We start from the raw sequence: 57374 nt of genomic DNA on the forward strand, positions 1-57374 counted from the left end.
TTTCTCTAGTGAGGGACGACGGCATGTCGTCGAAAGGGCGCGCATCATACGCCGATCGCCGGCCGTGCGCACGGGTTGAGACTAGTCGCAGGGCGACTGTCCGTCAGTTTCCCAGCGCAGCCGGAGCCGCGCTCAACGCTCGCCGATATCCGCCTCGTCCGCCTGCTCCTGAACGGCCGGCGCGGCGTCCATCCCGGACTCGGGCAAATCGTCGAAATCGCTCTTGAGCCCCTGCTCCATGGCGTCCAGTTCGGCCAGCAGGCTGCCGAAGCTGGTTTCCCCGCGCGCCATCTCGACCGGCACCTCGCTCGCCAGGTCGGCGCGCGCCTGCAACTCGGCCGGCACCGCCGGCTCGTCGTCCAGGCCCAGCGGCTCCGGTTCCAGTTCGCGCAGCGCCGCCAACGGCGGCAGCTCGTCGAGGCTCTTGAGGTTGAAATGGTCGAGAAAGGCCTTGGTGGTGGCGAACATCGCCGGCCTGCCCGGCACGTCGCGGTGGCCGACCACACGGACCCACTCGCGCTCCAGCAGGGTCTTGACGATCTGGCTGTTGACCGCCACCCCGCGCACGTCCTCGATCTCGCCACGGGTGATCGGCTGTCGGTAGGCGATCAGCGCCAGGGTCTCCAGCATGGCCCGGGAATAGCGCTGCGGCCGCTCCTCCCACAGGCGGCCGACCCAGGGCGCGAAACGCTCGCGCACCTGCAGGCGGTAACCCGAGGCCACCTCCTTGAGCTCGAAGGCACGCCCCTCGCAGGACTGCCGCAGGCACTCCAGAGCCTCCTTGAACAGCGCGGACGATGGCCGCTCGCGCTCCTCGAACAGCTCGTACAGGCGCTCCAGGGATTGCGCCTTGCCGGACGCCAGGAGGAAGGCTTCCAGCAGGCTGGCCAGTTCGCGGGGATCGCTCAGGTTCATCGTCATTCAGCTCGCGCACGCACGTGGATAGGCCCGAAGGCCTCATTCTGCACCAGCTCGACCAGGGATTCCTTGATCAATTCGAGCACCGCCATGAAGGTCACCACCACCCCCAGGCGCCCTTCCTCCGCCGCGAACAGCTCGACGAACGGCACGAAACCGCCGCCCTTGAGGCGCTCGAGCACCTCGCTCATGCGTTCGCGGGTCGACAGCGCCTCGCGGATCACCTGGTGACTCTCGAACATGTCGGCCCGCCGCAGCACCTCGGCCATCGACAGCAGCAGCTCTTCCAGACCGACCTCCGGCAGCAGCTTGCGCGCCCGCGCCTGCGGCGCCTCCAGCTGCGGCACCGTGTGATCGCGGCCGACCCGCGGCAGCAGGTCGATGCCCTCGGCGGCGGCCTTGTAGCGCTCGTACTCCTGCAGCCGGCGAATCAGCTCGGCACGGGGATCGTCCTCGTCCTCCGGCGCCTCGCTGGAGCGCGGCAGCAGCATGCGCGACTTGATCTCGGCGAGCATGGCGGCCATCACCAGGTACTCGGCGGCCAGCTCCAGGCGCACCGACTGCATCAGCTCGACGTAGCCCATGTACTGCCGGGTGATCTCCGCCACCGGGATGTCCAGCACGTCGATGTTCTGCTTGCGGATCAGGTACAGCAGCAGGTCCAGGGGCCCCTCGAAGGCCTCGAGAAACACCTCCAGGGCGTCCGGCGGGATATACAGGTCCAGCGGCAGCTCGGTGACGGCCTGGCCATAGACCAGGGCGAACGGCAGCTCCTGCTGGGCGCCGGCCTGGCTATCGGCGGGTTCTTCGGGCGGCGCTGGGCACATACAGGTCTCCGCTCAGCGGTAGTTCATGCCCATGGCCAGACGCACCTCGGCCAGGGTTTCGCGGGCCTCGTCGCGGGCGCGCTCGGCGCCTTCGGCGAGAATCCTGCGCACCAGGTCGGGGTCGCTCTGATAGTCGGCGGCGCGCACCTGCAGCGGCTTGAGTTCCTCCTGCACCGCCTCGATCAACGGCCCCTTGCACTCCAGGCAGCCGATGCCCGCGCTCTGGCAGCCCTGCTGCACCCACGCGCAGGTCTGCTCGCTGGAATACACCTGGTGCAGGGGCCACACCGGGCAGTGCGCCGGGTTGCCCGGGTCGCTGCGGTGCACCCGGGCCGGATCGGTCGGCATGCGCCTGATCTTCTCCTCGACCTCGATGGCGCTGTCGCGCAGGAAAATCGCGTTGCCATTGCTGTTGGACATCTTGCCGCCGTCGAGCCCCGACAGCTTCGGCGCCTCGCTGAGCAGGGCCTGGGGCTCGGGCAGCAGCACCTTGCCACCCCCTTCCAGGTAGCCGAACAGACGCTCCTTGTCGCCCAGGGTGATGGTCTGCTGCTCCTTGAGCAGCGCCCGGGCGGTTTCCAGGGCCTCGACGTCGCCCTGCTGCTGAAAGGCCTTGCGCAGGTTGTTGTACAGGGTCGCGGTCTTCTTGCCGAGCTTGCCGATGGCCGCCTCGGCCTTGTCTTCGAAGCCCGGCTCGCGGCCGTACAGGTGATTGAAGCGCCGTGCCACCTCGCGGGCGAATTCGATGTGCGCCACCTGGTCGGCGCCGACCGGCACCACCCCGGCGCGGTACAGCAGGATGTCCGCCGCCTGCAACAGGGGGTAGCCGAGGAAGCCGTAGGTGCCCAGGTCCTTGCCCCGGGGCTGCTCCTGCTGCTCCTTGTAGGACGGCACCCGCTCCAACCAGCTGAGCGGGCAGATCATCGACAGCAGCAGGTGCAGCTCGGCATGCTCGGGCACCTGGGACTGGATGAACAGGGTCGCCGAGCTGGGGCTGATGCCCGCGGCGAGCCAGTCCACCGCCATGTCCATGACATGCTGGGAAAGCTGGCCGGCCTGCTCGTAATCGGTGGTGAGCGCATGCCAGTCGACGATGCAGAAATAGCACTCGTAGGCGTGCTGCAACCTGACCCAGTTCTTCAGCACACCGTGATAGTGGCCGAGGTGTAAACGGCCACTGGGGCGCATGCCGGACAGCACGCGGCGCTCGGAGTCAACAAGGCTCAAACCGGTTTACCTAAAGGTTCCAACAAGGGCGCGAAGTATAGCGGGGCCGAAGGCCACAACGAAACCGAGACGGCGGGAACCGGTCGGCCGGCATGCCAGTCCAAACTACGATGCCGGCGGGTGCAGCGAGGAGTACCGGCAGCGGCCCGCACAGCCGCAGCAGGTTGTGCGGCGTCATCGCCCCCGCCCTGGGAGACCCGAATGAAAACGCCAGCCAAGACCCTAGGCCTCGTCCTGCTGATCGTCGGCCTCAGCGCCGCCCTGGCGGTGCCCGCCCACGCCGAGATGATCGGCACCGCCGAAGTCCTCGCCGGGCAAACCGGCCAGGCCGACCGCGACACGCTTAAGCAGTTTCTCGAGCGCAGCGACGTAGAGGAAAGACTGCAGGCCATGGATGTGCCCGCCGCCACGGCCAGGAGCCGCGTCGACGCCCTGACCCCGGCCGAGGCCGCCACCCTCGCCCAACGCATCGACAGCCTGCCGGCCGGCGGCGCGCTCAGCGGCAACGACGTGATCATCATCCTGCTGGTGGCCATCCTGGTGGTGCTGATCCTCTGAGGCCCGGCGGGCGCCCCGCGACCGACGCTACTCCTCGGCGAACGGTCGCGGATCGCCACAGCCGACGCGCAGCACTTGCACCTCGTCGTCGACCAGGCTGATCACGGTCGAGGCCTCCAGCCCACCGACTCCGCCGTCGATGATCAGGTCGACCTGGTGTTCGAGTGCCTTGCGCATCTCGTGCGGGTCGCTCAGCGGCAGCGCATCCCCCGGCAGTACCAGGCTGATGCTCATCAGCGGCTCGCCGAACTCCTCCAGCAGTGCCAGGGCGATCGGATGGCCGGGCACCCGCAGGCCGATGGTGCGGCGCTTGGGGTGCAGCAGCATGCGCGGCACCTCGCGGGTGGCATTGAGGATGAAGGTGTAGGGGCCTGGGGTGTGGTTCTTCAGCAGGCGAAAGGCACCGGTATCGACCTTGGCGAACAGGCTGAGCTGCGACAGGTCGCGGCACAGCAGGGTGAAGTTGTGCTTGTCGTCCAGCTGGCGCAGGCGGCGAATCCGCTCAAGGGCGTTCTTGTCGCCGATACGACAGCCGACGGCATAGCAGGAATCGGTCGGATAGATCACCACGCCGCCGCCCCTGATGATCTCCACCGCCTGCCTGATCAGGCGCAACTGCGGATTTTCCGGGTGAACCTGGAAAAATTGACTCACGCTGACTCCCTGTTCAGATTGCAGCAGACTGCCGGACATGGCGAAAACGCGTCCAAAGGGGCGGAAGGTCTTGCGGAACGGGACGGTACATGCCCAGCTCCGACCAGTCGCCAGGTGCATGGAAATCGCTGCCGGCGCTGACCAGCAGACCGAACTCACGGGCCAGGATCGCCAGGCTGCCCACCTGCTCGGCCGGTTGCATGCCATTGACCACTTCCAGGGCATGGCCGCCGGCCTGGACGAAATCGGCGATCAGCTTGCGCCGCTTACTACGAGTAAAGTCGTAGTGCCACGGGTGTGCCAGGCTGATCCAGGCGCCGGCCTGGCGCAGGGTCGCGACGGCCTGCTCCAGGGTCGGCCAATGCTGCTTGACGTCGCCCAGCTTGCCCGAGCCGAGCCACTTGCGAAACGCCTCGGCGCGATCCCTGACGTGGCCGGCACGCACCAGAAACTCGGCGAAGTGCGGCCGCGCCGGAGCGTTGCCGCTGTCGCCCAGCTCCTGCTGCACCGCCCGCGCGCCCTGCAGGGCACCCGGCATGCCCTTGCCCTCCAGACGCCTGGCGATTTCCTCGGCGCGCAGCCAGCGGCCCTGGTGCAGGTCGGCAATCGCCTGACCCAGCGCCGGCGTATCGCAGGCGAAGGCATAGCCCAGTACATGGATGGTCGCACCGCCCCAGGTGCAGGACAGCTCGATGCCGTTGACCAACTGCATGCCCAGGGCTTGTGCCGCCACCCGCGCCTCGTCCAGCCCCTCGAGGGTGTCGTGGTCGGTCAGCGCGAGCAGCCTGACGCCGCGCTCATGCGCCCGGGCGACCACCACGGCGGGCGCCAGTGCGCCGTCGGAGGCCGTGCTGTGGCAATGCAAATCAACTTCCATAGGAGCGTTTTCCGAATATTTATGTTTGTTATTATGCCGTGGCCCGCCGGCTCGTGCCGCCGCCACACGACATTTCCTCGACTTGCCCGGCCGCCGCCTGCTCCGACGCGGCGTCAGCCGGCCAGCTCGCCAGATGCCCACAAGGACCCGAGATGCTCTACGCCATTATCGCCACCGATGTCGAAAACTCCCTGGACAACCGCCTGGCCGCCCGCCCCGCCCACCTCGCGCGCCTGGAGCAGCTCAAGCACGAGGGCCGCCTGGTCCTCGCCGGCCCGCACCCGGCGGTCGACAGCAACGACCCGGGTCCCGCCGGATTCAGCGGCAGCCTGATCGTAGCCGAATTCGACTCGCTCAACGCCGCACAGAGCTGGGCCGACGCCGACCCCTACCGCGCCGCCGGCGTGTACGCCTCGGTGCTGGTCAAGCCCTTCAAGCGGGTCCTGCCCTGAGTCAGCTGCCGGCGGCGCCGGCCCTTCGGCGCCCCCTTCGTAGGAAATAGGAGTTCCGATGCGTCCAGCCTTCAAGCCGTTGCTGTTTGCCCTATGGCTGCTGCCATTGCACCTGCAGGCCGCGGAAGACACCGCGCCGGCGCTGCCGGAACCCTCCGCAGCGCAGACGCAGCTGCGCGAACTGGAGCAGCGCCTGGCGGCCAGCGAACGGCAACGCGCGGCGCTGAGCGCCGAGCTACAGGCCGGCAGCGGCGAGCGCGAGTCGGCGCAGGTGCAGCGCCTGCGTCAGGAGAACCAGCGCCTCAAGCTGCAGCTCAAGAGAACCCAGGCCGAGTCGCCGGCACGCCTGCTCAGCGACCAGCAGACCTGGTTCGCCATCGGCGCCGGCGCCGGCCTGCTCGGGGTGATCATCGGCGCACTGCTGCGCGGCAACCGCCGCACCCGTCGCGAATGGATCAACTAGAAGCCGAGCCCCATGAATCAGCTGTTACTGATCGACGATGACATCGAGCTGTGCGAGCTGCTGTCCAGCTGGCTGACCCAGGAAGGCTTTCGGGTCGACGCCTGTCATGACGGCAACGGCGCCCGCCAGGCCCTGGCCGACCGCTGCCCGGATGCGGTGGTGCTCGACGTGATGCTGCCCGACGGCAGCGGCCTGGAGCTGCTCAAGCAACTGCGCGGCGAGCATCCGGAGCTGCCGGTCCTCATGCTGTCGGCCCGCGGCGAACCGCTGGACCGGATCCTGGGCCTGGAGCTCGGCGCCGACGACTACCTGGCCAAACCCTGCGACCCCCGCGAACTCACCGCCCGCCTGCGCGCCGTGCTGCGCCGCAGCACGGCGCCGGCCACGCCCAGCCAAGTGGAGCTGGGCGACCTGCGCTTCAGCCAGGCCCGCGGGGTGGCCAGCATCGGTGAGCACGAAGTGCCGCTGACCCTCTCCGAGAGCCGTCTGCTCGAAGCCCTGCTGCAACAGCCCGGCGAACCGCTGGGCAAGCAACAGCTGGCGCAACTGGCCCTGGGCCGCAAGCTGACCCTGTACGACCGCAGCCTGGACATGCACGTCAGCAACCTGCGCAAGAAGCTCGGCCCGCACCCGGATGGGCGCCCGCGCATCCTCGCCCTGCGTGGCCGCGGCTATTACTACAACGCCTGAGGCAGCCCCCGGCGAGCGGCATCTTTACCCAGGCTTTACCCTGGCCTGACGGCCCCTGACCTTGCCCGCCCTAGACTGGGCTCATCCGGCCACCGGCCGGTTCCCAGACAAGGAGATACCCATGCGCAAGACCCTCACCGCCGTGCTGCTCGCCCTGACCCTGCCGTCCCTGGCCCTGGCCATGCCCGAAGGTGGCCCGCGCCACGGCGGCGAACACGGCATGCGACTGTTCAAGGAACTGGATCTGAGCAAGGCACAACAGCGCGAGATGCGCCAGCTGATGGGCGAGCAGATGAAGAACCGGCACGCCATCACCCAGCGCTACCTCGACAAGCTGCCCGCCGCCGAGCGCAAGGCCCTGCAGGATGAGCTGAAGGCGGCCCGGGAGCAGCAGCACGACGCCATGCGCGCCCTGCTCGAACCCGAGCAGCAGGAGGCCTTCGACGCCCACCTGAAGAAGATGCAGGAGCGACGTGCCGAGCGCGAAGCCTTCATGACCTGGAAGGCCGAGCAGGCGCAGAAAGCCGAGTAAACCACCCGCGACCCCATCCCCTGGCGATGGGGCCGCACCCAGCAAGGAGTCACCGTGCGCTCATTGTTCTGGCGGATCTTCGCCAGCTTCTGGTTGGCCGCCGCCCTGGTGGCCGGCCTGTCCATGCTCCTGGGCCGGGCGCTGAATCAGGACGCCTGGATCCTCAGCCAGCATCCGGCCCTGGACGGCCTGGCCGAAACCTGGACGCAGCGCTACGAACAGCAGGGCGCCGAGGCCGCCCAGGCGTTCCTGGAGCAACGGCGCAAGGCCTTCCGCGTTCACGTCCAGGTGCTCGGCGACAACGGCCAGCCGCTGGTCAGGGGCACCTTCCCGCGCCGCGCGGCAGCCCTGGAGGCGCGCCAGGCACATGACCGACGCCTGCCCTGGCGCCGCCTGAGCGCCGAGTACAGCAGCCCCCTGAGCGGCGCAAGCTACCTGTTCATCTACCGCATCCCCCACCCGGAACTGCTCGCCTGGCACCGTGGCAGCCTGCTCTGGCCGCTCAGCGCGCTGGGCATCGCCCTGGTGGTGCTGACCCTGACCAGCCTGCTGCTGACCCTGTCGATCACCCGCCCTTTGAACCGCCTGCGCGGCGCCGTGCACGACCTCGGGCAGACCGCCTATCAGCAGGACAGCCTGGCCCGCCTGGCCCGCCGCCACGATGAACTGGGCATATTGGCCCGCGACTTCAACCGCATGGGCGCGCGCCTGCAGGGCCTGATCGGCAGCCAGCGCCAACTGCTGCGCGACGTCTCCCACGAGCTGCGCTCGCCCCTGGCGCGCCTGCGCATCGCCCTGGCCCTGGCCGAGCGTGCACCCGCCCAGGAGCGGGAAAAGCTCTGGCCACGCCTGGCCCTGGAGTGCGATCGGCTGGAAGCCCTGATCGGCGAGATACTCGCCCTCGCGCGCCTCGACGCCGATCCCGGCGGCGCACGCCCCATCGACCTGGGTGCCCTGCTGCGCAAGCTGCAGGAGGACGCCCGGCTGAGCGCCCCGCAGCAGCAAATCGACGTCCAGGTGCCGAGCGAGGCGCGGCTGCGGGGCTGGCCGGACATGCTCGAACGGGCCCTGGACAACCTGCTGCGCAACGCCCTGCGCTTCAACCCTGCCGGCCAGCCGATCGAACTGCGCGTGACGCCGCAAGCGGGCGAGCTGTGCATCAGCGTGCGCGACCACGGCCCGGGCGTCGCCGCGCAGCACCTGGCGCAGCTGGGCGAGCCCTTCTTCCGCGCTCCCGGCCAGCGCGAGCCGGGGCATGGCCTGGGCCTGGCCATCGCCCGCCGCGCCGCCGAGCGTCATGGCGGGCGCCTGCTGCTGGAGAACCGCCCCGACGGTGGCTTCAGCGCCAGCCTGCTGCTACCGCTGGATGCCGACGCCGCCAGTCACTGAGTCGGCGGCCGACGGCCGGCGCCTATCAGGCGGGCCAGGCGCTGACGAAGTCGGCCACCTGCACCGGCGCCGGCGTGCGCAGCTCGCGCTCCGGCGTGCCCAGATAGAGGAAAGCGACGATCTGCTCGTCCGCACTCAGCCCCAGGCCTTCGGCGACCCTGGGGTCGTAGGCCATCTCGCCGGTACGCCAGACCGCGCCGATACCCTGGACATGGGCGGCGAGCAGGATGGCGTGGGCCGCACACCCGGCGGCGATCACCTGCTCCTGCGCCGGCACCTTGGGATGGGCCTGCAGCCGGGCGATCACCACCACCAGCACGGGTGCACGCAGGGGCATGGCCCGCGCCTTGGCCAGGGCCTCCTCGCTGGCATCGGCGTTGCGCGCCAGCAATGCCTGGGCGAACAGCTCACCCAATTGCTCACGCGCATCCCCCTCGACGGTCAGAAAGCGCCAGGGCCGCAGCTGGGCATGATCCGGCGCCCGCAACGCGGCGCGAAACAGCAGCTCACGCTGAGCGGCGTCCGGCCCAGGGGCACGCAAACGCGGGGCAGAAACACGGTTGAGCAGGGCATCGAGCGCATCCATCGGCCACCTCCAGAAGAAAAGAAGCGGCAATTCTAGAGGCTCGGCGCCGCTGCTTGGGGAAAAACTGCCGCCAGCCGCTCAGGCCACGCGCTCCGGCGACACGCTCGGCTGCACGGGCGGGGTCAACGGCGGCAGGCCGTGGGCCCGGCGAGCATCGTCGCAGCGCGGGTTGTGCTCGCCGTTGGCCCAGGACGCTTCGAACTCGCGGCAGGGGCTGGAGCGCTGCTCGTAGAGGGTGCAGCGCACACCCTGGCCGACATCGCCGAGCAGGGCGACGCAGCGCGCCGGCTTGGCCTCGGTGCCGCGCATGGCAACCCGGTGCGGGGTGATCTGGATCACCTGCTCGTCCGGCACCAAACCGCCGGCCGACTGGCACTCCCCCCAGAAGAAAGACACACGAAAATGCGCGCAGCAGGCGCCGCACGTAAGGCAAGGATTAGCGTTCGACATGATTTAGCGGACTCAGAAACCGGCAAGGGCCGGCACCTGGCGCGCTATTCTATGCAGCGCCGGGCACTTGTAAAGCACGATATGCGGACGGCTGTACGGCGCCGGAGAGCCGCGTAGAATGACGCCCCTTGCCGCCCTCCTGCCGAGCCCGTCCCATGGCCTTGCCGACGCTGCGCATCATCGCCTTCATCCTCGGCAGCCGGCCCGCCGCCCTCTTCCTGGGCAAGCGCAAGGGGCCGCTCGAGGACCGGCAGGTGCGCGGCTGCCTCGCTTTGCCTCTGCTGCGGCGCGTCCCGCTGTTCGATGCCTGGCCTTCGCCGATCACCTTTTCTTGCTTTTTCACCATTACAATCGGCGCCTCGGCCCTGCCCCGCTCGGCCGTGGGCAACCTGGGCCCGGCCTCGCGACGAGAAACTTCGCCGGCCTGCCGGCAGCGCCAAGCACTGTTGAGCCAGGCCATCGTGCTGGGCCACCTGAAGATATTCGCCGTGCCGGCGCGCGCGACCCCGGCACCCTGGAAGCACTGAAGGTCGGCCACCCCACCCGCCGCGCAGCGGTGGTCGGACGGCCATGGACTGACGACATTATTTTTGGAACCGACTAGATGGCTTTGCCGACCCTAAGAATCATCGCGTTTATCAACGGCATCTTTCTGATCACCCTGGCCATCAGCATGGTCGTCCCGATGTTCACCCTGCTGATCTTCGAACGGGCGCACGAACTGAACGCGTTCCTCTGGTCCAGCCTGATCACCTTCGTCGCCGGTCTCGCCATGGTGGCCCAGGGCCGCCCGAAGAATACCCAGCTGCGCCCGCGCGACATGTACATGCTGACCGTCTCGAGCTGGCTGCTGGTGTGCGTGTTCGCCGCCGTGCCCTTCATGTTCACCCAGCACATCAGCTACACCGACGCCTTCTTCGAGAGCATGTCCGGCATCACCACCACCGGCGCCACCGTGCTCAGCGGCCTGGACAGCATGTCCCCGGGCATCCTGATCTGGCGCTCGCTGCTGCACTGGCTCGGCGGCATCGGCTTCATCGGCATGGCCGTGGCGATCCTGCCGATGCTGCGCATCGGTGGTATGCGCCTGTTCCAGACCGAGTCCTCGGATCGTTCGGAAAAGGTCATGCCGCGCTCGCACATGGTCGCCAAGTACATGATCGCGGCCTACGTGGGCCTCAGCCTGCTCAGCGTGCTGGCCTTCTGGCTGGCGGGCATGGGCCTGTTCGACGCGATCAACCACACCATGTCGGCCATCGCCACCGGCGGCTTCTCCACCTCGGACCGCTCCCTGGGCAACTGGAGCCAACCCGCGGTGCACTGGGTGGCGGTGGTGGTGATGATCCTCGGCAGCCTGCCCTTCGCCCTGTACGTCTCGAGCATGCGCGGCAACTACCGCGCGCTGCTCAGGGACCAGCAGGTGCAGGGCTTCCTCGGCATCCTGCTGTGCACCTGGCTGGTGCTCGGCACCTGGTACTGCCTGACGTCCGGACTGCATTGGCTGGAGGCCATCCGCCACGTGGCGGTCAACAGCACCTCGATCATGACCACCAGCGGCTTCGCCGTGGGTGACTACACCCTGTGGGGCGGTTTCGCCGGCATGCTGTTCTTCTACCTGGGCTTCATCGGCGGCTGCTCGGGCTCCACCGCCGGCGGCCTGAAGATCTTCCGCTTCCAGGTCGCCTACGTGTTGCTCAAGGCCAACCTGAAGCAGTTGGTCCATCCCCGCGCGGTGATCAAGCAGCAATACAACATGCACCGTCTGGACGAGGACATCGTCCGCTCGATCCTGACCTTCTCCTTCTTCTTCACCATCACCATCGCCGGCCTGGCCCTGGCCCTGACCCTCTGCGGCCTGGACTGGATCACCGCGCTGAGCGGCGCCGCCAGCGCCGTCTCCGGGGTGGGCCCGGGCATGGGGCCGATCATCGGTCCGGCCGGCAACTATGCCCCGCTGCCGGACATCGCCAAGTGGCTGCTGACCGCCGGCATGCTGCTCGGTCGCCTGGAGATCCTCACGGTGCTGGTGCTGCTGATGCCGTCCTTCTGGCGCCACTGACGGCGCCAGGGCGGCCACGCCACCGCCCCCGTTAGAGACGCGCGCGGTATTCCCCGGGGGTGATGGCGAACCAGCGGCGGAAGGCGCGGAAGAAATTGCTCGGGTCGGCGAAGCCCAGCAGGTAGGAGACCTCCAGCAGGGTCAGGTTGGGCTGGCCGAGGTACTGCTCGGCCAGTTCGCGGCGGGTGTCGTCGAGCAACTGCTGGAAGCTGGTGCCTTCTTCCTGCAGGCGTCGCTGCAGGGTGCGCTGCGACAGATGCAGCGCCTGTGCCACCGCCTCGCGCTTGGGCTCGCCCCGGGGCAACAGACGGCACAGCACCTGGCGGGCCAGATGGGTCACCCGGCTCTCCGAGAAGCGCGCCAGATACTCGCCGGCGAACCTGTCATGCAGCTGCGCCAGGGCTTCGTTGGCGCTCGGCAGGGGCATCTCCAGGTCCGCCCGCTCGAACAACAGGGCGTAATGCGCCGCATTGAACTTCAGCGGCGCCTGGAACACCTGCTCGAAAGGCTGCAGGTCGGCCGGCGGGTCGCCCTGGAACAGGATCTGCTGCGGACGCAGCGACTGGCCGGTCATCCAGCGGCAGAAGGCCAGGGCATAGGCCAGCGAGGCCTCGGCACTCTGGCGCGCCGGCGGCAGGCGATCGCCATGGATCGCCAGGACCAGCTCGTAACCCTGGGGGGTGGGCCGAAAGCTCAGGTCGGCACCCTCGGCGATGATCCGCTGGTAGCGCACCAGGCGGGTCAACCCCTCCTTCAGTGTGCGGCTGGACATCAGCGCATAGCCGACCACATGAAAGGACGCCGGACGCACCACCCTGGCCATGTTCAGGCCGATCGCCGGGTTGCCCGACAGCTCCACCGCCCGCTGCCACAGGCGGGTCATGCCATCCTGCGCGAAGCGGGCCTCCGGGTCGTGCAGGGCGGCGTAATCCAGCCCCAGCGCGGGGAAGATCGTCCGGCAATCGACACCGCCCATTTCCAGCGCCTGGACGATGCCCAGGGCCCAGCTCGACGACGTGGTACGTTCGCTCATGGGATTTTTCTTGTTAGCTATTGATGAAGCCGCCCCGGCGGGCTGGTGACACAAGGGTACTAAACTGGCACCCAATGTCACTGGCCCCGCCGGGCAGGCGGCTTAGACTGCAGAAAAGCCCCGTCCGCCTCAATGACCGACGCGGCCAACCCCGCCCCAGGAGGCGCGCCATGACCAGCCAGACCCAGCCGCGTTACCACAGCTTCGCCGAGTTCTACCCCTACTACCTGCAGGAGCACAGCAACCCTGTCTGTCGGCGCCTGCACTATGTCGGCAGCCTGCTGGTCCTGGGCATTCTCGGTTATGCCCTGGCCACCCAGCAATGGCTATGGCTGCTCGCCCTGCCCTTCGCCGGCTATGGTTTTGCCTGGCTCGGTCACTTCGTGTTCGAGAAGAATCGCCCGGCCACCTTCCAGTACCCGCTGTACAGCTTTGCCGGCGACTGGGTCATGCTCAAGGACGCCTTTACCGGCCGCATCAAGTTCTAGGCAATCGCCCGTCGGCCCTGGGCGCGCATCGCAGCCCGCAGCCGAAGCCACTCCCGGCTGGCGAACGCCGCCGTCGCGACCGCCCAGCCCCCGCAGCCCGCCGCTGGGCCACGATGCTTGGCTGTCGCCCGGGCGCTTGGTTATGATCCCGGCTTCGTCTGCAGCTTGGCCCAGAGCTTGCAGACACCCCAGGCGTCCAGCAGAGGCGTCAGAAAATCAGCAGGGATCGTCTCCACCATATGAATGCCACCCTCTCGAATCGGCCCCATGCCTTGCCGGCACCGCCGCTGCGCGAGTACTACTCCCGCGTGCTGGCCTACATTGCCGTGGCCGCCAGCATTGCCGCCGGCACCTATTCCCAGCACTTCGCCTACGGCATCCTGTGGATGGTGCCCTATGCCCTGCTCTACCCGCACCTGGCTCACCACCTGAGCCTGCGCTTCAAGCGCGAACACCCGCAGCGCACGACCCTGGCCCTGCTGTTCATCGATGCCCTGCATTGCGGCGCCGCCCTCGCGCTGCTGGGGTTTTCGGTGGTGCCCAGCCTGATGTGCCTGCTGACCCTGGCCTTCAGCTCCCTGGTGATCGGCGGCTTGCGCCACCTGGGCCTGGCCTTGCTGGTCGCGCTCAGCGGCACCCTGCTCAGCAGCGCGCTGATCGACCTGCGGATCACCCCCCAGTCGCCGGCCCTGGTCGCCCTGGTCAGCATCGCCTTCACCACCCTGTATATCTGCATCACCGCCTACTTCGTACACCAGCAGGGCCTGCGCCTGGCCCAGGTGCGCAGCGAGATCAAGCGCGAGCAGGAGAAAGCCGCGCGCCTGGCGCGCAACCTGGCCAAATACCTGTCGCCCCAGGTGTGGGAGTCGATCTTCAGCGGCAAAAAGAGCGTGCGCCTGGAGACCCAGCGCAAGAAGCTCACGGTGTTCTTCTCCGACATCAAGGGCTTCACCGAGCTGTCCGAGGAACTGGAAGCCGAGGCCCTGACCGACCTGCTCAACAGCTACCTCAACGAGATGTCGAAGATCTGCCTGAAATATGGCGGCACCATCGACAAGTTCATCGGCGACAGCGTCATGGTGTTCTTCGGCGACCCGGCCAGCAAGGGCGCCAAGAAGGATGCGGTGGCGGCGGTGTCCATGGCCATCGCCATGCGCAAGCACATGAAGGTGCTGCGCCAGCAATGGCGCAGCCAGGGCATCACCAAACCCCTGGAGATCCGCATGGGCCTGAACACCGGCTACTGCACGGTGGGCAACTTCGGCGCCGACACGCGCATGGACTACACCATCATCGGCCGCGACGTGAACCTCGCCAGCCGCCTGGAGAGTGCCGCCGAAGCCGGCGAGATCCTCATCTCCCATGAGACCTACTCCCTGGTCAAGGACCTGATCATGTGCCGCGACAAGGGCCAGATCGGCGTCAAGGGCTTCACCCGCCCGGTGCAGATCTACCAGGTGGTGGATTTCCGCCGCGACCTGGGCGCCACCTCCAGCTACGTCGAGCACGAACTGCCCGGCTTCTCCATGTACCTGGACACCAACGGCATCCAGAACTTCGACAAGCAGCGGGTCATCCAGGCCCTGCAGCAGGCCGCCGAGAAGCTGCGCGACAAGGTCATCATGTGAACGAGCGAAGCCGCCCGCGGGCGGCTTCGGCGTAGGCGGCTGCGCGGCGCCGAACCTGGCCTAGCGTTCGGGAGCCGGGGCCAACCCGGCGGCGCAGGGCTCGCCGTCGAGCAACGGCTGTTGCGCCAGGAACTCCAGGGCCGAGGCCCGCCAGGACTGGCGCGCCGCCAGTTCGGCGCAACCTGCCCGGTCCAGCTCCAGCGCGCCCAGGCAGGCCTCGCGCAGGTCCTCGGCCATCACCCCGTTGACGCCCTGTTCCAGGACATCCAGCGGCCCCGGCACCGGGAACGCGGCCACCGGCGTACCGCAGGCCAGGGCCTCGAGCATCACCAGGCCGTAGGTGTCGGTACGCGAGGGGAACACCAGCACGCTGGCCTGGCGATAGGCCTCGGCCAGGGCCTCGCCATGCCGGTAGCCGAGAAACTTCACCCGCGGGTAGCGCGCCTGCAGCGCTTCGCGCTGCGGACCATCGCCGACCACCTGCTTCTCCCCCGGCAGGTCGAGGGCGAGGAAAGCCTCCAGGTTTTTCTCCGGGGCGATGCGCCCGACGCAGAGGAACACCGGCTGCACACTGCCCAGTCCCGACACCGGCGGATGGAACAGCCGGGTGTCGACCCCCTTGCGCCACAGCACCAGGCCTTGCAGCCGCCATCCGGCCAGCTCGGCGCGCAGGCGCTCGGTACTCACCAGCACGGCCTGGCTCGGCCGATGAAACCAGCGCAGGTAGGCGTAGCCCCAGCTCAGCGGCAGCCAGCGCCAGCGGGTATTGAGGTACTCGGGAAAGCGCGTGTGGATGGCGCTGGAAAACGCCAGCCGACGCTTGCCCAACCAGCGCCGCGCGGCCCAGCCGAGCGGGCCTTCGGTGGCGAGGTGAACGCAGTCCGGGCGGAAGTCGCGGATCGCCGGCCCGACACGCCAGAGGTCCCACGCCAGCGGAATCTCCGGGTAGGTCGGGCAGGGTCGCGTGCGGAAGTCCTGCGGCGACAGCAGCTTGACCTGATGGCCCAGGCCGCGCAGCTCGGCGACCAGCGCCTGCAGGCTGGTGACCACGCCGTTGACCTGCGGCGCCCAGGCATCGGAGACGATCAGTATCCTCATGCCAGCGGCTCGACGACGGCCGGCCGCTCTGCCTCATGAAGCTCCTGAGCCGCCTGCTCCTCGGCGAGCCGGTAGAGCACGATGCTGCCGTCCAGCTGCTCGATCAGCGCCGTGCAGGACTCCACCCAGTCGCCGCAGTTCATGTATTCGACACCGCCCACCGAGCGGATCTCGGCGTGATGGATGTGACCGCAGACCACGCCATTGAAGCCGCGCTTGACGCACTCGTGGGCGATGGCCTCCTCGAAGTCGCTGATGAAGTTCACCGCACTCTTGACCTTGTGCTTGAGGTAGGCCGACAGCGACCAGTAGCCGTAGCCATAGCGCTGGCGCCAGTGATTGAGCCAGCGGTTCAGGGTCAGGGTGAATTCGTAGGCCGAGTCACCGAGGAACGCCAGCCAGCGGTGATAGCGGGTGATCACATCGAACTGGTCGCCGTGGATCACCAGCAGGCGCCGGCCATCGGCGGTGAGGTGCTCGGCCTCGTCGACCAGCTGGATATTGCCCAGCACCAGGCTGGAATAGCGGCGCAGGAACTCGTCATGGTTGCCGGTGACATAGATCACCTCGGTGCCGCGCTTGCTCATCGTCAACAGGCGGCGGATCACGTTGCTGTGCGCCTGGGGCCAGTAGATGCCGCTACGCAGCTTCCAGCCATCGATGATGTCGCCGACCAGATAGACCCGGTCCGCCTGGTAACGCTTGAGAAAGGCCGCCAGGTGCTCGGCCTGACAATCCCGGGTGCCCAGGTGGACATCGGAGATCCACAGGGTGCGGACACGTTGCTTACGACTGGGTTTCACCAGCTGTGCGCTGCTCATGGGCGGCCTCCGGCAGGGTTTCGACGAGCATGGGCGAGGGGGGTGAAGCGCGTATGACAGCCAGGTTGCAATCGGGTGACGAGGCCATTTACCCGCTATTGGGGTTAGACTGACCGCCCTGCTCGAGGAACCGCCCATGTCTGCGCTGCTATCCCTGCGCCACTACAGCCACGACCTGCTCAGCCATAGCCACGGCCATGCCCAGCTGGTATTCGGCCTGAGCGGGCGGCTGGACTTCGAAGTGGCCGGCCGCTCCAGCCAGGTGATCCGCCAGACGCTGGCGGTGGTCCCGGCCGAGACCCGCCATGCCTGCGGCAGCCGCGAGGGTAGCCAGTGCCTGGTGCTCGACGTGCCCTCACAGCAGTGGCTGCAGCAGCGCCTGGGCGATCACGCCGACGCCAGCCTGCGCCTGCTCGACCGGCCCGGGTCGCTGGCCCTCGACACGCCGCAGAGCCAGCTGGTCAGCTGGCTCGCCGCCAGCCCGATCAATGACCCGGTCATCGCCGAGCAGGGCGCCGCCCTGCTCCTGGCCAGCCTGGCGGCCGGAGCGCAACGCCTCGGGGAAGGCCGTCGCCTGCCATTGGCCGCCCTCGACGCCCATATCGACCGGCACGCCGCCCACCCCCTGCAGGTCGGCGACCTGGCGCGCCTGGCGGGCCTGTCCACCGCGCGTTTCCATACCCGCTTCCTCGACGAAGTCGGGCAGACGCCGATGGAGTACGTGCGCCGCCGGCGCCTGCAACTGGCCCGGCACCTGCTGGAGAACAGCCACCTGAGCGTCGGCGACATCGCCGCGCGGGTCGGCTACGGCTCGCAGAGCGCCTTCACCGCTGCCCTCTCGCGCCAGTTCGGCATGACGCCGCGGGCCTTGCGCCGCGCCTGCGAGTAGCGCGACAAAACCCGCGATTCGCGCGACAGACACCACCCGAAGCGCCCCCTAGACTGCATGCCAGGACATACAGTGGAGGCGTTATGCAGTACATCGAATGGGACGATTTCCAGCGAGTCGAGCTGCGGGTGGGCACCGTGCTCTCCGCCGAACCGAACGCGAAGGCACTGAAGCCGGCTTACGTGCTGCGCGTCGACCTCGGCGAACTCGGCATCAAGACCTCCAGCGCCCAGGTGACCGCCCACTACGCCTGCGATGAGCTGATCGGCCGGCAGGTGCTGTGCGTGTGCAACTTCGCCCCCAAGCGCATCGCCGGGGTCCGCTCGGAGATTCTGGTGACCGGCGTGCATGACGCCGACGACAAGGTGGTGCTGGCCGGTTTCGACAAGACGCTGCCCAACGGGGCACGGCTGGCATGACCGAGCGCAAGGCGTTGCTGGCGATTCACCTGGGCGCCCTGATGTTCGGTCTCTCGGGAATCTTCGGCAAGTTGGCCGACAGTGCGCCGCTGGCGATAGTCGTCGGCCGCGCGCTGTTCGCCGTACTGGCCCTGGCGCTGTTCGCCCAGCTGTTCGGACAAGCCGGCGGAAAGCGCCCGGGCGGCGCCCAGCTGGGCCTGCTGGGGCTCGGCGGGCTGTTGCTCGGCGCCCACTGGCTGACCTTCTTCCAGGCGGTCAACGTCTCCGGCGTGGCCATCGCCACCCTCGGCTTCGCCAGTTTCCCAGCCTTTACCGTGCTACTGGAGGGGTTGCTGTTCCGCGAGCGCACCCGCCCCAGCGAGTTTCTGATGGTGGGCGTGGTCTGTCTGGGCCTGGTGTTGGTCACCCCCAGCTTCGACCTGGCCAGCCAGGGCACCGCCGGGTTGCTCTGGGCAATCCTGTCCGGCCTGTTGTTCGCCCTGCTGTCGCTGCTCAATCGGGCCAGCACCCCGGGCGTCGACCCGGTACGTGCCGCGCTGTGCCAGAACTTCACCGTACTGGCCTGTTTTCTGCCCTTCGCCTGGCCGCTGCTGCCGGGCCTGAGCCTGCTCGACTGGTTCTGGCTGGCGATGCTCGGGGTGCTCTGCACGGGCCTGGCGCACAGCCTGTTCGTCGCCAGCCTGCGGGTGATCAAGGCCCGCAGCGCCGCGGTGATCTTCGCCCTGGAGCCGGTCTATGGCATCGCCTTCGCCTGGTGGCTGTTCCACGAGGTGCCGACCCCGAGCATGTTCGCCGGCGGCGCGCTGATCATCCTGGCGATCTTCGCCTCGGCGCGCATGGCGCGCTGATTAGGCCTCGCGCGGGCGATCGCTATGGCCCAGGTCACGCCCGGGGTCGATCTGGTCGCGTACACGCTGCTTGAGTACCTTGGCCTCGGGAAAGCCGCCATCGGCCTTGCGCTCCCAGATCTGCACGCCGTCGCAGGTGATGCGGAACACCCCGCCACTGCCGGGCTCCAGGCTGACCCTGGCCAGCTCGTCGGCGAAGGTCGACAGCAGCTCCTGGGCCAGCCAGGCGGCGCGCAGCAGCCACTGGCACTGGGTGCAATAGGTGATCACCACTTCCGCTTTGCGACTGGGCATGGGCCTGCTCTAACCGTCGAGGGAGTGGCCATGATAACGCCGCCGAGGCAACGGCCGGACAGAAAAAACCCGTCCACAGGACGGGTTTTTCACCACTCGGCCCGGGCGCCCCGGGGGCGTCCTAGGCGATCTTGGCCAACAGCTCGCGGGCCTGCTGCTTCTGCACCTCGTCGCCTTCGCTGATCACCTGGTTGAGTATCCCGCAGGCGCTGTCGAGACTGCCCTGCTCGATATAGGCCAGTGCCAGGTTGAGCTTGGAGAGATTGTCACGGTCGCCCTCCAGCTGATCGAGCTCGACCAGCAAAGGACTGTTGCCGCCCAACGGCTGCCCGGCGAAGTCCTCGGTCAACTCCTCCTGCAGCCAGTCCTCGGCGTTGGCCTCCTCGACCAGCATGGTCTCGGCGAAAGGACTGCGCGCGCTTCGCGTATCGCCGATGGCGCCGGCCTCAGGGCCCGCGCTACCCAGCTCGTCCTGCACCACCGGCTGCTTGCTGGCCGGCTGCTCGAAGGGGGTGACCAGGTCCCAGTCCGCGTCCAGCGACAGGTCGTCGAGATTGAGCTGGAAATCCTCCGCCGGCTCGGCTCCAGAGGCCTGCGGCTGCAGGTCCTCGAACGCCAGCACCGCGTCTTCCAGCGGGTCCTCGAATGCCTGCTCATTCAGCTGCGGGTAGCGCGCCTTGATTTCGTCGACGCGCGACGCCGCGGCGCCCCCTGCGCGAAAGAGCGCCTCTTGCTCGGCAAAGGCCTGCACATCGCCGAGCTGGGCCAACACCTCCAGCAGGCGGAAGCGGATATCCTGACGTTCCGGCTGGGCCGCGAGCGCCTTGCGCAAGGCATCGGCCGCCGCGCCGAAGCGCCCATAGGCGATATAGATATTGGCGCCCTCCAGCGCGTCCGCAAGAGGCGCCGGAGGCGACATCGCGGCGCTCGGCGCCTCGGGCGACGGAGCGACCTCAGCCACCCTCGACGGCTGCACGAGCGCCGCCAGCGGTTCCTCATCGGCCACGGCCACGACCGGCGGCTCGGGCTGCAGCTCCTCTTCGCGTCGAACGCGGCGCCGGCTGGAGCGCCAGAGCAGCGCCGCGAGGCTCGCCACCACCAGCAGCAGCGCCGCCGCACCGACGGCGAACCAGTTGCGCCCTTGAATGGCTGCCGGCTCGCCCCGCGCCTGCTGCCCGCCGGCCGCGGCCAACCCGGACGCCGCTGCCGGCTGCCCGGAAGGCGCCGCGGCCGGCACCTGGGCCTCGGCCAGTCGGGCCTGCAGCACAGCCAGTTGCTGGTCCTTGCTGTCCATCTGTGCCTGCAGTTGCTGGATCTGCAGCTGCATCTGGGCCAGTTGTTGCTGCAACTGGAGACTCTCCGCCGCCTGGTCGGCCAGCTCCCGCTCCACGCGCCGCTGCGCCTGGGTGATCGATTCGACCTGGGGATCGACGGACTGTGGCGCGGCAGGCTCACCGGCGGCAAGCGCGCGACTATCGGGCGCCGGTGCGGCTGGCGTGCCGGTGTCGTCGATCTGCCGAGCCGCCGCAGCGCTATCCGGCAGCAGCAGCTCGGCGCTGACCAGCAACTGGTTGATATCGCCCCGGGCGAAGGCCCGGGGATTGAGGGCATGGATATCCGCCATCAGCGCCTGCTGCGTGGCCTCGCTGCCCTCTGCACGCAAGCGCGCGGCGATCTTCCACAGGCTGTCGCCGCGCACCACCCGGTAACGCGTGTCCAGCCGGGCGGGCGGCTTGGGCCGGGTCTCGGCGGGCTGCACGGCGGGAGCTGCCGCCGCCGGCTGTATCCGCCCCATCGCGCCTGGCGCGGTGGTCACCGCGCGGTAGGCCGAAGAACCTGGCGGGTCCAGCAACAGGGTGTACTCTCGCAGCAGCCGGCCATTGGGACGCGCCACTTCGACGATGAAGTTCAGGTATGGCTCACGCACCGGCCGGCTCGAACGAACCCGGATGATACCGCCGCCGCCGCGCAGCAAGGGGGTGAAGCGCAAGTCATTGAGAAAGTAGAAACGCTCGACACCGGAGCGGCTGAACACCTCGGCCGGAGCGAGGCTGATCTTCAGGTCATCGGCACTCAGGTCCGCGACCTCGAGCAATTCGATATCGGCTTCGAGTGGTTGATTCAGCGCCGAGTGCAGGGTTATTTCACCCAGCCCCAAGGCCGGCACCAGGCTGGAATAGAATGCAGAGCTGGATGCCAGACCAAGTAATAGTTGGCGAACCCGAGCCATATGACCTCCCCCGGAAACTCCGTCCTGAAAAAACTCACCATCTAGCGCTTGGCCATGCACGTCCTGTGAACGATGAGAACAGACGGTTAAGCAATTAGTGCGTCGAACGCGACACTCCGTGTCACATTCAACTTGTCAGTGAGTATGGTCACAATATTTGAATCTGCGCAGTTTAGTGGGTAAACAGCGCCGCGGCCTATGGCGCCGGGGGAGAAAGACGCAAATTTATCCTCGCGTCATCCGGCGCCGAGGCCCGCCCCCTGAGCGCCGCTCGCGCGCACGCCCCTGGCGGCCAGGGCCGTCAGCACGAATACCGCCGCCATCAGCCAGAAGCTCTGCTGAAAAGCCTGGGCCTCGGCCAGCCGATGGCCGCCCTCGGCGGCGTGGCGCCACTCGAGGAAGAAGGTCAGCAGATTGACCCCGAACGCACCGCCCAGCTGGCGCACGAAGGTGATGGCGCCGGCGCCCTGGGCCAGCTCCTGGGGGCTGAGGATGTCCAGCGAACCGGTACTCAATGCCGGCAGCAGCACGCCGAGCCCGACCCGCCCGACACAGGCCCAGAAACACAGCAGGACGAACGAGGCACCCGGTTCGAGCCAGGCCAGCCCGGCCGCCGACAGGGCGAAGATCAGCAGGCCAGAGGCCAGCAGCAACGCCGCCGAGGCCCGGTCGCTGAGCCAGCCGCCGGCGAAGGAAGCGACGCCCATCAGTACCCCGGTCGGCAGGAGCAAGGCACCGGCCAGCCCGGCGCTGTAGCCCTGGATGGTCTGCAGGTAGAGGGGGATCAGATAGGTCGAGCCGTACAGGCCCACGCCCAGGGTCAGCGCGACCCAGCTGGCACTACGAAATCCCGCATGGCGCCACAGCCCCAGGGGCAGCAGCGGCGTGCTGCTGCGCCGGCTGCGCGCGAAGAAGCCGGCGAGCGCCACGGCACCGATCACCGCCGGCAACCATACCCGCGGCGCACTCCAGGCGAAACGCTGCGCCTCGGCCAAGGCGCCGAGGATGGCGAACAAGGCCACGCACATCAAGACGAAGGCGGCGACATCCAGCATGGGCGTGGTTCGCTGCCGCTCACTCGGCAACAGCCACTGGCCGCCCAGCAGCGCCAGGCAACACAGCGGCAGCGGCAGCCAGAACACCGCCGCCCAGCCGAAGTGGTCGACCAGGTACCCGCCGATGCTCGGCCCCAGCGTCGGCGCGACCATCACCCCGAGGCCGTAGATCCCCAGGGCCATGCCGCGCCCGGAGACGGCGAACACGCGGAAGATCAGGACCATGGCCAGTGGCTGGACGATGCCCGCACACAAACCCTGGACGACGCGCAGGGCGATCAGCTGCCAGGCCGTCTGGGCGACCACGGCCAGCAATGAGGTCAGGATGAACAGCGCCAGGCCGATCTGCGCGGTGCGGCGCGCGCCCCAGCGTGCCTGCGCCCAGGCGGACAACAGCAAACCGGCGGTCATAGCCGCGAGGAACCCGGTCGACAGCCACTGCACCAGAGGCCGGCCGATGGAGAAATCCGCCATGATCGCCGGCAACGCCACATTGATGGTGGTCGAGGCCAACACCATGGCCATGCTGCCGAGCATCAATACACCCAGCAGCCTCTGCGGATAACGGCTACCGAATCGCACCTGCAAAGAATGCAGGTCTTGACTCATCAGCGCTTTTCCAGATTGGCCAGGACCCGCGCATGCACCTGCTGGCAGCGCCGCAGCTCCTCCTCCTCGATACCGGCGAAACATTCCTTGCGCAACTGGGTGGAAATGGCCTCGATCTGTTCGATCAACGGCTGGGCCCGCGGACTCAGGCAGACCTTCTTGGCCCGGCGGTCTTCGGGGACCGCCTGGCGGCTCACCAGGCCTTGCGCCTCCAGGCTATCGAGCAGGCGCGCCAGCGTAGGCCCCTCGACACCGACGCTCTGCGCCAGCTCGCGCTGGGTGGGCAATTCGTCGAAACGGGCCAGGTGCAGGAGTACCAGCCAGCGGGCCTGGGAGAGCCCCAGCCCGACCAGGCGCCGGTCCAGTTCGGCGCGCCAGGCGCGGGATAGCTGGGCGATCTGCATGGCGAAACGGTGTTGATCTGTGTGGGACATGGGGGAACGGCTCTTTTAATCATAAAAACTAATAATTAGCCAGCTAATCATAACCCCACCCCGAGAGCAAGCCCTCACATGCGCTTCACCACTTCACATACTGGTCCTCGACGAAGCCCCACTGCCGCTCGATCACCACCGCGGCACGCCCCGGCGGCCGCAGGACGCCGCTGAACTGGCCGAATACCTGCTTGAAGTTGCTGGCCAGGACGCCCAGGTTCAGCCGCTCCTGATGCAGGCCTCGAGCCTCGAATCGCAGGGCTACCTGGCCATCGTGGGAGCTGATGTGCCAGGGCTGCAGCGGTTGCTCCCGGTCGAAGGCGAAGCGCACCGTGTCGACCTTGAGCAGTTCGCCATCGAGCCAGTAGCAGTTCTCGGTGAAGCTGGTCTCGTTGACCCCGCACGACAGGTTGAGGCCGACGCGCTGGCCTGCCGCCATACCGGACAGACAGGCCCAGTTCCAGTGGGTTTCCGGGCGCATGTAGCCGGCCGACCAGTCGTGGTGGGCGAAGGCGTCGATGGCGCCCAGGTCGAAGTCGCCCAGGCTGCTCTTCACCTGTCCACTGCAACGCACACCCGCCACTTTCTGCGCATAGACCCAGCCGTTCACCGCGGTCGGGGTATTGATGCACATGGGCTGAAAGGCCGGCGCGGTCTCGGAGAAGCAGGCGTCGATACGCATCCCGTCGTCCAGCTCGACCAGCAGGCGCTTTTCCTTCGGCTCTGCCCGGTTCTCCAGGCGCAACAGGTTGCGGCCGCTGCGCAACTCGCACAGGCCATCGTCGGGGCGTTGGGAAAAGCGCGTGCCCAGGCTCAGCGGCAGCTTGAACTGGCGCTCGATCATGCGCCCACTGGGCGGATGGAACAGGTAGACGAAGCCCATGCCGAGCAGGCTCAGGTTGGCCAGGGCGCAGCCGCCGATCAGCTGGTCGCTGATCAGGCCGAAGTACTGGAACTGATGAAAGCGCCGCCACTTGGCCAGAGCCCCCAGACGCCGCCCCATGGGCGAGCGGAAGGCGAAGTCGCGGTAGTTGATCAGCCCCGGGGCGGCGGCGAATATGCCGTAATGGGGTTGGCCATCGGCCTGAATCAGTCGTTCCATCGCAGGGTGCCTCAGGGAAAAACCCGGCGATGCTAGCACCGCCCCCCGCCCCCGGCACTGACCCTCTGCGCCATCGCCGGGGCAAAATCGGTCAGCCTGCGCGCCGCGCAGCGCCGAACCGTGGCGGCGTCAGAGCGCAAACTCGGCCTGCAGCGCGGCCCGCACGCAGTGCAGCACGCCCTCGTCCAGGCGCCCGGCGAACAGCGGGGCAATCGTCGCGACCGGAGGCAGCTCGCCCTCGCCGTCGAGGAAGGCGTCCTGCACCTCACCGAGCAGCTCCTCGGGCAGATCCAGCGCCTGCTCCAGCGACAGCTGTTGGCTGGCGACGGCCTCGGCCAGCAGGCTGTAGACGTTCTTCTCGCTGCACTTGAGCTGGCCGGCGATCTGCGTCGGCGTCATCCCGGCGCGGGCCAGGCTGACCAGCTCGTGGTGCAGATCGACCACCGCCGGTGGCGCTTCCGCGCCGCCGCCGAGCACCTCGAGGAAGGCCTCGCCGTAACGCTCCAGCTTGCGCGCACCGACGCCGCTGACCCGCGCCATCTCCACCAGGCTGCCGGGCTGGCTGCGCAGCATTTCCAGCAAGGTAGCGTCGGGAAAGATCACATAGGGCGGCACCCCGTGCTCCTCCGCCAGCTTGCGCCGCAGCGTCCGCAGCGCCTCCCACTGCTCGCGCTCCTCGCCTCGGACCAGCTGGCTGGCGGCACTGCTCGAACCCTTGGCGCTGTGCTGGGGCTTGAGGTCGCGGCGCAACTGCAGGCTCACCTCGCCGCGCAGCAGCGGCCGACAGCTGTCGGACAGGCGCAGGCCGCCGTAGCCCTCCAGGTCGACGTCGGCCAGCCCCCGGGCCACCAGCTGACGGAACAGCGAGCGCCACTCACCCTCGGCCAGGGCCTTGCCGACACCGAACACGCTCAGGTGCTGATGTCCGAGGCTGCGCACCTTGTCGTTGTCGCGACCGAGCAGCAGATCGACCAGATGGCCGACGCCATAGCGCTGGCCGCTGCGGTAGATAGCCGACAGGGCCTGGCGCGCCGGCTCGGTGGCGTCCCAGGTCTGCACATCGTCGCTGCAGGTGTCGCAGTGTCCGCAGGGCTGCGCCAGCTCCTCGTCGAAATAGGCCAGCAGCGCCTGGCGACGGCAGCGGGTCTCCTCGCACAAGGCGAGCATGGCGTCGAGCTTGTGCTGCTCGACCCGCTTGTGCCGCTCGTCGCCTTCGGAGTTGTTGAGCATCTGCTTGAGGAAGATCACGTCCTGCAGGCCATAGGCCATCCAGGCATCCGCCGGCAAGCCGTCGCGGCCGGCGCGGCCGGTCTCCTGGTAATAGGCCTCCAGCGACTTGGGCAGGTCGAGGTGGGCGACGAAGCGCACGTTGGGCTTGTCGATGCCCATGCCGAAGGCGATGGTCGCCACCATGATCAACCCCTCCTCGTTGAGGAAGCGCCGCTGGTGGTAAGCCCGCAGCTCGCTGGGAAGGCCGGCATGGTAGGGCAGCGCCGGGAAGCCCTGTTCGGAGAGGAAGGCGGCCACTTCCTCGACTTTCTTGCGCGACAGGCAGTAGACGATGCCGGCATCGCCCTTGCGGGCGGCCAGGAAGGCCAGCAACTGCTTGCGCGGCTGCTCCTTGGGCACGATGCGGTAGAAGATGTTCGGCCGGTCGAAACTCGAGAGGAAGCGCTCGGCCTGCTGCAGGTGCAGACGACTGACGATCTCCTCGCGGGTGCGCATGTCCGCGGTGGCGGTCAGGGCGATGCGCGGCACATTGGGGAACAGCTCGGCGAGCTGGCCCAGCTGCAGGTATTCCGGGCGGAAATCATGGCCCCACTGCGACACGCAGTGGGCCTCGTCGATGGCGAACAGGGCGATCTGCAGGCGCTGCAGAAAGGCCAGCATACGCGGTTGCACCAGGCGCTCCGGGGCCAGGTAGAGCAGCTTGATCTCGCCGCGCTGGATGCGCGCGGCGATCTCGCGCTGGGCCTCGGCGTCCAGGCTGGAATTGAGCGCCACCGCAGCCACGCCCAGCTCGCCGAGGGTGGCGACCTGATCGTCCATCAGGGCGATCAGCGGCGACACCACCACCGCCAGGCCCTCGCGCAGCAACGCCGGCACCTGGAAGCACAGCGACTTGCCGCCGCCGGTGGGCATCAGCACCAAGGCATCGCCACCGCTCGCAACCCGTTCGATGATCGCCCCCTGGTTTCCCCGGAAGGCATCGTAGCCGAAGACGTCTTTGAGGATGCGCTGGGCCTGTTCGAGCATAGAAACTCCATGTTGGCGGGGTCGGGCCCATCCCAGGGCCGCCCCCGAATCCGCCCACCGGCGTGGGCGCGACGCCATGGCGCCGTGACAAAGCCGCGCATTATACGCCAGCCACCGACCACACGGCCCCACGCCTATCGGCAACTCCGAGACCCACGCCGTCGACGCCGGCCGCCCAGCCTCCGCCAGCCCCCGGCTGCCGCGTTGCGGCGCCACCGGGGGGCGAAAAAAATCTGTCCGGCAAGCGCCTACGCAGGGTGATCCGGGCTAAAATTCAGCCTCGTATACTCCTTCAAGGTAGCCCCCACGATGTCCTTCGCCGAGCAACTGTCCCGCCTGCAAGCCTTCCTAGATGCCGATGAGCTGCACGAAGAGGCCCTGGACTACGTGGCCGCCCATGGCTACCTCACGGCGCTGTCGATCTGTTCGGAGCCGATTCCGGAGCGCGAGTGGATCGACGCCCTGTTCGCCGAACCGCCGCATTACCGCAGCGACGCCGAACGCGACGAGATCGAGGCGACCCTGCTGCAACTCAAAGCGCACATCGCCCGCCAGTTGGCCAGCGACGATGACCCGGAAATGCCCTGCGAGCTCGACCTGGGCGACGAACCGGACGACTCCGACCTGCGCGGCTGGTGCATCGGCTTCATGGAGGGGGTATTCCTGCGCGAAGCGACCTGGTTCGAGGACGCCGAAGACGAAGTCAGCGAGCTGCTGCTGCCGATCATGGTCGGCTCGGGGCTGTTCGACGAACAACCGGAGTTCGCCGAGATCGCCCGCGATCGCGATCTGGTCGACAGCATGGTCGAGCAGATTCCCGAGCTGCTGACCGCGCTGTTCCTGCTGTGCCACGCCCCGGAAGAGAAGCCGGCACTGCTCAAGCCCCGCCACCACTAAGCGGCGGCGCCATGGCGCACGGCGATATCCGCGAAAGCAACCACCGCAGCGTGCGCTATGCCCTGCTCGCGGTGGGCTGGCTGTGCGTACTGCTCGGGGTGATCGGCATCTTCCTGCCGGTGCTGCCGACCACCCCCTTCCTGCTCCTGGCTGCGGCCTGTTTCGTACGCAGTTCCAAACGCTTCTATCACTGGCTGGTGTGCCACCCGCACCTGGGCCCGTGGATTCGCGACTACCTCGAGGGCCAAGGCATCCCACGCCGGGCCAAGGCCTACGCCCTGACCCTGATGTGGCTGAGCATCGCGCTGTCCTGCTACCTGGTGCCACTGCCCTGGGCGCGCGCCTTCATGCTGACCAGTGCGGTACTGGTCAGCCTGTACATCCTCAAGCAGAAGACCCTGCCCAACCCCTGACACTCGGGCCACGCCTAGCCCCCAGCACCCGAACGAAGCCTGCCCTATGCCCACCACATACAGCGACGGCAGCGCATGACTGGATGGAGCCCGTACCTCACGGCCCGTGGCCGGCCTCGCGATGCTCCTTATCGGCCTGAGTAGTGCCGTGGCCAGTTGGGGCTTCGCTCTTGTCTTGCACAATATCGAGAATCGCTACGGCCAACTGTGCGCCTAAGCGATGTGTTGGGTCATGGCTTCGATCAGCGCTGCTCAGCATCAAGTAAGCTACAAGCCATGATCACGCAGCGTAAAGATCGTAAGCGCCTCTGGCGATACCTCAAAAGAAAGCCCGTCACGCTTGACGTAACGGGCTGGCTCTCACTAGCAAATCAGACCGTATCGACCTTCAGCGTACCGTCAGTGAGCATGTTGAGGATTACATCGGCTTCTGATCCAACCGAATAGCTAACGAACAAGTTGACGTCCTGCAGCACTACGGTCTGGTCGGGGCTGCCAAAACTCCCACCGCCCGAAGCATCGACCTTGATAACGGTATCCAGAGCCGCAGTACCGCCCAGAGTGGCCGTGGATATGTCGATATAGCTCAACAAATTGCCTATATCTCCAGGGCCTCCGTTCTCACCCTCCAGCAGTTGGGCAAGATCAAGCCGGTCGCCGCCCGTGTTGAAACCCTTGACGAAGTCGGTGATGGTATCGGTGCCGGCGTCACCTGCGAGCCATTTAAAGGTGTCGGAGCCGGCACCACCGGTCAGCGTGTCGTTACCCAGTCCGCCGATCAAGATGTCCTGGCCAACATGGCCGATCAGCGTATCGTCCCCAGCCAATCCGACTAGCGTTCCAGAAGTGCCGGGCGCGACCTGCAAGGTTTCCCCGCCGTCCGTTCCCGTCTGGAGGATGTGATTGTCTGGGCTTAGCTGGACGCGGATGCCCGCTGGAATACTAACCGAGTCCCCATCGCCATCGGTCAATGCCAGATCGAACTCCAGTTCTACCGCAGCCCCTGGTTCAAATGTGGAAGCACCAAAGCCACCCAGCTTGAACGTATCGCCGCCTGCATGGGACAGTTCCAAGGAGGTATATCCAGTCTCAGTGAAGGCGGCAATGGTCGTGAAAAGGGCAGGATTACTACCGCTGTCGCCTTGCACATTGCTGACCAATACATCGTTACCACTCTCAGTCACGGTAAAAGTGCGACCACCGACAATGACATTGACTACTCCTGCGACAATCACCAAGGCCGTTGCATTGTTATAACTGATCTGAACCCGCGTGATCTTGTCCGGCGTACCATCCCCGACGACATTGTTCCCGTTGTTGTCATCGAAGGCCTTAACCAGAACCGTCGAACCCGACGTACTGGTAATCACCGCAAAACCACCATTGACGGTGTTGTGGCCGCTGAACACATGGTCCTGGTTAGCAGCAATTGCGTAGTCCGCATCAGCAACGTTTTTCGCCGTATTGCCGCTCAGCCCCTTCACGTAATCGACGCGCACACCTTCGCCCGTTCCAACGCTATTGCCAGAACCCACACCACCGGCAATAGAACTGGTGTTCATGGTACTCCCGGACACACCGCCCACCATCGGAGTCAGCAGAACATCCTGCTCGCCGTTGGCATCCGTGGTAATGGTATCGTCGAAGTAGGCATAGGGATCATTCCCGCCATGGAACACGAACCCGGCATCGTTTACCGTGAACGATCCGACCCCGCCATCGACCTGCTTGAACAACTCGAACGAATAAGTGTCGTTAGCCTGCGACACTCCGGCATCCGGACTCAGCACCGAAACAAACACCTTATTGGCGAGTACCGTGGCACTCGATGCGTCCAACCCCGCATTAGGCATCGTGGTTGAACCCACGAGCGTTTGGCCATCCGCCGAAATATAGAGGTATATCTTCTGCAGACCCGATGTATAGCCACTGTCAGAGCCGTTCACCTCAGCAAACTTCAGGCTGCCCCCCTGGTTATCAGCCCCCATGTTGTCATGAATATCCTTGTCGACATCCAACTTAATCCCGGATACTGACTCGCCGACATTGTTCACTAGGAATGCATAGTCGGGAGTAATGGCGCTCGGCACGTCGTCGACGATGTCGACCGTGATGGTGCCGGTCGCGGTGTTGCCGTTGGCGTCCGTCACCTGGTAGGTGAAGCTGTCGCGGTTGTCCTCGGTGTTCGCGCCGTCGTTGGCATCCGGGAAGGTGTCGTACGGCTTGGTCAGGGTGTAGATGTAGCTGCCGTCCGGGTTGATCTGGATCGTGCCGTAGGTCCCCACCGCAGGGCTCAGCAGGCTGTAGCTGAGCGGGCCGAAGCCGCCCGTGCCGTTGAGCTGGTTGACCGCGTCCGTCTCGCCGGTGCTGCCCGGCAGGCTGCCGGTCACCGTGCCGGGCGCCAGGTCCTGGCCATCCTGGTTCAGGTCCAGGGCGTTCTCGTAGACCAGCGCGTCATTGTCGTCCGGCGCCATCAGCCCGCTGTCGTTCAGGTTGATCGTCAGCGTGGTGGTCGACAGGTCGCCGTCACCGTCCTTGATGGTGTACACGAACACGTCGCTGGCAGCGCTGTCGATCGCGTTCGCGTTCGACTGGTAGCTGTACGAGCCGTCCGCCTGCAGGGTCAGGGTGCCGTGCGCACCGACGATGGCCAGGCCCACGCCCGTCAGCACCGCGCTGGTGCTATCGCCACCGGCGGCCCGCACCCCTACCACGCCGCCACCGGCGGCATAGCCGTCGGCACCGGCCACGTCGTTGCTCAGCACGCCGGCGGCGGCATTCACCGTCAGCAGGGCGCCCTCGTTCACCGTGTTGCTGTCGACATGCGCCGTCGGCACGTCGTCGACGATGTCGACCGTGATGGTGCCGGTCGCGGTGTTGCCGTTGGCGTCCGTCACCTGGTAGGTGAAGCTGTCGCGGTTGTCCTCGGTGTTCGCGCCGTCGTTGGCATCCGGGAAGGTGTCGTACGGCTTGGTCAGGGTGTAGATGTAGCTGCCGTCCGGGTTGATCTGGATCGTGCCGTAGGTCCCCACCGCAGGGCTCAGCAGGCTGTAGCTGAGCGGGCCGAAGCCGCCCGTGCCGTTGAGCTGGTTGACCGCGTCCGTCTCGCCGGTGCTGCCCGGCAGGCTGCCGGTCACCGTGCCGGGCGCCAGGTCCTGGCCATCCTGGTTCAGGTCCAGGGCGTTCTCGTAGACCAGCGCGTCATTGTCGTCCGGCGCCATCAGCCCGCTGTCGTTCAGGTTGATCGTCAGCGTGGTGGTCGACAGGTCGCCGTCACCGTCCTTGATGGTGTACACGAACACGTCGCTGGCAGCGCTGTCGATCGCGTTCGCGTTCGACTGGTAGCTGTACGAGCCGTCCGCCTGCAGGGTCAGGGTGCCGTGCGCACCGACGATGGCCAGGCCCACGCCCGTCAGCACCGCGCTGGTGCTATCGCCACCGGCGGCCCGCACCCCTACCACGCCGCCACCGGCGGCATAGCCGTCGGCACCGGCCACGTCGTTGCTCAGCACGCCGGCGGCGGCATTCACCGTCAGCAGGGCGCCCTCGTTCACCGTGTTGCTGTCGACATGCGCCGTCGGCACGTCGTCGACGATGTCGACCGTGATGGTGCCGGTCGCGGTGTTGCCGTTGGCGTCCGTCACCTGGTAGGTGAAGCTGTCGCGGTTGTCCTCGGTGTTCGCGCCGTCGTTGGCATCCGGGAAGGTGTCGTACGGCTTGGTCAGGGTGTAGATGTAGCTGCCGTCCGGGTTGATCTGGATCGTGCCGTAGGTCCCCACCGCAGGGCTCAGCAGGCTGTAGCTGAGCGGGCCGAAGCCGCCCGTGCCGTTGAGCTGGTTGACCGCGTCCGTCTCGCCGGTGCTGCCCGGCAGGCTGCCGGTCACCGTGCCGGGCGCCAGGTCCTGGCCATCCTGGTTCAGGTCCAGGGCGTTCTCGTAGACCAGCGCGTCATTGTCGTCCGGCGCCATCAGCCCGCTGTCGTTCAGGTTGATCGTCAGCGTGGTGGTCGACAGGTCGCCGTCACCGTCCTTGATGGTGTACACGAACACGTCGCTGGCAGCGCTGTCGATCGCGTTCGCGTTCGACTGGTAGCTGTACGAGCCGTCCGCCTGCAGGGTCAGGGTGCCGTGCGCACCGACGATGGCCAGGCCCACGCCCGTCAGCACCGCGCTGGTGCTATCGCCACCGGCGGCCCGCACCCCTACCACGCCGCCACCGGCGGCATAGCCGTCGGCACCGGCCACGTCGTTGCTCAGCACGCCGGCGGCGGCATTCACCGTCAGCAGGGCGCCCTCGTTCACCGTGTTGCTGTCGACATGCGCCGTCGGCACGTCGTCGACGATGTCGACCGTGATGGTGCCGGTCGCGGTGTTGCCGTTGGCGTCCGTCACCTGGTAGGTGAAGCTGTCGCGGTTGTCCTCGGTGTTCGCGCCGTCGTTGGCATCCGGGAAGGTGTCGTACGGCTTGGTCAGGGTGTAGATGTAGCTGCCGTCCGGGTTGATCTGGATCGTGCCGTAGGTCCCCACCGCAGGGCTCAGCAGGCTGTAGCTGAGCGGGCCGAAGCCGCCCGTGCCGTTGAGCTGGTTGACCGCGTCCGTCTCGCCGGTGCTGCCCGGCAGGCTGCCGGTCACCGTGCCGGGCGCCAGGTCCTGGCCATCCTGGTTCAGGTCCAGGGCGTTCTCGTAGACCAGCGCGTCATTGTCGTCCGGCGCCATCAGCCCGCTGTCGTTCAGGTTGATCGTCAGCGTGGTGGTCGACAGGTCGCCGTCACCGTCCTTGATGGTGTACACGAACACGTCGCTGGCAGCGCTGTCGATCGCGTTCGCGTTCGACTGGTAGCTGTACGAGCCGTCCGCCTGCAGGGTCAGGGTGCCGTGCGCACCGACGATGGCCAGGCCCACGCCCGTCAGCACCGCGCTGGTGCTATCGCCACCGGCGGCCCGCACCCCTACCACGCCGCCACCGGCGGCATAGCCGTCGGCACCGGCCACGTCGTTGCTCAGCACGCCGGCGGCGGCATTCACCGTCAGCAGGGCGCCCTCGTTCACCGTGTTGCTGTCGACATGCGCCGTCGGCACGTCGTCGACGATGTCGACCGTGATGGTGCCGGTCGCGGTGTTGCCGTTGGCGTCCGTCACCTGGTAGGTGAAGCTGTCGCGGTTGTCCTCGGTGTTCGCGCCGTCGTTGGCATCCGGGAAGGTGTCGTACGGCTTGGTCAGGGTGTAGATGTAGCTGCCGTCCGGGTTGATCTGGATCGTGCCGTAGGTCCCCACCGCAGGGCTCAGCAGGCTGTAGCTGAGCGGGCCGAAGCCGCCCGTGCCGTTGAGCTGGTTGACCGCGTCCGTCTCGCCGGTGCTGCCCGGCAGGCTGCCGGTCACCGTGCCGGGCGCCAGGTCCTGGCCATCCTGGTTCAGGTCCAGGGCGTTCTCGTAGACCAGCGCGTCATTGTCGTCCGGCGCCATCAGCCCGCTGTCGTTCAGGTTGATCGTCAGCGTGGTGGTCGACAGGTCGCCGTCACCGTCCTTGATGGTGTACACGAACACGTCGCTGGCAGCGCTGTCGATCGCGTTCGCGTTCGACTGGTAGCTGTACGAGCCGTCCGCCTGCAGGGTCAGGGTGCCGTGCGCACCGACGATGGCCAGGCCCACGCCCGTCAGCACCGCGCTGGTGCTATCGCCACCGGCGGCCCGCACCCCTACCACGCCGCCACCGGCGGCATAGCCGTCGGCACCGGCCACGTCGTTGCTCAGCACGCCGGCGGCGGCATTCACCGTCAGCAGGGCGCCCTCGTTCACCGTGTTGCTGTCGACATGCGCCGTCGGCACGTCGTCGACGATGTCGACCGTGATGGTGCCGGTCGCGGTGTTGCCGTTGGCGTCCGTCACCTGGTAGGTGAAGCTGTCGCGGTTGTCCTCGGTGTTCGCGCCGTCGTTGGCATCCGGGAAGGTGTCGTACGGCTTGGTCAGGGTGTAGATGTAGCTGCCGTCCGGGTTGATCTGGATCGTGCCGTAGGTCCCCACCGCAGGGCTCAGCAGGCTGTAGCTGAGCGGGCCGAAGCCGCCCGTGCCGTTGAGCTGGTTGACCGCGTCCGTCTCGCCGGTGCTGCCCGGCAGGCTGCCGGTCACCGTGCCGGGCGCCAGGTCCTGGCCATCCTGGTTCAGGTCCAGGGCGTTCTCGTAGACCAGCGCGTCATTGTCGTCCGGCGCCATCAGCCCGCTGTCGTTCAGGTTGATCGTCAGCGTGGTGGTCGACAGGTCGCCGTCGCCGTCCTTGATGGTGTACACGAACACGTCGCTGGCAGCGCTGTCGATCGCGTTCGCGTTCGACTGGTAGCTGTACGAGCCGTCCGCCTGCAGGGTCAGGGTGCCGTGCGCGCCGACGATGGCCAGGCCCACGCCCGTCAGCACCGCGCTGGTGCTATCGCCACCGGCGGCCCGCACCCCTACCACGCCGCCACCGGCGGCATAGCCGTCGGCACCGGCCACGTCGTTGCTCAGCACGCCGGCGGCGGCATTCACCGTCAGCAGGGCGCCCTCGTTCACCGTGTTGCTGTCGACATGCGCCGTCGGCACGTCGTCGACGATGTCGATGACGATGCTCGCCGGCGCCGAACTGGCTGTGCCATCCGACACCGTCAGGCTGAACACATCGCTTTCGATGCCGGGACCGTCGGTGGTCGCGCTCGTCAGCTGGTAGGTGTAGCTGGCCACTCCCGTCGTGCTGTCGTAGGCGGTGACCGTCAGCGTACCGTGGCTGCCGGCAAACACCGAACCGGCCAGGCTGCCTAGCGCCACCGTAACGCCGTTGATGGTGACGCTCTGCAGGTCATCCAGCCCATCGGCATCGCTGAGGGTGAAGATGCCACTGGCAAACTCGCTGTCGCTGGCCGCGTCCGAACCGCTCGGCAGGCCCGCCTCGAAGACCTGATCGTTGGCCCCGCCGTTCCCCGGGTCGACCGTCACCCTCGGCACATCGTTGGCACCCGTGATGGTGATGGTCAGCGTCGCCGTGGCGGTGTCGCCGTCGGCATCGCGCATGCTGTAGGTGAAGGTCTCGGTCAACGTCTCGCCACTGTCCAATGCCTGAACCGCCGAATGCGCGTTGTTCAGGGTGTAGCTGTAGGTGCCATTACCGGTATCGGTGAACGTGCCGAAACTAGCCGCCGTGCTGCTCCAGGACACGAAGCTGGTCGGGGTGTCGGCACCCGGCTGACCGTTGGCGTGCAGGTCGTTGCTCAGCACGTTGCCGGTAATCGGCGCCAGCGTGTCTTCGGCGATGCTGTTGCTGTCATCCACTGCATTGGGCAGGTCGTCGACGATCTCGATGACGATGCTCGCCGGCGCCGAACTGGCCGTGCCATCCGACACCGTCAGGCTGAACACATCGCTTTCGATGCCGGGACCGTCGGTGGTCGCGCTCGTCAGCTGGTAGGTGTAGCTGGCCACTCCCGTCGTGCTGTCGTAGGCGGTGACCGTCAGCGTACCGTGGCTGCCGGCAAACACCGAACCGGCCAGGCTGCCTAGCGCCACCGTAACGCCGTTGATGGTGACGCTCTGCAGGTCATCCAGCCCATCGGCATCGCTGAGGGTGAAGATGCCACTGGCAAACTCGCTGTCGCTGGCCGCGTCCGAACCGCTCGGCAGGCCCGCCTCGAAGACCTGATCGTTGGCCCCGCCGTTCCCCGGGTCGACCGTCACCCTCGGCACATCGTTGGCACCCGTGATGGTGATGGTCAGCGTCGCCGTGGCGGTGTCGCCGTCGGCATCGCGCATGCTGTAGGTGAAGGTCTCGGTCAACGTCTCGCCACTGTCCAATGCCTGAACCGCCGAATGCGCGTTGTTCAGGGTGTAGCTGTAGGTGCCATTACCGGTATCGGTGAACGTGCCGAAACTAGCCGCCGTGCTGCTCCAGGACACGAAGCTGGTCGGGGTGTCGGCACCCGGCTGACCGTTGGCGTGCAGGTCGTTGCTCAGCACGTTGCCGGTAATCGGCGCCAGCGTGTCTTCGGCGATGCTGTTGCTGTCGTTTACTGCGGCGGGCCCATCATCATTCACGACGACACTAAGAAACGCCGTCGGCGACACATCCCCGTCGTTGTCGAACACCCGCACCGCAAAACTCTCCCCCACCTGATCACCCGCACCGGTGGCATTGGGGTTGCTATGGTCGAGGGTGTTACCGGTCAGCGTGTAGGTCCAGTTGCCGGCAGCGTCCACCGTCAGAATGCCGTATTGGCCTTGCACCACGCCGCCATTGGTGACGTCGATCCAGTTGCCGTTGACATCGAGTACCTGCAATGCGGAAACGCCGTCCGGTGACGTGACGATCAGTCGTCCACTGGCCTGCTCGGCCGGGCTGCCCGGGTTGCTGCCATTGCTCAAGGCTTGTTCATCGACCAGCGCCGGGCCGCTAATCACCGAGCCGCTGAAGTCCTGGTGTTCGACCTCGACTTCCGGAGTGGCATCGGGGGTGAGCGGCGGCTCGTCCGCAAGCTCGAGTGGCTCGGGATCCGGATCGGGGAACTCCGGACCCGACGCGATGCCGGCCGTCGGGAAGCCGATAACCGGCTCGAGCACCTGGGCGGTCTCGTCCAGCAGGACGAAACTGTGCCCGCCGCCACCGCCAGCGCCGGCGGCGCCTCCCGCACCGGGACCGGCCGCAGTTGCCTCACCGGCCACTGTCGGGTCCACCCCGGCCTCGATCGCGGCTTGCAACTGCTCGACATCGCTCAGGTCTTGAGTACTGGGCGCGGCGGACGCCGGCTGCTGCCCAGACGCCGGCTGATCGGCCGAATACGCCAGCAATTGCTCATTGAGGTTGAGGCTGCTGTCACGCCCGAGGGTCAGTTGCTGACCGTTGCTCAAGGTTACTGCGACGGCGCCGCCGGACCCGGTTACCAGCTGTTCGCCGGCATAGACCCGGTCGCCCTCGAAAAGTGGTCGACGTGATCCATCGCCCGCTACTGCAAAGACCTCGCCGACAACCTGACTGACGACACCAATCAAAGTAGCCATGATTCCTTCCTCACTACAGCTGTCGACCACCGCCGACACGTTTCAAAAAGGGTCGGAACACCTTCTCGAACATGGAGCGCGTGTAAAACTGATAGTGAAATGAGAGGCGTACATGGCCTACAAACAAACCGATACAACACGAAATATCACGCAGCCAGCGTCCCGCTACTCCATCAGAATCATCTCCGCCCTATGCAACTACAACTGTGTTCGCCCGCCATCTTGCGGCATGCATAGGCCTCTTGAGCGCCGTTTACATGCCTCTTGAATGAAAACACTGGGATGCTTTCCTCGAAATGCATAAGACTTTTTCCTCATAACCCTTGTGCGATTTTTTTCTGAACACCTTTAAAAGATGTTCTTAGCTGTAGTGTTAATAGATCCAAGCGAAACTCCGAGAATAAATGTCACTTTTCTGACGACAGGAATAGAACACCCATAAGGAGATTCAACCTATGCGCGCTATCAACCCCCTCTGGGCCAGCATGCTGCTTGCAATGGTTTGCACCCAGAGCCAAGCAATGACCCTGTCGGAGGCGATCCAGAGCACCCTGGACAACCATCCCGAGATTCATGCCGGCATCAACAGCCGTCTCTCGTCGGATGAAGACGTCAGAATCGCCAAGGGCGGCTACTTGCCGACTGTCGACCTGCTGGTCGGTTACGGCCGGGAACACACCGACAGCCCGACCACCCGTGCGCGGGTACCGGGCTCGCACAACACGGAAACCCTCAACTACCAGAATGCCGAGCTGCGCCTGCGGCAGATGCTGTTCGACGGTTTCAACACCCCCAACGAGGTGGCCCGCACCGAGGCGGTGGTCAATTCGCGCGCCTACCGCGTGCTCGGCACCTCGGAAAGCCTGGCGCTGCGCACCGTGGAGGTTTACCTCGATATCTTGAAGCGCCGCGAACTGGTCAGCCTGGCGAAGAACAACCTGCTGGCCCACCAACGCATCAACGACCAGATCGACCTGCGCAGCCGCCAGGGCGTCGGCAGCGCCGCCGACCTCGACCAGTCCCAGGCCCGCCTGGCCCTGGCCGAGAACAACCTGTACACCGAGCAGGTCAACCTGGCCGACGCCGAGGCGAACTTCTTCAGCGCCGTCGGGCGGATGCCCGATGAACTGGTCTCCCCGGCGACGGTGCGCGGCAACCTGCCGGCGGATCTGGCCGCCGCCCGCCAGGTGGTGATGGACAACAACCCCTTCCTGAAGTCGGCCCAGGCCGATGTCCACGCCGCCGAGAAGCAGTACGAGGTGGCCAAGTCGCCGTTCTACCCGCGCTTCGACGTGGAGCTGGCGACCAATGCCGACGACAACCTGCAAGGCGACGAGGGGCATTCCAATGGTTGGCGCGCCGCGGTGGTGATGAACTACAACCTGTTCAATGGCATGCGCGACAAGGCCCGCCTGCAGTCCACCGCTCACCAGATCAACGAATCCATGGACATCCGCAACAACGCCTTGCGCGTGCTCAACGAGAACCTCGCCCTGGCCTGGAACGCCATGGAGAACGCCCGTCTGCAAACCCCCAAGGCCCGCGACTACGCGGACTACACTGCAAGGGTGCGTGAGGCCTACCAGCAGCAGTTCCGCCTGGGGCAACGCACCCTGCTCGATCTGCTCGACAGCGAAAACGAACTCTTCACCGCCAACCGCCGCTACAGCGAAGTGCGCTACACCGAGGAGTTCGCCATGTACCGCGTGATCGCGGCCATGGGTGATCTGCTGCGCCAGCAGCAGGTCGTGGTACCGGCCGAAGCGGTCGCCCTTTCCGAGGTGAAGAGCGAGGCACGCCTGCCGGAAATGAAGTAGTACCGGCCCGAGGAGCAGTATCACGTGACGACCATGGAGCGGACCGGATCCGCGACTGATCCGCGCTTGAGCCACGACGATCCGTTGCTCGATGGCCTGCTGATTCTCTGCCAGCTGCACGGCTGCACGGCCAGCCGTGGCAGCCTGAGCGCCGGCTTGCCGATGCCCGAGCAACGCCTGAGCGCCGAACTGCTCCCCCGCGCCGCCGCCCGCGCCGGCCTGCAAGGACGCCTGTTGTACCGCGAGCTCGACGCCATCTCGGCCCTGAACCTGCCGGTCCTGCTGCTGCTCAAGGGCGGGCGCAGTGCCGTATTGCGCAAGTGGGACGCCAAGGGCCGTGCACTGATCCTGCCCTGCGAGGCGGAAGGCGGCGAGCAGTGGATCAGCCGCGAACTGCTGGCCGGCGAATACAGCGGCCAGGCCCTGTTCGCCCGCCCCCGACATGAGCTCGAGGAGGCACGCAAGCCGCTGGTTCCCCGTATCGACGCCTGGTTCCGCGACACCCTGAAGCTGTCGCGCTGGCTCTACTCCGACGCCATGCTCGCCAGCCTGCTGATCAACGCACTGGGCCTGATGGTGCCGCTGTTCGTCATGCAGACCTATGACCGCGTGGTGCCCAACCAGGCCACTGCGACCCTGTGGGTGCTGGCCATCGGCCTGTTCATCGGCACCGGCTTCGAGCTGCTGCTGCGCGTGCTGCGCGCGCACCTGCTGGACAGCGCCGGCAAGAAGACCGACGTGGTGCTGTCGGCCACGCTGTTCGAACGCATCAACGGCATGGCGATGAAAGCCCGGCCGGCCACGGTCGGCGGCTTCGCCCAGAGCATCCACGACTTCCAGGGCCTGCGCGAGTTCCTCACCGCCGTGACCCTGACCAGCCTGATCGACCTGCCCTTCGCCGCGCTGATGATCGCGGTGATCTGGCTGATCGGCGGCTGGCTGGTGGCCATTCCCTTGCTGGCCTTCCCCCTCACCGCGCTGTTCGCCCTGATCATCCAGTCGCGCCTGCGCGACACGGTGCAGAAGAGCCTGGCCCTCGCCTCGCAACGTCAGGCCCTGCTGATCGAGACCCTAGGCGGCCTGGAGACCCTCAAGGCCTTTGGTGCCGAGAGCGAGCGCCAGCATCAGTGGGAGAAGATCCACGGCGCGGTCACCCGCCTGGACAGCCATGCCCGCTTCCTGTCGGCGCTGGCGACCAACGGCACCCTGTTCCTGCAGCAAGTCGCCGGCATGGCCACCATAGTCGCCGGGGTCTACAGCATCATCGCCGGCGACCTCAGCGTCGGCGCGCTGGTCGCCTGCTACATGCTCGGCAGCCGCGTGCTGGCGCCGCTGGGGCAGATCGCCGGGCTGATCACCCGCTACCAACAGGCCCGCCTGACCATGACCAGCACCGACGCGCTGATGGCCCTGCCCCAGGAGCGCCAGACCAAGCAGCGGCCCCTGGAGCGCACGCAGCTCAAGGGCGAGCTGGATATCCGTCAGGTGACCTTCCGCTACCCCGACCAGAGCGCACCGGCGCTGGCCAATGTCAGCCTGCGCCTGGCCGCCGGCGAGCGCATCGGCATCATCGGCCGCAGCGGCTCGGGCAAGAGCACCCTGGCCCGCCTGCTGATGGCCTTCTATACCCCGGAGGAAGGCCAGATCCTGCTCGACAGTCTCGACCTGCGCCAACTGGATGTCGCCGACCTGCGCCACCAGATCGGCTATGTCGCCCACGACCTGCCGCTGCTGGCCGGCAGCCTGCGCGACAACCTGACCCTCGGCGCCCGTTACGTCAGCGACGCACGCATGCTCGAGGTAGCCGAGCTGACCGGCGTCAGCGACCTGGCCAGGCAGCATCCGCAGGGCTTCGACCGCCCCCTCGGCGAACGCGGCCAACTGCTCTCCGGCGGCCAGCGCCAAGCCGTACTGCTGGCCCGTGCCATCCTCCTGGACCCGCCCATCCTCCTGCTCGACGAACCGACCAGTGCGATGGACAACAGCAGCGAGGAGATCCTGCGCAACCGCCTGCATCCCTGGACCCAGGGCAAGACCCTGCTGCTGATCACTCACCGCGCCTCGATGCTCAGCCTGGTCGATCGCCTGGTGGTACTGGACAACGGCCATATAGTCGCCGACGGCCCGAAAGAGGCGGTGATCGAGGCCCTGCGCAAGGGCCGCGTCGGCCCCGCCGCGGTCTAGGACATGCCCATGCACGCCGAGCAAACGACAAGCGACTACTTCTCCAGCCTGCGCCGCCAGCGGCAGGACACCGAGTTCATGCCGGAGGTCGAGGGCACCGTGCTCGAGGCGCCACCCTGGTTCACCCGGATTACCCTGTGGCTGGTCGCCGCCTGCCTGCTTGCCGCCCTGAGCTGGGCGCACTTCGCAGTGCTGGAGGAGGTCACCACCGGCGAGGGCAAGGCGATTCCCTCGAGCAAGATTCAGGTCATTCAGAATCTCGAAGGGGGCATCGTCAGCGAAATCTTCGTGCGCGAAGGCCAGGTGGTCGACAAGGGCGATGTGCTGCTGCGCCTGGACGACACCCGTTTCCTCTCCAACCGTGGCGAAACCGAAGCCGACCGCCTGGCGCTGATCGCCCGCATCGAAAGGCTCAGCGCGGAAGCCGAGGGCCGCCCCATCGCCCTGCCAGAGACCGTCACCGCCGTCGCACCGCAGCTGGCCGAGGACGAACTGGCGTTGTACCGCTCGCGGCAGGAGCGCCTGCAAAGCGAGCAGCGCACGCTCGGCAAGCAGCTGCGGCAGAAGGAACAGGAACTGGCGGAGTTCCGCTCGAAGGCTCAGCAATACAGCTCCAGCCTCGGCCTGTTGCAGCAGGAGCTGAACATGTCGCAGCCGCTGGTCGCCAGTGGCGCGATCTCCCAGGTGGAGATTCTCCGCCTGCGCCGCAGCGCGGTGGAGGCGCGCGGCTCCCTGAATGCCACCAACCTGGCCATTCCGCGGGCGGAGGCGGCGATCGGCGAGATCAACAGCAAGATCGAGGAATCCGAGCTGGCCTTTCGTTCCGACGCCTTCCGCGAACTCAACGAGGCGCGTACCGAGCTGAAGAAGATCACCGCCACCAGTTCCGCCATCGAGGACCGGGTCAGCCGCACCACGGTGGTCTCCCCGGTCAAGGGCATCATCAAGCAGCTGAAGATCAACACCATCGGCGGCGTGGTCCAGCCGGGCAGCGACATCCTGGAGATAGTGCCTCTGGAAGACAGCCTGCTGATCGAGGCCAAGGTCAGGCCCCAGGATGTGGCATTCCTGCACCCCGGGCAGAAGGCCATGGTCAAGTTCAGCGCCTACGACTTCACCATCTACGGCGGCCTGAAGGCCAGCCTGGAACTGATCAGCGCGGACACCATCACCGACGAGGAAGGCAACAGCTTCTACCTGATCCAGGTGCGTACCGACAGGAGCCACCTGGGCAGCGACGAACAACCGCTGCTGATCATTCCCGGCATGATCGCCACGGTGGACATCATCACCGGCGAGAAGAGCGTGCTGGACTACCTGCTCAAGCCCGTGCTCAAGGCCCGCGCCGAAGCGTTGCGCGAGCGCTGAACCGCGGGCATTGTCGATCGCGCTTGCCCCCTACCTAACCCCTGAGCACAGCCGAGGCATGGGCCCGCACGGCCCATTCCGCCGGTCACGCCCGGCCTGGGCAGGCGAGCGTGAAACGCCGTCGGCCGCCCTCACCTGCCGCGCATGGCATCGATGCTGAAGGCACCCGCCCCGTGCACGTAGAGCAGAAGCAGGCCACCGGCCATGGAGAAGTTCTTCATGAACAGGATCATCTGCATCTGCTCGGCGAAGTTCGTGTGAAAGATCAGCGCCGCCGCCACCGAGAACGCCGCCAGCGCCAGGGCCGCCCAACGGGTGAGGAAGCCGAAGATCAACGCCAGGCCACCGCCGACTTCCAGCAGTATCACCAGCGGCAGCAGCACGCCCGGCACGCCCATGCTCTCCATGTAGCCCTGGGTACCGGCGAAGCCGCCGATCTTGTTGATGCCGGCCAAGACAAAGATATGTGCGAGCAGCAGCCGAGCGAGCAAGACGATTGCATTGTTCATATACCCACCTCTAAGAGCGGAAACCGCGTCATCCAGCACCTGTAACGGCACGCCCCGACTCAGCGGAGCCGTGTCCACCAGGGGCACGGAAGCACTCGAAGCCCGGGCCGATACGGCGGCAAAGCTGGCCGAATGCTTCCATGGGCACCCAGAATTGACCCTAGCAGCGCCACTCCCCGCTCGCCAGGCACGACCCGCTTATAGCGAACCGCGACGGATGCCACGGCGCACCCGCACGCCAGGCTTGCGGCCGCCCTCGCGAACCCGGAAGCTAGGCCATCGGCCACTGACTGGCGAGGACCGGCCTTGGACTGGCAAACCCTGCTCACCCGCGAGCGACTCGGCAAACCGGCGCACAGCGTCGACGAACTGGGCCGCAGCCCCTTTCACAAAGACCACGACCGCATCATCTTCTCCGGCGCCTTTCGCCGCCTGGGGCGCAAGACCCAGGTGCACCCGGTGTCGAGCAACGACCATATCCACACGCGCCTGACCCATTCGCTGGAGGTCAGCTGCGTCGGTCGCTCGCTGGGCATGCGCGTCGGCGAGATGATCCGCGAGGCACTGCCCGACTGGTGCGAGCCGAGCGACCTGGGCATGGTCGTGCAGTCGGCCTGCCTGGCCCACGACATCGGCAATCCGCCGTTCGGCCACTCCGGCGAGGACGCCATCCGCCACTGGTTCCAGCAGGCCGCCGGGCGCGGCTGGCTGGACGCGATGAGCGAGGCCGAGCGCGCCGACTTCCTCAACTTCGAGGGCAATGCCCAGGGCTTTCGCGTGCTCACCCAGCTGGAGTACCACCAGTTCGACGGCGGCACCCGGCTGACCTACGCGACCCTCGGCACCTACCTCAAGTACCCCTGGACGGCGCGCCACGCCGAGGCGCTCGGCTACAAGAAGCACAAGTTCGGCTGCTACCAGAGCGAGCTGCCGCTGCTCGAGCAGATCGCCCACAAGCTCGGCCTGCCGCAACTCGAGGAGCAGCGTTGGGGGCGCCACCCGCTGGTGTACCTGATGGAGGCGGCCGACGACATCTGCTACGGCCTGATCGACCTGGAGGACGGTCTGGAAATGGAGCTGCTCGACTACAGCGAGGTCGAGGCCCTGCTCCTCGACCTGGTCGGTGACGACCTGCCGCAGACCTATCGCCAGCTCGGCCCCCAGGACTCCCGACGGCGCAAGCTGGCGATCCTGCGCGGCAAGGCCATCGAGCACCTGACCAACGCCGCCGCCCAGGCCTTCGTCGCCCAGCAGCCGGCCTTGCTCGCCGGTACCCTGCAGGGCGACCTGGTCGAGCACATGCACGGCCCGGCCAAGCGCTGCGTGCAGAGCGCCAAGGCCATGGCACGGCAGAAGATCTTCCAGGACAAGCGCAAGACCCTGCACGAGATCGGCGCCTACACCACCCTGGAGATCCTCCTCAACGCCTTCTGCGGCGCGGCGCTGGAACAGCAGGGTGGCCGCTCGCCCTCGTTCAAGCACCGGCGCATCCTCGACCTGCTCGGACACAACGCGCCGGACCCGGACTGGCCATTGCACAGGTCCTTCCTGCGCATGATCGACTTCATCGCCGGCATGACCGACAGCTACGCTACTGAAATGGCCCGCGAGATGACGGGACGCTCGAGCCCGGTGTAATAGATGAAACAGCTCTGGCGAAACAGCTCCAGTTGGCACGCCGGCCCGCCGGCCTGGGGTCCGGCGATGGTGGCCGGGCTCGGTTGCGCGCTGCCCCTGCTGCTGGGTCTGTTCAGTGGCCATACCGGCTTCCTCTGGGCCTCGGTGGGAGCGTTCCAGGCCGCCCAGGCCAGTCCCTTGCATCGCTTCGGCATGCTCAGGATGCTGCTGCTCACCGGCCTCGGCGCCTGCAGCGCCGCCCTCGGCTTCTGGTCCGCCGTCGACCCGCTGGTCAGCCTGGGCCTGTTCGGCGGCTTCGGCCTGCTGCTGGCCTGGCTGCAACGCTTCGGCAGCGAGGCCGGCAAGATGGGCCTGGGCCTGGTCGTCTGCCTGTGCCTGGGCCAGGGCCAGCATGGTATCGGCAACCTCAACAACCCCCATGCCATCGCCACCCTGTTCATCCTCGGCGGTCTCTGGGTCATGCTCCTGGCCTTCGGCCTGCGCGGCCTGCATGGCATGCGCATGTGGCCGTACATGCCGCGCTTCATCGGCATCCTCAAGGTGCTCAGGCGCCACGCCAGGCGCCTGCCGCGTCGGCAGTGGCGCCTGCACGCCCTGGGGTGCACCCTGGCCATGGCCTTGGCCGGGACCCTGGTCAGCCTCGCCGGGCTGCATCACGGCTACTGGCTGACCCTCACGGTGCTCACCACCCTGCAGCTGGAGTTCCAGGGCAGCCTGGTGCGCGCCCTGCAGTCGAGCCTGACCAGCATGGCCGCGGCCGGTCTGTTGATTCTGCTCGGCCACAGCCTGCAGGACCCGACGCTGATGGTCCTCAGCCTGATTCCCTTGATCTTCCTCAGCCGTGCGCTGCAGGCCAGTCACTACGCCCTGTTCGTGATGCAGAGCGCCATCGGCTTCGTCCTGCTCGCCGAGAGCCTGTCCCGGGACTGGCAACTGGCCCAGCTGCGCCTGCTCAACGTGCTGTTCGGGGTAGTCCTGGCGCTGTTCGTCGCGCTGCTGATGTACGGCCTGCGCCAGTTGCTGGAGAAACGCGCGCAGCGCAGCGCCGCCGCCCATCGCACGCCCTGAGCCGGACGCACGCCGCGGCAGCCGGGCGGCCGACGTCCCCACGCCCCTCCACTATGCTTAAAGGCTCAACGGCGCAACCGATGGAGTGACGCGCTATGCCCAGCAGATTCTGGCCTCGCGACCGCCGGTTTCCCCTGCATGTGCACATCAGCCTGCTCTTCACCCTGCTGCTACTCCTGACCGGCACGCTGCTCGGCCTGTTCAACCACCGGCAGACCACCGAGATCATCTTCGCCAGCAGCGCCAAGCTGTTCGAACAGATCCAGCAGAACGTCCAGCTCGACCTCGAGCACACCTACCAGCCGATCCGCCAGCTGCTCAGCCTGCTGGCCCTGAACGAAGCCAGCCAGGCCGGCAGCCTGCCCGGTCGCCTGGCGCTGCTCAAGCCCTTCGCCCAGGCCCTGCGCGACAATCCGAAGATGGCCTCGCTGTACCTGGGTTACGACGACGGCGACTTCTTCATGGTCCGCCCACTGCGCGACGAGGCCATGAAGCTGCGCTTCTCGGCACCGGACCACGCCGCCTTCCAGGTCTGGTCGATCGACCGCAGCGCCGGCGGCGTCGAGGCCGCCTACCTGTTCTACGACGGCTCGCTGAACCTGCTCAGCCAGCGTGCGCGCCCGGAGGAGGACTTCGACCCGCGCACCCGCCCCTGGTACCGTCGCGCCCGGGTGGACGGCGGACAGATCACCACCGAGCCCTATGTGTTTTTCTCCACGGCCGAAGTCGGCACTACCCTGGCCCGGCGCAGCGGCCTGACCACCGTGCTGGCGGCGGACCTGACCCTGGCCGAGCTGTCCGCCACCCTGACCGACCAGCAGATCACCGCCAGCAGCCAGGTCGTGCTCTACGACCCCGCCGGCAACGCCGTGGCCTACCCCGACAGTGCCCGCCTGACGATGATGATGGATGGCGAAGCCATACTGACCCCGGCCCGCGAACTCAGCCCGCAGATCGCCGCCCTGCTCGAAAATGGCGCCAGCGACCTGCGTCAGGGCGTGCTCGAGCTGGACAAGCGCCGCTGGGTGGTATCGCGCAGCCGCCTGCTGGAGGGCGGGCCGCAGGGCCTGTTCCTGGCCCTGCTGGTGCCGGAGGACGAGCTCCTGGAGGACGCCTACCGCATGCGCTGGCAAGGCGCGCTGATCACCCTGACCACCCTGCTGCTGTGCCTGCCGCTGGGCTGGCTGACCTCGCGCATCGTCGCCAAGCCGCTCAAGGCCCTGGTCGCCGAGGCCGAGGCGATCCGCCGTTTCGACTTCAAGCACCCCGCCAGCGGCCACTCGCCGGTGCTGGAGGTCGATCAGCTGGCGGTGTCCATGAAGCAGATGAAGGAAACCATCGCCAGTTTCCTGGAGATCGCCGCCAGCCTGTCCGCCGTGACCCGCTTCGACACCCTGCTCGAACGGGTGCTGGAGGAGACCGTCGGCATCAGCCAGGCCCAGGGCGGCCTGATCTACCTGGTCGACGCCGACAAGGGCCGCCTCGAGCCCCGCGGGCTGTTCCTCGACGGCGAGCGGCACGACCTCGGCCGGCACGACATCCCCGGCTACGAGGTGGCGGGCGGGACATTGCCGCAGTGGCTGCGCGGCCCGGCCGGCGGCGGCCCCAGCACGGTGCTCTCGCTCGGCTTCGATCAGGCCGGCGACTACCGCAGCCTGCTGCGCACCCTCGACAGCCCGCGGGCGCACCTGGTCGCCACCGGCCTGCACAACCGCCAGGGCGACACCGTCGGCGTGCTGGTGCTGCTGCACTGCGACCGTGGCGAGGCCGACGACCTGGTCATGCTCCGGCGCGAACGGGTCGCCTTCGTCGAGGCGGTCTCCGGGGTCGCCGCGCTGTGCATCGAGAGCCAGCGTCTGCTGTTGCGGCAGAAGAAGCTGCTCGATGCCATCATCCAGCTGGTCGCCGGCGCCATCGACGCCAAGAGCCCCTACACCGGCGGCCACTGCCAGCGCGTGCCGGAGATCGCCCTGATGCTCGCCCGCGCCGCGGCGCACAGCGACGATCCCGCCTTTCGCGATTACCGGCCCAATGCCGAGGAATGGGAGGCCCTGCATATCGCCGCCTGGCTGCACGATTGCGGCAAGGTGACCACCCCCGAGTACGTGGTGGACAAGGCGACCAAACTGGAGACCCTGTACGACCGCATCCACGAGGTGCGCATGCGCTTCGAGGTACTCAAGCGCGACGCCTGGATCGCCTACTGGCAGGGCTGCGCCGAAGGCGGCGAGGCGACGCGCCTGGCCCGCCTGCGCGACCAGGCGCTGGCCAGCCTGGACGAGGACTTCGCCTTCGTCGCCGCCTGCAACCTGGGCGGCGAAAGCATGGCCGAGGCCGACCTGGAGCGGCTCAAGCGGATCGCCGCGCGCACCTGGATGCGCACCCTCGACGACCGCCTCGGCGTGTCCTGGGAGGAAGCCCGGCGCCAGCAGCGGCGCCCGGCGGCAGACCTGCCGGTGGCCGAACCGCTGCTGGCCGACAAGCCCGAGCACCTGGTCGAACGTCCGGCCGACGAGCTGATCCCCGCGGACAACCCCTGGGGCTTTCGCCTGGAGGTGCCGCAGTACAAGTACAACCGTGGCGAACTGCACAACCTGGGCATAGGTCGCGGCACCCTGACCGACGAGGAGCGCTACATCATCAATCACCACATCGTGCAGACCATCCTCATGCTCGATCGCCTGCCCTTCCCCTCGCACCTGCACAACGTCAGCGAGATCGCCGGCGGCCACCACGAGAAGATGGATGGCAGCGGCTACCCGAAACGCCTGCGCCGCGAGCAGATGAGCCTGCCGGCGCGGATGATGGCGATCGCCGATATCTTCGAGGCGTTGACCGCGGTCGACCGCCCCTACAAGAAGGGCAAGCTGCTGTCGGAGTCGCTGGAGCTGATGGCCGAGATGTGCCGTTCGGCGCACATCGACCCGGAGCTGTTCGGCCTGTTCGTGCGGGCCGGGGTCTACCGCGAGTACGCCGAGCGCTTCATGCAGCAGCAGCAGATCGATGCGGTGGACGAGGCGGCGGTGCTGGCCAAGGCCGGCCTGGCGGGCCGAGCGGGGGGGTGATGCAGGAGGGAGAGGCGGCCGGGCAAGCCGAAGGCATGCCCGGCGGGGACATCAGGCCGGATTGATCGGGTTTTCCGGGTACCAGACGTCCATCAGCGGGCTGGCGCTGAAGTCGATCAGCTCGCTGCGGCCCTTCAGCCAGGCCTCGACCTGGGCACGCTGCGCCTCGCTCACCGAACCACGCTTGGCCAGGCAGACCAGGCCGTAGTCGTCGCCACCCACGTAGCCCAGGCCGTTGGCTTCCATGGCGTCGCGCAGGAACTGGTCGAGGAAGTCGTCGACGGCCTCGTCGGTCAGGTCCTCTTTGAAATTCAGGTTCAGCTCGAAACCCAGCTCCTGGAATTCATCCACGCAGAGTTTCTTGCGCAGACGACGGGAACGGTTGGTAGCCATGGAAGGATCCTCAAGGTTGATAACGCGCGGCACTCTAGCAGTTTGCCGCCGAACATGCCCGCCCCAGTGCCCGTTCCCCCTCCGGGCGGTGCAAAAAAGTCCTGCACGCCGGTCGCGGGAGGGCCCCGGCGCAACGGCCTTCGGGCATAATGCGGGGCTGTTTGACGAACCGTTGTGGAGTCTTCCGCACATGTCGTCCGCTACCCTCCGCCCTAGCTCCGAGTCCCTCCGCACATGACCAGAACCCTGCGCCGGCTGCTGATCGCCGGCCTGCTGCTGCCACTCGCCCTGCCCCTGCCGGCGGCCGACAGCGACCGCCTGCCGAGCAAGGTGCAACAGGCCCTGAAAGCCAACAAGATCGCCCCCCGCGCCCTCTCGGTGATGACCGTGCCGCTCACCGGCCCCGGCACCCGCACGGTGGTCAATGCCGACATCTCGGTCAACCCGGCCTCGACCATGAAGCTGGTGACCACCTACGCCGCCCTGGAACTGCTGGGCCCGACCCACCAGTGGGTCACCGAGTTCCACACCGACGGCGCCCTCGAGGAGGGCGTGCTGCAGGGCAACCTCTACCTCAAGGGCGGCGGCGACCCCAAGCTGAACATGGAGAAGCTCTGGCTGCTGCTGCGCGACCTGCGCGCCAACGGCGTGCGCCAGGTCAGCGGTGACCTGGTGCTCGATCGCAGCCACTTCGTGCAACCCGAGCTGCCGGTGTTCAACGATGACGGCGGCGACGCCAACAAGCCCTATCTGGTGACCCCCGACGCCCTGCTGGTCAACCTCAAGGCCCTGCGCTTCATCGCCCGCGCCGAGAACGGCAAGGTGCGCATCGCGGTCGAGCCGCCGATCGCCGATATCCGCATCGACAACCGCGTCAAGCTGCTCAAGCCCGGGAAGTGCCCCGGCTGGCCGGACGTGCGCTACAACCCGGTCAAGCAGTACGACGGCACCACGGTGATCGTCAGCGGCCAGCTCGCCGAGGGCTGCAGCGCCCAGACCTACCTGTCGCTGCTCGACCACCCCAGCTATGCGGCGGGCGCCGTGCGGGCCATCTGGCAGGAACTGGGCGGCAGCATCCTCGGCCAGGATCGCATCGCCGAAGTGCCGAAAAGCGCCCGCCTGCTGGCCCGCGCCCACTCCCCCGACCTGGTGGAGATCATCCGCGACATCAACAAGTACAGTAACAACACCATGGCCCGTCAGCTGTTCCTCAGCCTCGGCGCGAAGTTCCGCAACACCGCCGACGGCGACGACGCCAAGGCGGCGCAGCGGGTGATCCGCGCCTGGCTGGCGCGCAAGGGCATCACCGCCCCGCACCTGGTGATCGAGAACGGCTCGGGCCTGTCGCGGGCCGAGCGGGTCAGCGCCCGCGAGCTCGCCACCATCCTCCAGGCCGCCTGGAAGAGCCCCTATGCCGCCGAGTTCATCAGTTCGATGCCGCTGGTGGGGATGGACGGGACCATGCGCAAGCGCCTCAAGCGCAGCGCCCTGGAGGGCCAGGCCCATATCAAGACCGGCACGCTGAACAACGTGCGCGCCATCGCCGGCTACAGCCGCGACAGCAATGGCCATACCTGGGCGGTGGTGGCGATCCTCAACGACCCCAGGCCCTGGGGCGCCTCGTCGATTCTCGACCAGGTCCTGGTGGACCTCTACCGCCAACCCAAGTAAGGCCGGAGACGGGCAGCCCTGAGCAAGCGGGGCTGCCCGCCGGCATCGATCAACCGCGGGCGGTCAGACGCCAGGCGCGATGGATCTTCGGGTTGCGGGCGAAGTCCGGGTCCAGGGTATCGGCGCTGATCTCCTCCACGCCGTAGCGCGCCGCCAGGCCATCATCGAGCTGGAACTTGCGGAAGTTGTTGGAGAAGTACAGCACCCCGCCGGGCGCCAGACGGGCCATGGCCAGGTCGAGCAGCTGCACGTGATCGCGCTGCACGTCGAACACCCCCTCCATGCGCTTGGAGTTGGAGAAGGTCGGCGGGTCGATGAAGATCAGCTCGTATTCGCCGCGGTCCTCCGCCAGCCAGGCCATCACGTCGCCCTGCTCCAGGCGCTGCTTGTCGGAATAGCCGTTGAGCGACAGGTTGCGCCGCGCCCAGTCCAGATAGGTCTTCGACAGGTCCACGCTGGTGGTGCTGCGTGCACCGCCCTTGGCCGCATGCACGGTGGCCGTGGCGGTGTAGCAGAACAGGTTGAGGAAGCGCTTGCCGGCGGCCTCGCGCTGGATGCGCAGGCGCAACGGGCGGTGGTCGAGAAACAGCCCGGTGTCGAGGTAGTCGGTGAGGTTGACCAGCAACTTGGCGCCGCCCTCGCTGACCTCCATGAACTGACCCTGGGCGCCCTGGCGCTGGTACTGCCTGGTGCCTGCCTGGCGCTCGCGGCGCTTGATGATCACCTTGCTCTTGTCGACATTCAGCGCCTGGGGAATCGCCGCCAGGGCATCGAACAGGCGCGCCTGGGCCTTCTCCGGGTCGATCGAGCGGGGCGCGGCGTACTCCTGCACGTGCACCCAGTCGCCGTAGAGGTCCACCGCCAGGGCGTACTCCGGCATGTCGGCGTCATACAGGCGATAGCACTCCACCCCTTCCCGGCGCGCCCACTTGCCCAGCTGCTTGAGATTCTTCTGCAGGCGGTTGGCGAACATCTGCCCGCCCTCGCTCAGGCGGGCCTGCTCGACGACGGGGGCCGGCGCCGGCTTGAGCGGATTGCCGTTCCTGTTGTACTGAGGCGCCTGGGGCTCGGCCTGCGCCTTGGCGACTTCGGCCTGCTCGCGTTCACGCTCGCGCTGCTCCGGGGTGCGTCGCTCGCCGGTGACGAACTGCTCCGGCTGCACCTTGATCAACAGCAGCTTGCACGGCAGCGCGCCGTTCCAGAAGGCGTACTGCTTGTGGCTGCGGATGCCCATGCGCTTGCCCAGCTCCGGCGCCCCGGTGAACACCGCCGCCTCCCAGCCGAGGCAGGCCTGGCGCAGGCGCTCGCCGAGATTCTGGTAGAGATACAGCAGGCTGGCCTCGTCGCCGAGGCGCTCGCCGTAGGGCGGATTGCTGATCACCAGGCCCTTCTGGTGCTGGTCCGGGCGCGGTTCGAAGGTGGCCAGCTCGCCCTGGTAGACCTTGATCCAGTCGCTCAAGCCGGCCCGCTCGATGTTGTTGCGCCCTGGCTGGATCAGGCGCGGATCGGCCTCGTAGCCGCGGATCCACAGCGGTGGCCTGGCCAGGCCGGCACTGGCGCGCTCCTGGGCCTCGGCATGCAGTTTCTTCCACAGCGCCGGCACATGCCCCAGCCACTGGTCGAACCCCCAGCGTTCGCGCTTGAGATTCGGCGCGATGTCCGCGGCCATCATGGCCGCCTCAACCAGGAAGGTGCCGACCCCGCACATGGGGTCGGCCAGCGCCCCGCCCTCGGCGGCGATGCGCGGCCAACCGGCGCGGATCAGCACGGCGGCGGCGAGGTTCTCCTTGAGCGGCGCGGCGCCCTGCTGCAGGCGATAGCCGCGCTGATGCAGGCTGTGGCCGGACAGGTCGAGGGAGAGGATCGCCTCGCCGCGCTCCAGGCGCAGGTGCACGCGCAGGTCGGGATTGAGCTTGTCGATCGACGGCCGCGTGCCGTCGGCCTGGCGCAGCTTGTCGACAATGGCGTCCTTGACCTTGAGTGCGCCGAAATGGGTGTTGTCGATCCCCGAGCCGTGGCCACTGAACTCCACCGCCAGGCTGCCGCTCGGCTCCAGGTGCTCGAACCAGTCCACCGCCAGCACGCCCTGGTACAGGCTCTCGGCGTCCCGCACGGGGAAACGGCCCAGCACCAGCAGCACGCGGTTGGCCAGGCGCGACCAGAGGCACAGGCGGTAGGCGTCCTCCAGCCCGCCCTCGCCCCGAATGGCCGAGGTCTGCTCCCGCGCCTCTTCGAGCCCCAACTGGCTCGCCTCCTCGAGCAGCAGGCCTTCCAGCCCCTTGGGGCAGGTGAGAAAGAGTTCGTAGCGATCCGACATGAGAATATCCAGTGCCTAGGGCAGTGTGAGCGGCGTGCGCGCGAGTCGACACGGCCAAAATAAGTGACAAAAAGTCGCAATGCGACCCTTCGTCGGAATAAAAAAGCCTCGCAATCGAATGCCAATCGCGATGGCACAACACCAGCACGGGCGGCGCAAACGCCCGCCCCGCCGGGGCTCTTGCAAGAACACGGTGAACCGGCCGGCCAGCCTTATGGCCTCACCCTCGGAAGCATTACTCCCTTATGACAAAACGATCATTCACAGGCCTTCGGGCATTAGATAGAAATCTACCTAGGCCGTCGCCGCAATGGCGAGGGCGCAGGAGACCCGCGACGCCGGCAGCGGGCTCCGCCGGCAGGCTATTGTCTGCCTGACCTCGCCACGAGGTCCACGGGACATAACAGTCAACAGTGAGGGCAACACCCTATGAGAAGACTTAAGCGTGATCCGTTAGAAAGAGCTTTTTTGCGCGGCTATCAATACGGCATCAATGGAAAATCCCGCGAACTGTGCCCCTTCACCCTCCCTTCTGTCCGTCAAGCCTGGATTAACGGCTGGCGCGAAGGCCGCGGTGACAACTGGGACGGGCTGACCGGCACCGCCGGTATTCATCGACTCAACGAACTTCACGCTGTCGGCTGATTAACGAAAGGAACTTTCCGACTTCACCAAGCACGCCCCAGTTCGGGCGGCGGGCGCAAGCCCAAGGGCTCCCTCAGGGAGCCCTCTTTATTTCCCCCGCGATCAACCCCGCTCAGCGCCGCGCGGCCACTATGGCATCGACCGACTCACGGATCAGCGCCGGCCCCTTGTAGATGAAGCCCGAATAGACCTGCACCAGACTGGCGCCGGCGGCGATCTTCTCGGCCGCATGGCGCCCCTCGGTGATGCCGCCCACGGCGATGATCGGCAGTCGTCCGCCCAGCTCGCCGGCCAGCACCTCGACCGTATGGGTACTCTTGTCCCGTACCGGCGCACCGGACAAGCCACCCGCCTCGTCGGCGAACTCCAGCCCCTTGACGCCGTCCCGGGCCAGGGTGGTGTTGGTGGCGATCACCGCATCCATGCCGGTCTCGACCAGCGCCGCCGCCACCTGGGCGGTCTCCTCATCGCTCATGTCCGGGGCGATCTTGATCGCCAGCGGCACCCGCCTGCCATGCCGCCCGGCCAGTTCTTCCTGGCGCTGGCGCAGGGCCTCGAGCAGCTGCTTGAGCGAGTCGCCGAACTGCAGGCTGCGCAGCCCCGGGGTGTTCGGCGAGCTGACGTTGACCGTCACATAGCTGGCGTGGGCATAGACCTTGTCCAGGCACAGCAGGTAATCGTCCACCGCGCGCTCGACCGGGGTATCGAAGTTCTTGCCGATATTGATGCCCAGCACGCCCTTGTACTTGGCCGCCTTGACCCGGGCCAGCAGGTGGTCGACACCCTGGTTGTTGAAGCCCATGCGGTTGATGATCGCCTCGGCCTCGGGCAGGCGGAACAGCCGCGGCTTGGGGTTGCCCGGCTGCGGGCGCGGCGTCACGGTGCCGATCTCGACGAAGCCGAAACCCAGCTGGGCAAAGCCGTCGATGGCGTCGCCATTCTTGTCCAGGCCGGCCGCCAGGCCGACCGGGTTGGCGAATTCCAGCCCCATGACCTTGACCGGCAGACTCGCCGGCGCCTTGCTCAGCAGGCCGTTGAGGCCCAGGCGGCCACCGGCGCCGATCAGGTCGATGGACAGCTCGTGGGAGGTTTCCGGGGAGAGTTTGAACAGCAGCTCGCGGGCCAGGTTATACATGCTCAGCTCGATAGTGGCGAAGTCGCAAAGGCGGCGATTATACAGGCCGTGCCGCCTGGCAGCGAGGCGCACGGCCGGCTTCAGTCCAGGCGCCGCAGGCTGAGCAGCTCGCCCTCGGGGCTGAACTCCAGCGCGAAGGCGCCGTAGACCCCTTCATGGGTCAGGAACGGGCGGATATGATGGGCCGGCAGACTGACCCGCCGGCCGTCACGGCTTTCCACCAGGATACGACTGGCCCGTCCTTGGTAGACTGCGCGCATACGCTCGGCAGAGAGCGCGATATCCAGCAACAGACAGGGCATGGAGGCACCTCGACAGATGAATCCGGCAATCTTGCCACAAGCACCGCACCAGGCCCCGTTCGGCCGCGCGAAAAGGCCCGGCCATGCCTGTGCAGCGCCGGCTCGCCTCTGCCACACTGACAGCGGTGCCCCTGGAGTGCGTAGTCGGTCATGAGCCTGTCCCAGCAGCCCGCCAGCCTGAGTTCCCGCCTGACTGCCCTGGCCCAGCGCCTGGGCCTGATCGGCCGTGGCCAGCGGCAGATACTGGAGCGCGCCAGCCAGTTGCGCCTGCCCTTCGCCGCCCTGCCGCCCCCCCACGACAGCATCTGCTGGCTGGAGGGCGCGCAACTGCAGCGCCTGGTCGACCTGCCGCGCGATGCCCTGTCCGGCCCGGTGCAGGAGGACAAGGCGCAGGCCCGCGCCACACTGATGGGCGTGGTGGAACTGGAGAAACACGCCCTGGAGTCCTTGGACCTGCGCCAAATCGACGGACTCTGCGTCTGCGACCCCCAGCACGCCTCGCTCGCCAGCTTCGAGCAGTATGCCGCCAGCGCCCCCTGTCGCCCGGTGCGCATCATCAGCTACAAGGACTTCATCAAGACCATCAGCCTGGCTCTACCGCGCTTTCTCGCCGGTGAGCGCATCAGCCTGCGCCAGGCCGCCTGGCGCGGCCAGCGCCTGTTCTGGGCCGGCGAGCAGCACGGCGAGGCGTTTGCCTGCGCGATCGCCTATGCCCGCCGCCGCGGGCTGGAGATCACCCTGCCGGCCGACCTGAGCCGCTACCGCCTGAGTCACGAGGGCCTGGCCCAGTTGCAGCGTCACTACCATGTACAAGCGATGCCCGGCGCCGCCTGGAGCGACCCAACCTTCATGGGCCTGCTGCTGGACAAGGGCCTGCCCTATGCCCGCCTGTCCCTGCTGTGCAGCCCCGGGGCCGCCGAATTCCTCCTGCTGCCCAAGCACTCGGCCGAGGCCCGGGCCCTGGGCGAAGGCCTGCGCCTGGCCGGCGCGCCGGATGTGGTCGCCTACCTGAAGGCCCTGGCCGGCTCCGCCACGACCAGCCAGGCCGATCCGGAATAAAAAAGCCCCGCACTGGGCGGGGCTCGATTGCACCTCGGCCGTTCCTCAGGGCATGCAGACCCCGTGCTGGGCGCTCTGTGCCAGGTCCAGCAGTTCACGGTTGGCGACCGCATACATGGCGTAGTCGGTCCCCGTCGCCGCGCGCAGCTCGCCCAGCATGGACTTCCAGCGATTGACCAGCGGGCGGTGCTGGTCCATCCAGTAGGCCACGCGTTCCTCGATCTCCTCGGGCCCTTCGGCCATCTGCAGCACGGAAACGGTGATCGCCCGCTGCTGCCAGTCCAGGTCGTCGCGGAAGGCTTCGCGCGCCAGCGCCTGCCAGTTGTTCTCCACCGCCAGGCTACTGATCTGCTGCAGGTACCAGGAGAGCTCCAGGGCCCCGCCGCCCACGGCGAAGTAGGCCGCGGCGACCTCGGCCGGCTCCTTGCCGGTGACGTCCGACGCCTCGATGATCGGCAGCAGCGTGTACAGGTGGCTGGTGCCGGCGACCACCCGCGCCAGGGCCTCGGGTACGCCCGCCTCGACATAGGCCTGGAAGCGTGCCAGCCACTGCTCGCGGGCCGGCCCTTCGAGCAGCTCGTCCAGGCTCAGGGCCAGGGCCTCGACCCGCGGCGCGAAGTGCGCCACGTCGCGCGCCGCATCCAGCTCGTTGCGCCGGCTGCGCAGGAACCAGCGGGTGGCGCGACGGCCCAGACGCATCAACTCGTCCATCATCTGCAGCTGCAGCTCGGCCGGCACCTGGTAGTCCAGCGCCTCGATCTGCTGCCACCAGTGCGGCAGGCGGAATACGTCGCGCACTATCACGTAGGCCCCGGCCACGTTGGCCGCGGTCATGCCGGTGCTTTCCTTCAGGCGCTGCACGAAGGTGATGCCCATGTGGTTGACCAGATCGTTGGCGATCTGGGTGCTGACGATCTCGCGCTTCAGCCGGTGGCTGCGCATGGCCTCGCCGAACTTGTCCGCCAGTTGCGGCGGGAAGGCGGTCTCCACCTC

Annotated in this window: 47 protein-coding genes (1 of these 47 only partly in view); 24 read left to right on the plus strand and 23 right to left on the minus strand. The window is 67.2% G+C overall.

Translation table 11 applies throughout. The features are described from left to right. Nucleotides 1-132: 132 nt before the first annotated feature. The 3 genes from scpB to I0D00_RS03230 all read right to left on the minus strand — a co-directional run bounded on the left by scpB (nucleotide 133) and on the right by I0D00_RS03230 (nucleotide 2972). Entirely contained in the window at nucleotides 133-915 is a 783-nt protein-coding gene (scpB, locus tag I0D00_RS03220) for an SMC-Scp complex subunit ScpB (RefSeq protein ID WP_213638316.1), read from the minus strand. 2 nt (nucleotides 916-917) lie between these two features. After that, nucleotides 918-1616: a segregation and condensation protein A gene (locus tag I0D00_RS03225; RefSeq protein WP_213640207.1), complete on the minus strand. Its 699-nt coding sequence runs from the start codon at nucleotides 1614-1616 to the stop codon at nucleotides 918-920. Nucleotides 1617-1757: 141 nt separating this feature from the next. Next, entirely contained in the window at nucleotides 1758-2972 is a 1215-nt protein-coding gene (locus tag I0D00_RS03230; RefSeq protein ID WP_213638317.1) for a tryptophan--tRNA ligase, read from the minus strand. 201 nt (nucleotides 2973-3173) lie between these two features. On the opposite strand from I0D00_RS03230, the gene I0D00_RS03235 reads away from it, so the two are divergent. Further along, entirely contained in the window at nucleotides 3174-3530 is a 357-nt protein-coding gene (locus I0D00_RS03235) for a PA2779 family protein (RefSeq protein WP_213638318.1), read from the plus strand. 27 nt (nucleotides 3531-3557) lie between these two features. Here I0D00_RS03235 and I0D00_RS03240 read toward each other — a convergent pair whose 3' ends face one another. Further along, nucleotides 3558-4184, minus strand: coding sequence for an L-threonylcarbamoyladenylate synthase (locus tag I0D00_RS03240; RefSeq protein ID WP_213638319.1), 627 nt, complete (start codon nucleotides 4182-4184; stop codon nucleotides 3558-3560). A 13-nt stretch (nucleotides 4185-4197) separates the two neighbouring features. Beyond that, nucleotides 4198-5061, minus strand: coding sequence for a PHP domain-containing protein (locus tag I0D00_RS03245; RefSeq protein WP_213638320.1), 864 nt, complete (start codon nucleotides 5059-5061; stop codon nucleotides 4198-4200). Nucleotides 5062-5213: 152 nt separating this feature from the next. On the opposite strand from I0D00_RS03245, the gene I0D00_RS03250 reads away from it, so the two are divergent. The 5 genes from I0D00_RS03250 (at nucleotide 5214) to I0D00_RS03270 (ending at nucleotide 8587) form a co-directional block, all read left to right on the plus strand. Further along, entirely contained in the window at nucleotides 5214-5513 is a 300-nt protein-coding gene (locus I0D00_RS03250; protein ID WP_213638321.1) for a YciI family protein, read from the plus strand. Nucleotides 5514-5571: 58 nt separating this feature from the next. Further along, nucleotides 5572-5976 carry an SH3 domain-containing protein gene (locus tag I0D00_RS03255; protein WP_213638322.1) on the plus strand — a complete coding sequence of 135 codons (405 nt, stop codon included), beginning with the start codon at nucleotides 5572-5574 and terminating at the stop codon, nucleotides 5974-5976. Nucleotides 5977-5988: 12 nt separating this feature from the next. Next, nucleotides 5989-6666, plus strand: a complete 678-nt coding sequence (locus I0D00_RS03260; RefSeq protein ID WP_213638323.1) for a response regulator transcription factor — start codon at nucleotides 5989-5991, stop codon at nucleotides 6664-6666. Between the two features lie 121 nt (nucleotides 6667-6787). After that, a complete protein-coding gene (locus tag I0D00_RS03265) occupies nucleotides 6788-7198 on the plus strand; it encodes a Spy/CpxP family protein refolding chaperone (RefSeq protein ID WP_213638324.1) in 411 nt (136 codons plus the stop codon). A 54-nt stretch (nucleotides 7199-7252) separates the two neighbouring features. Then, nucleotides 7253-8587 carry a sensor histidine kinase gene (locus tag I0D00_RS03270; protein WP_213638325.1) on the plus strand — a complete coding sequence of 445 codons (1335 nt, stop codon included), beginning with the start codon at nucleotides 7253-7255 and terminating at the stop codon, nucleotides 8585-8587. 25 nt (nucleotides 8588-8612) lie between these two features. On the opposite strand, the gene I0D00_RS03275 is transcribed toward I0D00_RS03270, so the two are convergent. After that, a complete protein-coding gene (locus I0D00_RS03275) occupies nucleotides 8613-9173 on the minus strand; it encodes a nitroreductase family protein (protein WP_213638326.1) in 561 nt (186 codons plus the stop codon). A gap of 78 nt (nucleotides 9174-9251) precedes the next feature. After that, a complete protein-coding gene (locus I0D00_RS03280; protein WP_213638327.1) occupies nucleotides 9252-9623 on the minus strand; it encodes a YkgJ family cysteine cluster protein in 372 nt (123 codons plus the stop codon). 155 nt (nucleotides 9624-9778) lie between these two features. On the opposite strand from I0D00_RS03280, the gene I0D00_RS03285 reads away from it, so the two are divergent. Continuing rightward, nucleotides 9779-10150 carry a hypothetical protein gene (locus I0D00_RS03285; RefSeq protein ID WP_213638328.1) on the plus strand — a complete coding sequence of 124 codons (372 nt, stop codon included), beginning with the start codon at nucleotides 9779-9781 and terminating at the stop codon, nucleotides 10148-10150. A 77-nt stretch (nucleotides 10151-10227) separates the two neighbouring features. Further along, nucleotides 10228-11682, plus strand: coding sequence for a TrkH family potassium uptake protein (locus tag I0D00_RS03290; protein ID WP_213638329.1), 1455 nt, complete (start codon nucleotides 10228-10230; stop codon nucleotides 11680-11682). 31 nt (nucleotides 11683-11713) lie between these two features. On the opposite strand, the gene I0D00_RS03295 is transcribed toward I0D00_RS03290, so the two are convergent. Beyond that, nucleotides 11714-12715 (minus strand): AraC family transcriptional regulator, encoded by a 1002-nt coding sequence (locus tag I0D00_RS03295; RefSeq protein ID WP_213638330.1) that lies wholly within the window; start codon nucleotides 12713-12715, stop codon nucleotides 11714-11716. A 170-nt stretch (nucleotides 12716-12885) separates the two neighbouring features. Between I0D00_RS03295 and I0D00_RS03300 the strand changes: the two genes are divergently transcribed. Both I0D00_RS03300 and I0D00_RS03305 read left to right on the plus strand, forming a co-directional pair. Continuing rightward, complete coding sequence (locus I0D00_RS03300; protein ID WP_213638331.1) at nucleotides 12886-13203, plus strand: Mpo1-like protein; 318 nt, start codon at nucleotides 12886-12888, stop codon at nucleotides 13201-13203. A gap of 239 nt (nucleotides 13204-13442) precedes the next feature. Next, complete coding sequence (locus I0D00_RS03305; RefSeq protein ID WP_213638332.1) at nucleotides 13443-14831, plus strand: adenylate/guanylate cyclase domain-containing protein; 1389 nt, start codon at nucleotides 13443-13445, stop codon at nucleotides 14829-14831. 60 nt (nucleotides 14832-14891) lie between these two features. Here the strand turns inward: I0D00_RS03305 and I0D00_RS03310 are convergent, their stop codons facing one another. Both I0D00_RS03310 and I0D00_RS03315 read right to left on the minus strand, forming a co-directional pair. Continuing rightward, a complete protein-coding gene (locus I0D00_RS03310; protein WP_213638333.1) occupies nucleotides 14892-15929 on the minus strand; it encodes a glycosyltransferase family 4 protein in 1038 nt (345 codons plus the stop codon). Then, entirely contained in the window at nucleotides 15926-16750 is an 825-nt protein-coding gene (locus I0D00_RS03315; protein ID WP_213638334.1) for a UDP-2,3-diacylglucosamine diphosphatase, read from the minus strand. The genes I0D00_RS03310 and I0D00_RS03315 overlap by 4 nt, the downstream gene beginning before the upstream one ends. A 136-nt stretch (nucleotides 16751-16886) precedes the next feature. On the opposite strand from I0D00_RS03315, the gene I0D00_RS03320 reads away from it, so the two are divergent. The 3 genes from I0D00_RS03320 to I0D00_RS03330 all read left to right on the plus strand — a co-directional run bounded on the left by I0D00_RS03320 (nucleotide 16887) and on the right by I0D00_RS03330 (nucleotide 18906). Continuing rightward, entirely contained in the window at nucleotides 16887-17639 is a 753-nt protein-coding gene (locus tag I0D00_RS03320) for a helix-turn-helix domain-containing protein (RefSeq protein WP_213638335.1), read from the plus strand. An 83-nt stretch (nucleotides 17640-17722) separates the two neighbouring features. Continuing rightward, nucleotides 17723-18058 (plus strand): tRNA-binding protein, encoded by a 336-nt coding sequence (locus I0D00_RS03325; protein WP_213638336.1) that lies wholly within the window; start codon nucleotides 17723-17725, stop codon nucleotides 18056-18058. After that, a complete protein-coding gene (locus I0D00_RS03330) occupies nucleotides 18055-18906 on the plus strand; it encodes a DMT family transporter (RefSeq protein ID WP_213638337.1) in 852 nt (283 codons plus the stop codon). Before I0D00_RS03325 ends, I0D00_RS03330 begins: the two co-directional genes overlap by 4 nt. On the opposite strand, the gene I0D00_RS03335 is transcribed toward I0D00_RS03330, so the two are convergent. The 6 genes from I0D00_RS03335 to recQ all read right to left on the minus strand — a co-directional run bounded on the left by I0D00_RS03335 (nucleotide 18907) and on the right by recQ (nucleotide 26886). Continuing rightward, nucleotides 18907-19200: an Rdx family protein gene (locus I0D00_RS03335; protein WP_213638338.1), complete on the minus strand. Its 294-nt coding sequence runs from the start codon at nucleotides 19198-19200 to the stop codon at nucleotides 18907-18909. A 121-nt stretch (nucleotides 19201-19321) separates the two neighbouring features. After that, complete coding sequence (locus tag I0D00_RS03340) at nucleotides 19322-21430, minus strand: motility hub landmark protein FimV (protein ID WP_246533164.1); 2109 nt, start codon at nucleotides 21428-21430, stop codon at nucleotides 19322-19324. Nucleotides 21431-21666: 236 nt separating this feature from the next. Next, on the minus strand, nucleotides 21667-23094 hold the full coding sequence (locus I0D00_RS03345; RefSeq protein WP_213638339.1) for a DHA2 family efflux MFS transporter permease subunit: 1428 nt from the start codon (nucleotides 23092-23094) through the stop codon (nucleotides 21667-21669). Beyond that, entirely contained in the window at nucleotides 23094-23528 is a 435-nt protein-coding gene (locus tag I0D00_RS03350) for a MarR family transcriptional regulator (protein ID WP_213638340.1), read from the minus strand. Before I0D00_RS03350 ends, I0D00_RS03345 begins: the two co-directional genes overlap by 1 nt. Before the next feature lie 85 nt (nucleotides 23529-23613). Beyond that, nucleotides 23614-24630, minus strand: a complete 1017-nt coding sequence (locus I0D00_RS03355; protein ID WP_213638341.1) for a DUF2804 domain-containing protein — start codon at nucleotides 24628-24630, stop codon at nucleotides 23614-23616. A 129-nt stretch (nucleotides 24631-24759) separates the two neighbouring features. After that, complete coding sequence (gene recQ, locus I0D00_RS03360; protein WP_213638342.1) at nucleotides 24760-26886, minus strand: DNA helicase RecQ; 2127 nt, start codon at nucleotides 26884-26886, stop codon at nucleotides 24760-24762. Between the two features lie 309 nt (nucleotides 26887-27195). Between recQ and I0D00_RS03365 the strand changes: the two genes are divergently transcribed. Further along, complete coding sequence (locus tag I0D00_RS03365; RefSeq protein WP_213638343.1) at nucleotides 27196-27783, plus strand: UPF0149 family protein; 588 nt, start codon at nucleotides 27196-27198, stop codon at nucleotides 27781-27783. An 11-nt stretch (nucleotides 27784-27794) separates the two neighbouring features. Then, complete coding sequence (locus I0D00_RS03370) at nucleotides 27795-28196, plus strand: YbaN family protein (protein ID WP_213638344.1); 402 nt, start codon at nucleotides 27795-27797, stop codon at nucleotides 28194-28196. A 371-nt stretch (nucleotides 28197-28567) separates the two neighbouring features. Here the strand turns inward: I0D00_RS03370 and I0D00_RS03375 are convergent, their stop codons facing one another. Further along, a complete protein-coding gene (locus I0D00_RS03375) occupies nucleotides 28568-37210 on the minus strand; it encodes a retention module-containing protein (protein WP_213638345.1) in 8643 nt (2880 codons plus the stop codon). Between the two features lie 455 nt (nucleotides 37211-37665). Here I0D00_RS03375 and I0D00_RS03380 point away from each other — a divergent pair, with 455 nt between their 5' ends. From I0D00_RS03380 to I0D00_RS03390, 3 genes are read left to right on the plus strand one after another with little or no spacing between them, the layout of a single operon-like run. Then, a complete protein-coding gene (locus I0D00_RS03380) occupies nucleotides 37666-39027 on the plus strand; it encodes a TolC family outer membrane protein (RefSeq protein WP_213638346.1) in 1362 nt (453 codons plus the stop codon). A 33-nt stretch (nucleotides 39028-39060) separates the two neighbouring features. After that, nucleotides 39061-41211: a type I secretion system permease/ATPase gene (locus I0D00_RS03385; protein ID WP_215730781.1), complete on the plus strand. Its 2151-nt coding sequence runs from the start codon at nucleotides 39061-39063 to the stop codon at nucleotides 41209-41211. 9 nt (nucleotides 41212-41220) lie between these two features. Then, nucleotides 41221-42579 carry an HlyD family type I secretion periplasmic adaptor subunit gene (locus tag I0D00_RS03390; RefSeq protein ID WP_213638348.1) on the plus strand — a complete coding sequence of 453 codons (1359 nt, stop codon included), beginning with the start codon at nucleotides 41221-41223 and terminating at the stop codon, nucleotides 42577-42579. Between the two features lie 131 nt (nucleotides 42580-42710). On the opposite strand, the gene I0D00_RS03395 is transcribed toward I0D00_RS03390, so the two are convergent. Then, entirely contained in the window at nucleotides 42711-43088 is a 378-nt protein-coding gene (locus I0D00_RS03395) for a DoxX family protein (RefSeq protein WP_213638349.1), read from the minus strand. 306 nt (nucleotides 43089-43394) lie between these two features. Here I0D00_RS03395 and I0D00_RS03400 point away from each other — a divergent pair, with 306 nt between their 5' ends. The 3 genes from I0D00_RS03400 (at nucleotide 43395) to I0D00_RS03410 (ending at nucleotide 48859) form a co-directional block, all read left to right on the plus strand. Continuing rightward, on the plus strand, nucleotides 43395-44726 hold the full coding sequence (locus I0D00_RS03400) for a deoxyguanosinetriphosphate triphosphohydrolase (protein ID WP_213638350.1): 1332 nt from the start codon (nucleotides 43395-43397) through the stop codon (nucleotides 44724-44726). A gap of 3 nt (nucleotides 44727-44729) precedes the next feature. After that, nucleotides 44730-45794, plus strand: a complete 1065-nt coding sequence (locus I0D00_RS03405) for an FUSC family protein (RefSeq protein WP_213638351.1) — start codon at nucleotides 44730-44732, stop codon at nucleotides 45792-45794. A 95-nt stretch (nucleotides 45795-45889) separates the two neighbouring features. After that, nucleotides 45890-48859 carry an HD domain-containing phosphohydrolase gene (locus I0D00_RS03410; RefSeq protein ID WP_213638352.1) on the plus strand — a complete coding sequence of 990 codons (2970 nt, stop codon included), beginning with the start codon at nucleotides 45890-45892 and terminating at the stop codon, nucleotides 48857-48859. 51 nt (nucleotides 48860-48910) lie between these two features. Here I0D00_RS03410 and I0D00_RS03415 read toward each other — a convergent pair whose 3' ends face one another. Beyond that, nucleotides 48911-49252, minus strand: a complete 342-nt coding sequence (locus tag I0D00_RS03415) for a YggL 50S ribosome-binding family protein (protein WP_213638353.1) — start codon at nucleotides 49250-49252, stop codon at nucleotides 48911-48913. 234 nt (nucleotides 49253-49486) lie between these two features. Here I0D00_RS03415 and dacB point away from each other — a divergent pair, with 234 nt between their 5' ends. Next, complete coding sequence (dacB, locus tag I0D00_RS03420; protein WP_213638354.1) at nucleotides 49487-50923, plus strand: D-alanyl-D-alanine carboxypeptidase/D-alanyl-D-alanine endopeptidase; 1437 nt, start codon at nucleotides 49487-49489, stop codon at nucleotides 50921-50923. A gap of 49 nt (nucleotides 50924-50972) precedes the next feature. Here dacB and rlmKL read toward each other — a convergent pair whose 3' ends face one another. Continuing rightward, nucleotides 50973-53240: a bifunctional 23S rRNA (guanine(2069)-N(7))-methyltransferase RlmK/23S rRNA (guanine(2445)-N(2))-methyltransferase RlmL gene (gene rlmKL / locus I0D00_RS03425; protein ID WP_213638355.1), complete on the minus strand. Its 2268-nt coding sequence runs from the start codon at nucleotides 53238-53240 to the stop codon at nucleotides 50973-50975. 429 nt (nucleotides 53241-53669) lie between these two features. Between rlmKL and rmf the strand changes: the two genes are divergently transcribed. Next, nucleotides 53670-53885: a ribosome modulation factor gene (gene rmf / locus I0D00_RS03430; protein WP_159973046.1), complete on the plus strand. Its 216-nt coding sequence runs from the start codon at nucleotides 53670-53672 to the stop codon at nucleotides 53883-53885. A 112-nt stretch (nucleotides 53886-53997) separates the two neighbouring features. On the opposite strand, the gene I0D00_RS03435 is transcribed toward rmf, so the two are convergent. Together I0D00_RS03435 and I0D00_RS03440 are read right to left on the minus strand one after the other, a co-directional pair. After that, nucleotides 53998-55020, minus strand: a complete 1023-nt coding sequence (locus I0D00_RS03435) for a quinone-dependent dihydroorotate dehydrogenase (RefSeq protein ID WP_213638356.1) — start codon at nucleotides 55018-55020, stop codon at nucleotides 53998-54000. 80 nt (nucleotides 55021-55100) lie between these two features. After that, the gene (locus tag I0D00_RS03440) at nucleotides 55101-55322 is read right to left on the minus strand and encodes a DUF2835 domain-containing protein (protein WP_213638357.1); all 222 of its coding nucleotides are present in this window, start codon (nucleotides 55320-55322) and stop codon (nucleotides 55101-55103) included. Nucleotides 55323-55472: 150 nt separating this feature from the next. Between I0D00_RS03440 and I0D00_RS03445 the strand changes: the two genes are divergently transcribed. After that, nucleotides 55473-56381, plus strand: a complete 909-nt coding sequence (locus tag I0D00_RS03445) for a DUF6685 family protein (RefSeq protein ID WP_213638358.1) — start codon at nucleotides 55473-55475, stop codon at nucleotides 56379-56381. A 45-nt stretch (nucleotides 56382-56426) separates the two neighbouring features. On the opposite strand, the gene I0D00_RS03450 is transcribed toward I0D00_RS03445, so the two are convergent. Further along, nucleotides 56427-57374, minus strand: the 3' portion of a protein-coding gene (locus I0D00_RS03450) for an NAD-glutamate dehydrogenase (RefSeq protein ID WP_213638359.1). Its footprint extends 3918 nt past the window's final position; 948 of the gene's 4866 nt are visible here — the last part of the coding sequence; the start codon falls outside the window, past its right edge; its stop codon occupies nucleotides 56427-56429.

Source organism: Pseudomonas lalucatii (assembly GCF_018398425.1).
In the GTDB taxonomy this organism is placed as follows: Bacteria; Pseudomonadota; Gammaproteobacteria; order Pseudomonadales; family Pseudomonadaceae; genus Aquipseudomonas; species Aquipseudomonas lalucatii.

Coding starts and splice junctions, on each gene's coding strand:
- scpB (WP_213638316.1), bottom strand. CDS start 915: ATGAACCTGAGCGATCCCCGCGAACTGGCCAGCCTGCTGGAAGCCTTC.
- I0D00_RS03235 (WP_213638318.1), top strand. CDS start 3,174: ATGAAAACGCCAGCCAAGACCCTAGGCCTCGTCCTGCTGATCGTCGGC.
- I0D00_RS03245 (WP_213638320.1), bottom strand. CDS start 5,061: ATGGAAGTTGATTTGCATTGCCACAGCACGGCCTCCGACGGCGCACTG.
- I0D00_RS03250 (WP_213638321.1), top strand. CDS start 5,214: ATGCTCTACGCCATTATCGCCACCGATGTCGAAAACTCCCTGGACAAC.
- I0D00_RS03255 (WP_213638322.1), top strand. CDS start 5,572: ATGCGTCCAGCCTTCAAGCCGTTGCTGTTTGCCCTATGGCTGCTGCCA.
- I0D00_RS03260 (WP_213638323.1), top strand. CDS start 5,989: ATGAATCAGCTGTTACTGATCGACGATGACATCGAGCTGTGCGAGCTG.
- I0D00_RS03265 (WP_213638324.1), top strand. CDS start 6,788: ATGCGCAAGACCCTCACCGCCGTGCTGCTCGCCCTGACCCTGCCGTCC.
- I0D00_RS03275 (WP_213638326.1), bottom strand. CDS start 9,173: ATGGATGCGCTCGATGCCCTGCTCAACCGTGTTTCTGCCCCGCGTTTG.
- I0D00_RS03280 (WP_213638327.1), bottom strand. CDS start 9,623: ATGTCGAACGCTAATCCTTGCCTTACGTGCGGCGCCTGCTGCGCGCAT.
- I0D00_RS03285 (WP_213638328.1), top strand. CDS start 9,779: ATGGCCTTGCCGACGCTGCGCATCATCGCCTTCATCCTCGGCAGCCGG.
- I0D00_RS03290 (WP_213638329.1), top strand. CDS start 10,228: ATGGCTTTGCCGACCCTAAGAATCATCGCGTTTATCAACGGCATCTTT.
- I0D00_RS03295 (WP_213638330.1), bottom strand. CDS start 12,715: ATGAGCGAACGTACCACGTCGTCGAGCTGGGCCCTGGGCATCGTCCAG.
- I0D00_RS03300 (WP_213638331.1), top strand. CDS start 12,886: ATGACCAGCCAGACCCAGCCGCGTTACCACAGCTTCGCCGAGTTCTAC.
- I0D00_RS03305 (WP_213638332.1), top strand. CDS start 13,443: ATGAATGCCACCCTCTCGAATCGGCCCCATGCCTTGCCGGCACCGCCG.
- I0D00_RS03310 (WP_213638333.1), bottom strand. CDS start 15,929: ATGAGGATACTGATCGTCTCCGATGCCTGGGCGCCGCAGGTCAACGGC.
- I0D00_RS03315 (WP_213638334.1), bottom strand. CDS start 16,750: ATGAGCAGCGCACAGCTGGTGAAACCCAGTCGTAAGCAACGTGTCCGC.
- I0D00_RS03320 (WP_213638335.1), top strand. CDS start 16,887: ATGTCTGCGCTGCTATCCCTGCGCCACTACAGCCACGACCTGCTCAGC.
- I0D00_RS03325 (WP_213638336.1), top strand. CDS start 17,723: ATGCAGTACATCGAATGGGACGATTTCCAGCGAGTCGAGCTGCGGGTG.
- I0D00_RS03330 (WP_213638337.1), top strand. CDS start 18,055: ATGACCGAGCGCAAGGCGTTGCTGGCGATTCACCTGGGCGCCCTGATG.
- I0D00_RS03335 (WP_213638338.1), bottom strand. CDS start 19,200: ATGCCCAGTCGCAAAGCGGAAGTGGTGATCACCTATTGCACCCAGTGC.
- I0D00_RS03340 (WP_246533164.1), bottom strand. CDS start 21,430: ATGGCTCGGGTTCGCCAACTATTACTTGGTCTGGCATCCAGCTCTGCA.
- I0D00_RS03345 (WP_213638339.1), bottom strand. CDS start 23,094: ATGAGTCAAGACCTGCATTCTTTGCAGGTGCGATTCGGTAGCCGTTAT.
- I0D00_RS03350 (WP_213638340.1), bottom strand. CDS start 23,528: ATGTCCCACACAGATCAACACCGTTTCGCCATGCAGATCGCCCAGCTA.
- I0D00_RS03355 (WP_213638341.1), bottom strand. CDS start 24,630: ATGGAACGACTGATTCAGGCCGATGGCCAACCCCATTACGGCATATTC.
- recQ (WP_213638342.1), bottom strand. CDS start 26,886: ATGCTCGAACAGGCCCAGCGCATCCTCAAAGACGTCTTCGGCTACGAT.
- I0D00_RS03365 (WP_213638343.1), top strand. CDS start 27,196: ATGTCCTTCGCCGAGCAACTGTCCCGCCTGCAAGCCTTCCTAGATGCC.
- I0D00_RS03370 (WP_213638344.1), top strand. CDS start 27,795: ATGGCGCACGGCGATATCCGCGAAAGCAACCACCGCAGCGTGCGCTAT.
- I0D00_RS03375 (WP_213638345.1), bottom strand. CDS start 37,210: ATGGCTACTTTGATTGGTGTCGTCAGTCAGGTTGTCGGCGAGGTCTTT.
- I0D00_RS03380 (WP_213638346.1), top strand. CDS start 37,666: ATGCGCGCTATCAACCCCCTCTGGGCCAGCATGCTGCTTGCAATGGTT.
- I0D00_RS03385 (WP_215730781.1), top strand. CDS start 39,061: ATGGAGCGGACCGGATCCGCGACTGATCCGCGCTTGAGCCACGACGAT.
- I0D00_RS03390 (WP_213638348.1), top strand. CDS start 41,221: ATGCACGCCGAGCAAACGACAAGCGACTACTTCTCCAGCCTGCGCCGC.
- I0D00_RS03395 (WP_213638349.1), bottom strand. CDS start 43,088: ATGAACAATGCAATCGTCTTGCTCGCTCGGCTGCTGCTCGCACATATC.
- I0D00_RS03405 (WP_213638351.1), top strand. CDS start 44,730: ATGAAACAGCTCTGGCGAAACAGCTCCAGTTGGCACGCCGGCCCGCCG.
- I0D00_RS03410 (WP_213638352.1), top strand. CDS start 45,890: ATGCCCAGCAGATTCTGGCCTCGCGACCGCCGGTTTCCCCTGCATGTG.
- I0D00_RS03415 (WP_213638353.1), bottom strand. CDS start 49,252: ATGGCTACCAACCGTTCCCGTCGTCTGCGCAAGAAACTCTGCGTGGAT.
- dacB (WP_213638354.1), top strand. CDS start 49,487: ATGACCAGAACCCTGCGCCGGCTGCTGATCGCCGGCCTGCTGCTGCCA.
- rlmKL (WP_213638355.1), bottom strand. CDS start 53,240: ATGTCGGATCGCTACGAACTCTTTCTCACCTGCCCCAAGGGGCTGGAA.
- rmf (WP_159973046.1), top strand. CDS start 53,670: ATGAGAAGACTTAAGCGTGATCCGTTAGAAAGAGCTTTTTTGCGCGGC.
- I0D00_RS03435 (WP_213638356.1), bottom strand. CDS start 55,020: ATGTATAACCTGGCCCGCGAGCTGCTGTTCAAACTCTCCCCGGAAACC.
- I0D00_RS03440 (WP_213638357.1), bottom strand. CDS start 55,322: ATGCCCTGTCTGTTGCTGGATATCGCGCTCTCTGCCGAGCGTATGCGC.
- I0D00_RS03445 (WP_213638358.1), top strand. CDS start 55,473: ATGAGCCTGTCCCAGCAGCCCGCCAGCCTGAGTTCCCGCCTGACTGCC.